Origin of the sequence: Citromicrobium bathyomarinum, assembly GCA_001306305.2 — a bacterium.
Taxonomy (GTDB): domain Bacteria; phylum Pseudomonadota; class Alphaproteobacteria; order Sphingomonadales; family Sphingomonadaceae; genus Alteriqipengyuania; species Alteriqipengyuania bathyomarina.
On the sequence record CP155577.1, the window covers coordinates 1,120,537 to 1,178,207 of the forward strand.

General features: G+C 65.7%; 41 protein-coding genes and 1 tRNA gene (2 of these 42 only partly in view). 24 read left to right on the forward strand and 18 right to left on the reverse strand.

Features of this window, described 5'->3' with window-relative positions:
• Nucleotides 1–959 carry the 3' portion of a methyltransferase domain-containing protein gene (locus tag VO57_005735; GenBank protein XBL70840.1) on the forward strand. It extends 298 nt beyond the left edge of the window, so only the last 959 of its 1,257 coding nucleotides appear in the window; its start codon lies off the left edge, out of view; the stop codon is at nt 957–959.
• A 190-nt stretch (nt 960–1,149) separates the two neighbouring features.
• Here the strand turns inward: VO57_005735 and VO57_005740 are convergent, their stop codons facing one another.
• The 3 genes from VO57_005740 to msrA form a co-directional block, all read right to left on the reverse strand.
• Nucleotides 1,150–1,416 carry a hypothetical protein gene (locus tag VO57_005740; GenBank protein XBL70841.1) on the reverse strand — a complete coding sequence of 89 codons (267 nt, stop codon included), beginning with the start codon at nt 1,414–1,416 and terminating at the stop codon, nt 1,150–1,152.
• 186 nt (nt 1,417–1,602) lie between these two features.
• Entirely contained in the window at nt 1,603–2,040 is a 438-nt protein-coding gene (locus VO57_005745) for an FKBP-type peptidyl-prolyl cis-trans isomerase (GenBank protein XBL70842.1), read from the reverse strand.
• A 287-nt stretch (nt 2,041–2,327) separates the two neighbouring features.
• Nucleotides 2,328–2,882 carry a peptide-methionine (S)-S-oxide reductase MsrA gene (msrA, locus tag VO57_005750; GenBank protein XBL70843.1) on the reverse strand — a complete coding sequence of 185 codons (555 nt, stop codon included), beginning with the start codon at nt 2,880–2,882 and terminating at the stop codon, nt 2,328–2,330.
• A 131-nt stretch (nt 2,883–3,013) separates the two neighbouring features.
• Between msrA and VO57_005755 the strand changes: the two genes are divergently transcribed.
• The 5 genes from VO57_005755 (at nt 3,014) to VO57_005775 (ending at nt 6,102) form a co-directional block, all read left to right on the forward strand.
• Complete coding sequence (locus VO57_005755) at nt 3,014–3,853, forward strand: class I SAM-dependent methyltransferase (protein XBL70844.1); 840 nt, start codon at nt 3,014–3,016, stop codon at nt 3,851–3,853.
• Between the two features lie 67 nt (nt 3,854–3,920).
• The gene (locus tag VO57_005760; protein XBL70845.1) at nt 3,921–4,664 is read left to right on the forward strand and encodes an SIMPL domain-containing protein; all 744 of its coding nucleotides are present in this window, start codon (nt 3,921–3,923) and stop codon (nt 4,662–4,664) included.
• A gap of 9 nt (nt 4,665–4,673) precedes the next feature.
• Complete coding sequence (gene aguB, locus VO57_005765; GenBank protein XBL70846.1) at nt 4,674–5,525, forward strand: N-carbamoylputrescine amidase; 852 nt, start codon at nt 4,674–4,676, stop codon at nt 5,523–5,525.
• A gap of 25 nt (nt 5,526–5,550) precedes the next feature.
• Nucleotides 5,551–6,036, forward strand: a complete 486-nt coding sequence (gene folK, locus VO57_005770) for a 2-amino-4-hydroxy-6-hydroxymethyldihydropteridine diphosphokinase (GenBank protein ID XBL71297.1) — start codon at nt 5,551–5,553, stop codon at nt 6,034–6,036.
• Nucleotides 6,027–6,102, forward strand: a tRNA-Lys gene (locus VO57_005775). Before folK ends, VO57_005775 begins: the two co-directional genes overlap by 10 nt.
• Nucleotides 6,103–6,106: 4 nt before the next feature.
• Here the strand turns inward: VO57_005775 and VO57_005780 are convergent.
• The 6 genes from VO57_005780 to VO57_005805 all read right to left on the reverse strand — a co-directional run bounded on the left by VO57_005780 (nt 6,107) and on the right by VO57_005805 (nt 17,662).
• Nucleotides 6,107–7,693, reverse strand: a complete 1,587-nt coding sequence (locus tag VO57_005780; protein ID XBL70847.1) for a sodium/solute symporter — start codon at nt 7,691–7,693, stop codon at nt 6,107–6,109.
• A gap of 62 nt (nt 7,694–7,755) precedes the next feature.
• Nucleotides 7,756–9,807 carry a glycoside hydrolase family 97 protein gene (locus VO57_005785; protein XBL70848.1) on the reverse strand — a complete coding sequence of 684 codons (2,052 nt, stop codon included), beginning with the start codon at nt 9,805–9,807 and terminating at the stop codon, nt 7,756–7,758.
• On the reverse strand, nt 9,807–11,432 hold the full coding sequence (locus tag VO57_005790; protein XBL70849.1) for an alpha-amylase family glycosyl hydrolase: 1,626 nt from the start codon (nt 11,430–11,432) through the stop codon (nt 9,807–9,809). The genes VO57_005785 and VO57_005790 overlap by 1 nt, the downstream gene beginning before the upstream one ends.
• Complete coding sequence (locus VO57_005795; protein ID XBL70850.1) at nt 11,432–13,243, reverse strand: alpha-amylase family glycosyl hydrolase; 1,812 nt, start codon at nt 13,241–13,243, stop codon at nt 11,432–11,434. Before VO57_005795 ends, VO57_005790 begins: the two co-directional genes overlap by 1 nt.
• Nucleotides 13,240–14,721 carry a tryptophan halogenase family protein gene (locus VO57_005800; protein ID XBL71298.1) on the reverse strand — a complete coding sequence of 494 codons (1,482 nt, stop codon included), beginning with the start codon at nt 14,719–14,721 and terminating at the stop codon, nt 13,240–13,242. The genes VO57_005795 and VO57_005800 overlap by 4 nt, the downstream gene beginning before the upstream one ends.
• A gap of 178 nt (nt 14,722–14,899) precedes the next feature.
• Nucleotides 14,900–17,662 carry a TonB-dependent receptor gene (locus VO57_005805; protein ID XBL70851.1) on the reverse strand — a complete coding sequence of 921 codons (2,763 nt, stop codon included), beginning with the start codon at nt 17,660–17,662 and terminating at the stop codon, nt 14,900–14,902.
• A gap of 362 nt (nt 17,663–18,024) precedes the next feature.
• On the opposite strand from VO57_005805, the gene VO57_005810 reads away from it, so the two are divergent.
• The 9 genes from VO57_005810 (at nt 18,025) to ppc (ending at nt 30,371) form a co-directional block, all read left to right on the forward strand.
• Complete coding sequence (locus VO57_005810) at nt 18,025–19,053, forward strand: LacI family DNA-binding transcriptional regulator (protein ID XBL70852.1); 1,029 nt, start codon at nt 18,025–18,027, stop codon at nt 19,051–19,053.
• Nucleotides 19,054–19,167: 114 nt separating this feature from the next.
• A complete protein-coding gene (locus tag VO57_005815; GenBank protein ID XBL70853.1) occupies nt 19,168–20,697 on the forward strand; it encodes an MFS transporter in 1,530 nt (509 codons plus the stop codon).
• Nucleotides 20,690–22,075 carry an alpha-amylase family glycosyl hydrolase gene (locus VO57_005820; protein XBL70854.1) on the forward strand — a complete coding sequence of 462 codons (1,386 nt, stop codon included), beginning with the start codon at nt 20,690–20,692 and terminating at the stop codon, nt 22,073–22,075. The genes VO57_005815 and VO57_005820 overlap by 8 nt, the downstream gene beginning before the upstream one ends.
• A 208-nt stretch (nt 22,076–22,283) precedes the next feature.
• Complete coding sequence (gene zwf, locus VO57_005825) at nt 22,284–23,669, forward strand: glucose-6-phosphate dehydrogenase (protein XBL71299.1); 1,386 nt, start codon at nt 22,284–22,286, stop codon at nt 23,667–23,669.
• Nucleotides 23,662–24,279: a 6-phosphogluconolactonase gene (locus VO57_005830; GenBank protein XBL70855.1), complete on the forward strand. Its 618-nt coding sequence runs from the start codon at nt 23,662–23,664 to the stop codon at nt 24,277–24,279. Before zwf ends, VO57_005830 begins: the two co-directional genes overlap by 8 nt.
• Complete coding sequence (gene edd, locus VO57_005835; protein ID XBL70856.1) at nt 24,276–26,096, forward strand: phosphogluconate dehydratase; 1,821 nt, start codon at nt 24,276–24,278, stop codon at nt 26,094–26,096. Before VO57_005830 ends, edd begins: the two co-directional genes overlap by 4 nt.
• Nucleotides 26,093–27,070 (forward strand): glucokinase, encoded by a 978-nt coding sequence (glk, locus tag VO57_005840; protein XBL70857.1) that lies wholly within the window; start codon nt 26,093–26,095, stop codon nt 27,068–27,070. Before edd ends, glk begins: the two co-directional genes overlap by 4 nt.
• Nucleotides 27,067–27,675: a bifunctional 4-hydroxy-2-oxoglutarate aldolase/2-dehydro-3-deoxy-phosphogluconate aldolase gene (eda, locus tag VO57_005845; protein XBL70858.1), complete on the forward strand. Its 609-nt coding sequence runs from the start codon at nt 27,067–27,069 to the stop codon at nt 27,673–27,675. The genes glk and eda overlap by 4 nt, the downstream gene beginning before the upstream one ends.
• 29 nt (nt 27,676–27,704) lie before the next feature.
• On the forward strand, nt 27,705–30,371 hold the full coding sequence (gene ppc, locus VO57_005850; protein ID XBL71300.1) for a phosphoenolpyruvate carboxylase: 2,667 nt from the start codon (nt 27,705–27,707) through the stop codon (nt 30,369–30,371).
• A 42-nt stretch (nt 30,372–30,413) separates the two neighbouring features.
• On the opposite strand, the gene VO57_005855 is transcribed toward ppc, so the two are convergent.
• Nucleotides 30,414–32,267 (reverse strand): gamma-glutamyltransferase family protein, encoded by a 1,854-nt coding sequence (locus tag VO57_005855; protein ID XBL70859.1) that lies wholly within the window; start codon nt 32,265–32,267, stop codon nt 30,414–30,416.
• Between the two features lie 206 nt (nt 32,268–32,473).
• Here VO57_005855 and VO57_005860 point away from each other — a divergent pair, with 206 nt between their 5' ends.
• The 3 genes from VO57_005860 to VO57_005870 all read left to right on the forward strand — a co-directional run bounded on the left by VO57_005860 (nt 32,474) and on the right by VO57_005870 (nt 38,749).
• Entirely contained in the window at nt 32,474–33,931 is a 1,458-nt protein-coding gene (locus VO57_005860) for an NAD(P)-dependent oxidoreductase (GenBank protein ID XBL70860.1), read from the forward strand.
• Complete coding sequence (gltB, locus tag VO57_005865) at nt 33,928–38,448, forward strand: glutamate synthase large subunit (GenBank protein ID XBL70861.1); 4,521 nt, start codon at nt 33,928–33,930, stop codon at nt 38,446–38,448. Before VO57_005860 ends, gltB begins: the two co-directional genes overlap by 4 nt.
• Before the next feature lie 103 nt (nt 38,449–38,551).
• Nucleotides 38,552–38,749 (forward strand): hypothetical protein, encoded by a 198-nt coding sequence (locus VO57_005870; GenBank protein XBL70862.1) that lies wholly within the window; start codon nt 38,552–38,554, stop codon nt 38,747–38,749.
• A gap of 36 nt (nt 38,750–38,785) precedes the next feature.
• On the opposite strand, the gene VO57_005875 is transcribed toward VO57_005870, so the two are convergent.
• The 8 genes from VO57_005875 to VO57_005910 form a co-directional block, all read right to left on the reverse strand.
• Complete coding sequence (locus VO57_005875; protein XBL70863.1) at nt 38,786–42,079, reverse strand: efflux RND transporter permease subunit; 3,294 nt, start codon at nt 42,077–42,079, stop codon at nt 38,786–38,788.
• Entirely contained in the window at nt 42,072–43,400 is a 1,329-nt protein-coding gene (locus VO57_005880; GenBank protein XBL70864.1) for an HlyD family efflux transporter periplasmic adaptor subunit, read from the reverse strand. Before VO57_005880 ends, VO57_005875 begins: the two co-directional genes overlap by 8 nt.
• Nucleotides 43,397–44,899 carry a TolC family protein gene (locus tag VO57_005885; protein ID XBL70865.1) on the reverse strand — a complete coding sequence of 501 codons (1,503 nt, stop codon included), beginning with the start codon at nt 44,897–44,899 and terminating at the stop codon, nt 43,397–43,399. The genes VO57_005880 and VO57_005885 overlap by 4 nt, the downstream gene beginning before the upstream one ends.
• Nucleotides 44,900–44,991: 92 nt before the next feature.
• Nucleotides 44,992–45,117, reverse strand: coding sequence for a DUF2474 domain-containing protein (locus VO57_005890; GenBank protein ID XBL70866.1), 126 nt, complete (start codon nt 45,115–45,117; stop codon nt 44,992–44,994).
• A complete protein-coding gene (cydB, locus tag VO57_005895; protein XBL70867.1) occupies nt 45,117–46,115 on the reverse strand; it encodes a cytochrome d ubiquinol oxidase subunit II in 999 nt (332 codons plus the stop codon). Before cydB ends, VO57_005890 begins: the two co-directional genes overlap by 1 nt.
• Entirely contained in the window at nt 46,112–47,584 is a 1,473-nt protein-coding gene (locus VO57_005900; protein ID XBL70868.1) for a cytochrome ubiquinol oxidase subunit I, read from the reverse strand. The genes cydB and VO57_005900 overlap by 4 nt, the downstream gene beginning before the upstream one ends.
• Before the next feature lie 92 nt (nt 47,585–47,676).
• A complete protein-coding gene (locus VO57_005905; GenBank protein ID XBL70869.1) occupies nt 47,677–48,765 on the reverse strand; it encodes a GGDEF domain-containing protein in 1,089 nt (362 codons plus the stop codon).
• 219 nt (nt 48,766–48,984) lie between these two features.
• The gene (locus VO57_005910; protein XBL70870.1) at nt 48,985–51,129 is read right to left on the reverse strand and encodes a S46 family peptidase; all 2,145 of its coding nucleotides are present in this window, start codon (nt 51,127–51,129) and stop codon (nt 48,985–48,987) included.
• A 250-nt stretch (nt 51,130–51,379) separates the two neighbouring features.
• Here VO57_005910 and acs point away from each other — a divergent pair, with 250 nt between their 5' ends.
• From acs to VO57_005940, 6 genes are all read left to right on the forward strand, one after another.
• Nucleotides 51,380–53,302, forward strand: coding sequence for an acetate--CoA ligase (gene acs, locus VO57_005915; protein XBL70871.1), 1,923 nt, complete (start codon nt 51,380–51,382; stop codon nt 53,300–53,302).
• A gap of 114 nt (nt 53,303–53,416) precedes the next feature.
• Complete coding sequence (locus VO57_005920; protein XBL70872.1) at nt 53,417–54,841, forward strand: circularly permuted type 2 ATP-grasp protein; 1,425 nt, start codon at nt 53,417–53,419, stop codon at nt 54,839–54,841.
• A 32-nt stretch (nt 54,842–54,873) separates the two neighbouring features.
• On the forward strand, nt 54,874–55,821 hold the full coding sequence (locus VO57_005925) for an alpha-E domain-containing protein (GenBank protein XBL70873.1): 948 nt from the start codon (nt 54,874–54,876) through the stop codon (nt 55,819–55,821).
• Nucleotides 55,818–56,618 (forward strand): transglutaminase family protein, encoded by an 801-nt coding sequence (locus VO57_005930; protein ID XBL70874.1) that lies wholly within the window; start codon nt 55,818–55,820, stop codon nt 56,616–56,618. The genes VO57_005925 and VO57_005930 overlap by 4 nt, the downstream gene beginning before the upstream one ends.
• Nucleotides 56,619–56,653: 35 nt before the next feature.
• Nucleotides 56,654–57,409, forward strand: a complete 756-nt coding sequence (locus tag VO57_005935) for a peptidase (GenBank protein ID XBL70875.1) — start codon at nt 56,654–56,656, stop codon at nt 57,407–57,409.
• A 38-nt stretch (nt 57,410–57,447) separates the two neighbouring features.
• A protein-coding gene (locus VO57_005940) for a TIGR01244 family sulfur transferase (GenBank protein XBL70876.1) crosses the window boundary here: on the forward strand, nt 57,448–57,671 show its 5' portion. 106 nt of this gene lie beyond the right edge of the window; the window shows 224 of its 330 coding nt (coding positions 1–224); the start codon lies at nt 57,448–57,450; its stop codon lies beyond the right edge, outside the window.

The window sequence follows — 57,671 nt, forward strand, 5'->3', positions numbered from 1 at the left end:
CGCACGCGGTAGTCGCGACCGCGCTGCCGCTGCTCTCGGGAGGGCCCAAGCGGCTCGCGCATGGTGTGTTCGGCGCGCTGACCAAGCGCGGGGTCGAACTGCCCGCTGCACCGACGCTGCCCGAAGCGGTGGCCGAAAGGTGGGGCGAACGGGCCGAGGCGATTGCCGCGGGCCTCGCCGAACCGCCTCCGCTCGACCTGACGCTGCGCGATCCCGCGCAGACCGCCGAATGGACGGTGAAGCTGGGCGCGGACAGCCTGATGCCGGGCCACCTGCGCCTCTCGCGCGGGCAGGCGGTGCACGGGCTCGAAGGGTTCGAGGATGGCGCGTGGTGGGTCCAGGACCTCGCCGCCTCGCTGCCCGCGCGCCTGCTGGGCGACGGGCAGGGCAGGCGCGCGCTCGACCTGTGCGCCGCGCCCGGCGGCAAGACGCTGCAACTGGCAGCGCAGGGGTGGCAGGTGACCGCGCTCGACATCTCGGCCAAACGGCTCAAGCTGTTGGAGGAAAACCTCGAGCGCACCGGGCTGGAGGCAGAGGTGATCGCCGCCGATGCCTTCAAGTGGGAGCCCCCAGCGGAAAATGGCGCGAAGTTCGACGCGATCCTGATCGACGCGCCGTGCACCGCCACGGGGACCGCGCGCCGCCACCCCGATGTGCTCCACCGCATCGGCCCGCGCCAGATCGAGCAGATGGCCGAGGTACAGGCGCGCCTGATCGAGCGCGCGAGCGGCTGGCTCACCCCCGGCGGCGCGCTGGTTTATGCCGTGTGCTCGCTCGAGAGCGAGGAAGGCGAGGAACAGGCGGAGAAGGTCTGGCTGCCGCGTGAGCCGGTCAGCGCCGAGGAGCTGCCCGCAGGCCTGTCACCCACCGCGCACGGCACCCTGCGCACCGACCCCGGAATGCTGCCCGAACACGGGGGCCTTGACGGGTTCTTCATCGCGCGCTGGCGCAACAGTTAGCCACTTAACTCCCCTCCCTTTGGGGAGGGGTCGGGGGTGGGGGTTCTGCGCCACCGGCCTTTGGCACACCCCCACTCAATCTCCCCCTCAAGGGGGAGGAGCATGGTGCGGCTGTCCTGATGCGCTGGTCCGCGGAAGAGAAGTCACTGCTATGGGGTGGAAAGCGGAGGGTGGACCGCTCTCCATGCCTTCAATAAATCAAGTTTAAGGATTCGAGCAGAAACAGAACTGCGGTGAATACCATCAGCGCCAGCCCAAGTGTTCCGACAATACGGAACGCTACCGTGAACCAAAGGTATGGCTGCTTGCGGTTCCCCGCCCGGTTTCGAAAAGCTGGGTGCGGCGAGAAGAACAGGTGCGGAACGCCGGTCTTGATCTCTCGATAGAGTGTGCGTGCTGTTAGCCAAAAAAACAGCGTGGTTGCGACCAGAACTATCATCGACATGGGCGTAGACATGGGGATCTTTTAGCTGCGTTCATGCTATGCCCGCAATGGGTTCGGAAGCTGCCCACCCCAAAGAAAAACGGCCTGCGGGCATTCGCCCGAGGCCGCTTCTCGTATCCAGAATTCCGCCCAGATCGGGCGGAGTTCGTCAGTCCTCAGGCCGCATCGAACTGCGGCCCGTCACAAGGCTCGCGCGAGTTACGCGGCTTCCTTGATCTCGACCAGCGTCACGCCGAAGGTCAGGTCTTCGCCTGCCAGCGGGTGGTTGCCGTCGGCCTTGACCGAATTGTCGTGCACTTCGGTGATCACGAGCTGGATCGGCTGGCCGTCCTGGCCCTGCGCGGAAAGCTGCATGCCCGGCTGCGGGGCGGGCTCTGCGGGCAGGTTCTCGCGCGGCACGTCGATCACCAGCTCCTCGCGGCGCGGGCCGAAGGCGTTGTCACTCTCGATCTTGACCTGCTGGACCGAGCCGACTTCCATTCCGTCGAGCGCGGCTTCGATAGCGGGGAAGATTTCCTGCTTGCCGAGCGTGACGACCTGCGGGCCGCTTTCTTCGGTGTTGCCGACGACCTGGCCGGCTTCGGTCTTCACAACGAAATCGATCGCGACGGTGTCGCCGTTCTTTGCGGTAGGCATAAGCTATTTCCTCTCTGACTGAGGGTTGGGGCTGCGAGCGATTGCGCGGCCACGGGAATATTCGATGCGCACCAACGTGGGGCCAAAGCCGCGAGGTGCAACCCCGAAGGGCAAATCTGTCGTTTCGGCGCTGTCCTACAGCCGCCCGCGCATGCCATCCTCTCGTCATGCGCCAAGATACGAAAACGCCGGCCCGGGCCGCCTTTCATGGCGCCCGGACCGGCGGTGGTTTTCTAGGCCCTGGACTGTGTGTCAGGTGTGTCAGGGATGGGCCGTGGCGCCCGCAATCAGGCGTCGTCCTTGACGTATTTCTGGAAGCTCTTGCGCAGCTTCATCAGCTTGGGCGGAATGGTCGCCTGGCAATAGGGATTGCGCTGGCCTTCGCCGTCCCAGTAGTCCTGATGATAGCCCTCGGCCGAATACCAGGTCGCGGTCTGCTCGCCGTCGGACATGCCTTCGATCGTGGTCACCGCCATCTCGCCGTTGGCGGCATTCCAGCGGCCGATCGCGGCTTCGGCTTCTTCCTGCTGCTTCGCGTCGAGCGGGAAGATCGCGCTGCGGTACTGCGTGCCCACATCATTGCCCTGCCGGTTGAGCTGGGTCGGGTCGTGCGTGCCCATGAACATGTCGAGCAGTTCGGCATAGCTGATCGTGTCGGCGTCGTAGGTCACCTTCACGGCCTCGGCATGGCCGGTATTGCCCGTGCACACTTCCTTGTAGGTCGGGTTCTGCGTGGTGCCGCCGATATAGCCGCTCTCGACGCTCTCGACGCCGATCACGTCCTTCATCACCGCCTCGGTGCACCAGAAGCATCCGCCTCCGAAAATTGCCGTCTCTGCCATTGTGGTATTCTCCTTTGCAGGGGAGGTAGGAAGCCTGCGCGCGATTGCCATGCTCGCGCGGCGGCTCTGCTTGCCTTGGCTCCTCGTGGCCCTAGAATACGGGCCACACATAACCCCGGGGAGAATATCTGATGCGCCGTTTCACCAGCCTGCTCGCGCTTGCCGCGTTCGCCGTCGCCACGCCTGCGCTCGCCGATCACCACGGCGAGGCGATGATGGGCGAAAGCCATGCACACCATCCCGCGCTCAAAGCGGCAGTCGCCTCCGATGTGCGGGGCGAGGATTCGCAGCGCGACGAGTGGCGCCACCCGTTCGAAACGCTCGACTTCTTCGGGGTGAAGCCGGGGATGACCGTGGTCGACTACATGCCCGCAGGCGGCTGGTACACGCGCATTCTGGTGCCCTATCTGGGCAGCGAGGGGCGCTATGTCGGCCTCACCCCCGACCCCGCTGCGGCGGATGCGGAGCGTTTCGGCGAGTATTTCGGCGGCCTGCCGGGCAAGTTCGCAGAGGTTTCCCCAAGCTGGAACCTCAGCGGCGCGCCGGTCAGCATCTACGCCTCGCAGGACGTGCCCGAAGCGATGGCGGGCCAGGTCGATCGCGCGCTGATCTTCCGCGAAATGCACAACCTGCTGCGCTCGGGCGTGCTCTATACCGAGCTCACCCGCATCCGTTCGATGCTGAAGGACGACGGGATGCTCGGCATCGTGCAGCACCGCGCGAAGGCGGATGCGCCGGGTGACTACACCAATGGGAGCAAGGGCTACCTGCGGCAGGAAGACGTCATCGCGCTGGTCGAGGCGCACGGGTTCGAACTGGTGGGGATGAGCGACATCAACGCCAACCCCGCCGACCCGGCCAACTGGGAAGGCGGCGTGTGGACCCTGCCGCCGAGCAATAGCGGCGATGTCGCCGGGGCAGCAGAGACAGGCGAAAGCGACCGGATGACGCTGCTGTTCAGGAAGCGCTGAGCCCTGTCAGACGCGGTTCAGGCAGGCGGCGGCAGGCGCTGAGACATGGTCTCATTGAGGATTTGCCATGGATTTGAAGCATCTGCCCCTGCTCGCCGTGCCGCTGGCGCTCGCCGCGTGCCAGCAACCGGCCTATGACCCGCGCGGGGTCGATCATGACGAAACGCTGCTGTCGGTCAGCGCAACGGGCGAATCCGAAGTGCGACCCGACGAGGCGTTCTTCCAGGTCGGGGTCGAGAATTTCGGGCCGACCGGCAAGGCGGCAAGCGATGCCAATGCGAAGGATATCGCCAAGGTGGTCGCCGCGCTGAAGGAGGCGGGGGTGCCTGCGGACGATATCCAGACGCGCACCGTCGGCATCCAGCGGATCCAGTACGGCGACCGCAAGGGGCAGTACCAGGCGAACAACATCGTCGCGGTGACCGTGCGCGATATCGAGAAGGCGGGCGATGCCGTGACCGCGGCGACAGAGGCGGGCGCCAACGTGTTCTCCGGCCCGGACCTGCGCATCTCCGACAGCGAGAAGGCGGCCAACACCGCCTATGGCGAGGCGTTCAAGGCCGCCAAGGCCCGCGCGCAGGCCTATGCCGATGCCGCCGATATGAAGATCGCCCGCGTGCTCACCATCCGCGATGGCGGCGGGTCGCAGGGCGATCGCTACATCCCCGGCGCACCGCCCCCGCCGCCGCCCGTCGCGCCGATGGTCCGCACGCAGGCGGTGACCGAAGAGGCCGGCGGCGGGGTGATCCAGCCCGGCCAGACGACCAGCCGCGTCTCCGTGCAGGTGGACTTCGCGCTGGTGCCAAAGTAACCGGCGGCGATGCGAGAAATCACCGTAGCCGCGCTCCAGCTGGAGCTTGGAGCCCAGGACGAGGCAGAGAATATCGAGGCCGTGTCCTCGCTGGTCGAGGAAGCGGCCTCTCGCGGCGCGCAGGTGATCCTGCCGCCCGAGCTGTTCGACGGCCCGTACTTCTGCAAGCACGAGGACGAGGCGCTGTTCGCCCGCGCCGCACCGACCGCAGAGCACCCCAACGTGCGCGCGATGGCGAAGCTGGCAAAGAAGCTGGGCGTGGCGATCCCGACCAGCTTCTTCGAAAAGGACGGCCCGCACCACTACAACACGCTTGCGATGATCGGCGCCGATGGGGAGATCATGGGCGTCTATCGCAAGAGCCATATCCCCGATGGGCCAGGCTACGAAGAGAAGTACTACTTCCGCCCCGGCAACACCGGGTTCAAGGTGTGGGACGTTTTCGGCACCAAGATCGGCGTCGGCGTGTGCTGGGACCAGTGGTACCCGGAAACCGCGCGCGCGATGGCGCTGATGGGGGCCGAACTGATGTTCTACCCCACCGCGATCGGCTCCGAACCCTATGACGCCAGCTTCGATACCAGCCGCATGTGGCAGCGCGCGATGCAGGGGCACTCGGTCTCCAACTGCATGCCCGTGATCGCCGCCAACCGGATCGGCACCGAGGACGGCCAGACCTTCTACGGCCACTCCTTCATCACCAACGAATGGGGCGACAAGCTGGTCGAGTTCGGGCGCGAGGAGGACGGCGTGCTGGTCGCGACGCTCGATCTCGATACGGCGGCGAAGCACCGCGCGGGGATGGGCTTCTTCCGCGATCGTCGGCCTGAACTCTACGGCCGCTTGGCTGAGGACGTTTAAGCTGAGCGAGACCTATCTGATCGCGCTGGGCAGCAACCGGCGCCATGGCGAGCATGGCCGCCCGCATGAGGTCGTGCGTGCGGCAATGGAGGAGCTGAGCGCGCTCGGCACGGTGACCCGGCGCAGCCCGGTGATCGCCAGCGCAGCCATAGGCCCCGCGCGGCGGCGCTTCGCCAATGCGGTGGCCGAGTTGGAGAGCGACCATGCCCCGCCGGAACTGCTGGGCGAGCTCAAGCGGCTTGAACGCGGGTTCGGCAGGCGGCGTGGGCAGGCCTGGGGCGACCGTGTGCTCGATTGCGATATCGTCCTGTGGTCGGCCGGGGCGTGGCTTGGCGATGACCTGACGATCCCGCACCCGGCCTTTGCGCGGCGCAGCTTCGTGCTCGGCCCGGCCTGCGCGATTGCGCCCGGCTGGCACGATCCTGTCACCGGGCTTTCTTTGCGACAGCTTCACGCCCGCTTGACCCGCCCGCGGGCCCTGCCTAGTGAGCGCACCCGGTCGGACCCTTAGCTCAGTTGGTAGAGCAAGATACTTTTAATATCGAGGTCGCTGGTTCGAGCCCAGCAGGGTCCACCAACCCTCACCACAGCAAGACGTAAAGCGTCGCAAGGATCGCGATCACCGCTACGCTGAGCGTGTTGAACAGCGGGCTGGTGGCGAAGGCGATGTCGCCCATCCGCACCGTCCGCTCCTCCTCGGGACGACCCGTGACGCGCGATACCAGCGCGGCGGCGACCAGCGCGATCACGAACACGATCCAGATACGGATGATGAAGGGCACGTCTGGTGCGGCGAACTTCAGCACCACATTGACGCCGAGCGACCCGATCAGCGCGGTGTAGGCCCCCGCCGCATTGCTCCGCCCGTCGAAGAAGCCGAGCAGGAAGACCACCACCACGCCGGGCGCGATGAAGCCGGTATATTCCTGCACCGTCTGAAACCCGCTGGCAAAGCCGCCGATGAACGGGCGGGCGAGCACCAGCGCAATACCCATCGCGGCAAAGGCGGCGATGCGGCCCACGGTGACGTAATGCGTCTCGGCCCGGTCGGGCCGCCATGCGCGGTAGAGGTCCATCGTGAAGATGGTCGAGATGGAGTTCATCATCGATGCAAGGCTGGAGACCACCGCCGCGATCAGCGCGGCGAACACCAGGCCGCGCAGGCCTGCGGGCGCGAAGGCCATCAGCTCTCCATAGGTGCGGTCGCTCTGGGCCGCGATCGCCGCCCCGTCGATCGTGCCCTGCTGCGCCAGCATCACTGCCGCGATCCCGGGAATGACCACGATGAATGGCGTCAGCAGCTTGAGGAGGGCGGCAAAGGCGAGGCCCTTCTGCGCCTCGCCCAGGCTCTCCGCGCCCAGCGCGCGCTGGATAATGTACTGGTTGAAGCCCCAATAGCTGAAGTGGAGCACCCACAGCCCGCCCAGCAGCGTCCAGATCCCCGGCAGATCGCCATAGGCGGGGTTGTCGGGGGCGAGGATCATCTCGAAATGCCCCGGCATCTCGCGCATCAGCAGCGCCAGGCCTGCCATCGCGCCATCCGCGCCATCGAGCGCGTCGAGCGCGATCCAGGTGATGGCGAGCCCGCCGATAATCAGGATCACCACCTGAATGATGTCGGTCAGCGCGACTGCCTTCAGCCCGCCGTAGAGCGAATAGAGCGCGGCGAAGCCCGCCAGCGCGGCCATCGCGCCGAACACGCTCCACCCGGTGAGCGAAGAGATCGCGAGCCCGCCCAGCCACAGGACGGTGGTCAGGTTGACCGCCGTGTACAGCGCGACCCAGAAAAGGCTCATCAGCGTCTTGACCCCCTCGCCATAGCGCTGCGCGAGGAATTGCGGCATCGTGTAGATGCGGCGCTTGAGGAAGATCGGCAGGAAGAACTTGGCGACGATGATCAGGACCAGCGCGGCCTGCCACTCATAGGCCGCGATCGCGATCCCCACCGCATAGCCCTGGCCCGACTGGCCGATGATCTGTTCGGCGGAGATGTTCGACGCGATCAGCGATGCGCCGATCGCCCACCACGGCAGCGCGCGCCCGGCGAGGAAGTAATCCTCGGTATTCTTGTCGCGCCCCTTGGGTTCGCGCGACACCGCCAGCGCGATGCCCAGCAGGGCGAGCGCGTAACCCGCGATGATAATCAGGTCGATCGTCTCGAGCGCCATCGGCTCATTCCCCCCAGCGGATTGCAGCTACAGATATTCGGCGCACGGCCACGCCCCCGGTCTTATCCGACAGGTTTCAGCTGCATCGCAAGCCCGCCACCGGGCGCGAGGCGTACGGTGTAGGTGTCGCCGCGCCGGATCGTCAGCGTGTCGTAGGCGATGTCGTGCCGCGCGTCGGTCTCGTAGGTCGCGGTGGGGCCGTCCTTCCACACGCGTGCGGTGTAGGCCTGACCATCGTCGAGGAAGTCGAACCTCAACTCAACCGTCCGCTCGGTCGCGTCGTTGACGCCGCCGACATACCAGTCCTCGCTATGGCGATCCTTGCGCGCGAAGATCGCGTAGTCGGCCACTTCGCCCGCGATCAGGTGGCTCTGCGCCCAGTCGGCGGGGACCATGCGGATGAACTCAAGCTCTTTCGGATGCGCCTCGAGGCTCTCGACGAAATCGGCGGCCATCTGGATCGGCGAATAGATCGCGAGATACAGGCCGAGCTGCTTGGCCAGCGTCGAGGCGATCGGATCGCCATTATTGCCGACCAGCCCGAGCACGCCGGGTGTGTAATCCATCGGGCCGGACAGCATCCGGGTATAGACCAGCGTCGGATCGTGCTCGGTCCCGTTGGCGAATGCGCCCCAGGCGTTGTATTCCTGCCCCCGCGCGCCCTCGCGGCTGACCCAGTTGGGATAGGTCCGGCGCAGGCCGGTATCCTTGACCGGTTCGTGCGGATTGATCGCGATGCCGCGCTTGGCCGCTTCGGTGACGACCTTGAGGTGGTGCTGCACCTGCCGCTGGCCGTCGTGCCACTCGAACACCTCGTCCCCGCAAGGCTCCGCGATATCGGCGTTGCAGCTTATGATCCCGCCCGCATCGGCGACGTAGCCGGTCTTGACCACATCCACCCCATGCGCGGCATACATATCGAGCGAGTCTGCCAGCTGGCGTTCGTAGACCTCGATATTGCCGCCGGTTTCGTGGTGGCCGATCAGGTGGACGCCCTTCGATGCGGCGTAGGCGGTGACTTCGTCGAAGTCGAAATCGGGGTAGGCCTGGGTGAAGCTGTAATCGCGGCCATTGCCGAACCACTGGCCGTCCCAGCCCACGTTCCACCCTTCGACCAGCACGCCGCGAAAGCCGTTGGCGGCGGCGAAATCGATATATTGCTTGGCCCGCTCGGTCGTTGCGCCGTGCTTGGGCCCCTGCGCCCAGCTCCAGTCGCCGCGGATCATGCCCCACCAGATGCCGACATACTTCGCAGGCTCGAAATAGCCTACATTGCCGAGTTTATTGGGCTCGTTGAGATTGAGTTCGAGGTTGCTCTCGACCAGCCCGGCAGGCCCGTCGGCAATGCGGATCGTGCGCCATGGCGTGGTGAAGGCGCCTTCGCGGACCACCTTGGCCCCCCGGCTCGACGGGGCGAGCACGGCGCGAAAGCGGGTGCCGTCGACGCGCCGCAGCCACATGCCCGCGTAATCGACCAGCGCGGCCTCGTGGAACGCGAGGTGCGTGCCGTCGGCCAGCCGCAGCGTCATCGGCGTGTGCGCGGTCGACACCTCGGCCAGCGGGGTCTCGTTGTAGAGATATTCGTAGCGGTTCCAGTCGCCGCCCGGAATCCACCACGCGGTGCCGTCTGCTGCGGCTTCGGGCGCGATGACGAACTCGGTCAGCTCGTTGGCAATCCGGGTGACCGGCGCCGCATCGCTGCCGGGGAATTCGTATCGGAAGCCGATCCCGTCGTCGAACACGCGCATCCGCACGGTCAGCGCGCGCCTGGAGGTATCGCGGGTTTCGCGGAAGGTGACCGCCAGTTCGTTGTAATGGTCGCGTACGAAGCGCCGCTCGCCCCACGGCTGCTCCCAGGTGTCGTCATGGCTGGTGCGCGTCTCGCTCTCGATCGCGAAGTTGCGGCGCATGGTTTCGGCATCGGTGAAGGTGAAGCCGAGCAGGCTGTCGGCAATCAGCGGCTCGCCGTCGCGGTCCACGCGGTAGAACGCCTTGCCTTCGTTATCGACGTCCAGCTGCACCACGATCCGCCCGTCGGGGGAGGATACCTCGGCGGCGGAGAGCGGCGCGGCGAGCGCGAGGAGCGAGAACAGGGCAGCCAGCAGGGCACGCATCACGCGGTCTCCAGAATAAGCGCGGCGAAGGGGGGCAGGGCGCTGGTGGTGGCGCCATTGGCGGCGAGCAGTTCGCGCCCTTTTACGTCGATCGCGTGCTCGCTCGCGCCCAGATTGAAGATGCACAGCACGCTTTGCCCTTCGGCCTCGCGGGTCAGCCACAGCAGGTCGCCATCGGCGCGGCACTGCGCGACGCGTCCCTGCCGCAGCGCGGGGGTTTCGTTACGCAGCGCGAGCATCCGGCGGGTGAAGCCGAGCAGCGCCTCGGGATCGTTCGCCTGGGCATCGACCGCGCGGGTCCGGTTCGCCTCGCCGACCGGCAGCCACGGCGATCCGGTGGAAAACCCGCCCGTGGGATCATGCGCGACCCACGGAATCGGGGTCCGCACGCCGTCGCGCGAGAGGGTCAGCGGCCAGTTGGCGATCGCTTCGGGATCGTGGAGCTGTTCGAACGGGATATCGTCCTGTTCGAGGCCCAGCTCTTCGCCCTGGTAGATGATGATGTTGCCGCGCAGCGAGGCGAGCAGCGCCATCTTCATCCGTGCAAAGGCGGCGATGTCTTCGGGTGAGCAACCGGCCGGGCACCAGCGCGACACCGCGCGCGGGGCGTCGTGGTTCTCGAACGCCCAGCTGGGCCAGCCGGTGCCGGGATCGTCGGGCCATTCGGCCAGCGCGGCGCAGACCAGCCCGGGGGTCAGCCGGTCGGCATAGAGGAAGTTGAAGCCATAGGCGGAATTGAGATGCGCCTCGCCCTGCGTGAAGGCCTTCATCTCCGCCTCCGCCTCGTCCCCGCCGACCTCGGCGACGGTGAAGATACCGTCATACTCGTCGGTCAGCGTCCGGATCCGCTCGATGAAATGGGGGATGTCGGGGTGCGACATGTTGTATTTCTTGAGCTGGAAATCGAACGGGCGCGTGCGCGGCCTGTCGGTTGCGGGTGCGGGCGGATTGTCGCGCAATTGCGGGTCGTGCATCGCGAAATTGAGCGCGTCGATCCGGAAGCCGTCGGCCCCGCGATCCAGCCAGAAGCGCATCACGCCCAGCAATGCGTCCTGCACTTGCGGGTTGTGCATGTTGAGCTGCGGCTGGCTGCTGAGGAAGTTGTGCAGGTAATACTGCCCGCGCCGCGCATCCCAGGTCCATGCCGGGCCGCCGAACACGGATTGCCAGTTGGACGGGGGCGACCCGTCGGGCTTGGCATCGGCCCACACGTACCAGTCGGCCTTCGCATTGGTCCGGTCCGAACGGCTCTGCGCGAACCATTCATGCTCGTCCGAGGTATGCGAATAGACCTGATCGATCAGCAGCCTGAGGCCAAGCTCGTGCGCGCGGGCGACCAGCGCGTCGAAATCGGCGAGCGTGCCGAAGATCGGGTCGACGTCGCAGTAATCGGACACGTCGTAGCCGAAATCCTTCATCGGGCTGGTGAAGAAGGGGCTGACCCAGATCGCATCGACGCCCAGATCGGCAACATGCTCCAGCCGCGACGTGATGCCCGGCAGATCGCCGATCCCGTCGCCGTTGGAATCCATGAAGCTGCGCGGATAGATCTGGTAGATCGCCGCGCCGCGCCACCATTGCGCGTCTTTTGCAGCAGCGGGGGAGGGTTGCATCGCGCTCGCCATCAGTTGCGCTCCAGCTCGCACACGGCCCAGCCGAAGGGGGGAAGGGTGAACCGCGCGCTGCCCGGCGCGGTCGGTTGGGCGGGGCAGGTGCCGTCGAGGGTTTTCAGCGTGGTTTCCTTCATGTCGATTTCCACGTTCCGCGTGATCGCTTGCCCACTGGTGTTGAACACCAGCAGGACCGTCTGCCCGCTTTCGGGGTCGCGGCGGATGAGTGAGAGCAGGCCCGGCTCGCGGTCGAACGTGCCGATCTGGGTGAGCCCGCGGCGCAGCGCAGGCGTCGCCTTGCGCAGCGCGGAAAGCCGCGCGATCATGCGGTAAAGCGGGTGGTCGGCGGCATAGTTCGCGTCCGCCGTGGTCGCCTGCGTGCCGAGCAGGTCGTTGTCGTTGTAGTCGGCCACTCGGCTCGCGAACATGTCCTCGCGCGCCTGCTGGTCGTTGCCGTCGGAGATGAAGCCCTGCTCGTCCCCGTAATAGACCGTCGGTATACCGCGCAGGGTCAGCAGCATCGCATGGCCCAGCATGGTGCGCGCAAGCAGTTCCGACTGGCTGGCATCCGGATTGCCCGCTTTCACGAACATCGAAAAGCGGCCCATGTCGTGATTGCCGAGGAAGGTCGGCAGGCGCAGCGCGGCTTCCTCGCCCCCCGCGTAGAGCACATCGCCTTCGAGCATCTGCACCAGCACTTCGGGCGAGGCATTGTCTGCCACCACATCGCGCACCGCGGACTGGAAGGTGAAGTCGAGCACGGCGGGCAGGGCGTCGCGGTGGGTATAGGCCGCCAGCGGGCCGGGGCGCGCACCGTCGACATAGACTTCGCCGAAGATCAGGAAATCCGCGATCCCCTTGGCCTCGGCGCGCGCCTGCATCGCGGGCACGAAGGCCTGCCAGAACTCGGGGTTCACATGCTTGACCGTATCGATCCGGAAGCCGTCGATCCCGAACCGGTCGATCCAGCTGCCGAAGATATCGATCATCCCGGCAAGCACGCGCGGATGCTCGGTCGCCAGATCGTCGAGCCCGGCGAAATCGCCATAGACCGCGCTTTCGCCCCACCACTCGCTGTTGCCGCGGTTGTGGTAGTAGATCGGATCGTTGAGCCATGCGGGGACTTTGATGTCCCGCTCCGCCTCGGGCACTACGGGGGTGTAGGCGAAGCGTGGATCGGTCAGCTTGGCCCAGTTTTCTGCGCCGGGATCATCGTCGCCCGCGAAGCCCGGGTTGATCCGCTCACCCTCCGGCCCGCCAAGGGTGGAATAGGGATAATCCGCCTTGCTGCGATAGGCATAGTCGCCGCCCGCATACTGGATGACGTCGGCGGTGTGGTTGGTGATGATGTCCATATAGACCTTCATCCCGCGCGCGTGCGCGGCATCCACGAAGGCCTTGAACTCGGCATTGGTGCCCAGATGCGGGTCGACCGAGGTGAAGTCGGTCACCCAATAGCCGTGGTAGCCCGCGCTCTCCTCACCCGCCGGGCCCTGCACCGGCTTGTTCTTGAAGATCGGCGCGAACCAGATCGCGGTGACGCCGAGGCCCTGGATATAGTCGAGCTTCTCGGTCAGGCCCTTCAGATCGCCGCCGTGGTAGAAGCCGCGATGGGTCGGGTCGTAGCCGCTTTTGAGCCGGTCCGCCGGATAGCCGCCGGTATCGTTGGCCGTATCGCCATTGGCGAAGCGGTCGGGCAGGACGAAATAGATCACCTCGTCCTGAGACAGGCGCTCGCCTGTTGCGGCGGCTGACTCCTGCGCCAGCGCGGGGGTCGCAAAGCCGAGCAGGCTGGCTGCGGCGAGCAGGGTGACGGCGCGCTTCATCGGGCGGTCTCCGAAACCGGGGTGGGGGATGGATTGGTAGCGCGGGGCATGCAGTAGGCGCGCAGAAACTCGACATGCGACGGCATGGCATCGACCAATCGGCCGATCCCCGCCTCGATCTCGGCCAGCATCCGCTCCAGCGCGGCGGGATCGGTCGACGCGGCGAGGGGGTGCAGCGTTTGCGGCATCACCTCCTGCCCGATCAGCACCTGCGCCCAGCCGGGGATGGTGAACAGCTCTTCGTGCTCGCGATGGATGAAGCCGCTGGCTTTGAACTGCTCGATCTTCGCGGTCAGCGTGTCGGGCAGGGCCATTTCGCGGCAGCGATCCCAGAAGGGTTCGCCGACGCGCCCGTTCGCCCAGTAATGCAGGATCAGGAAGTCGCGGATGCGGGTCCATTCGAACTCGGCCTGCCGGTTGAACTCTGCGCGCATCGCGGGCGCAGGCTGCTTGTCCGGCAGCATGTTCAGGAGCCGCGCGATCGACGACTGGATCAGGTGGATGCTGGTCGATTCCAGCGGCTCCATGAACCCGGCGGCCAGCCCCAGCGCGAGGCAGTTGTGCGACCATTGCTGCGCGCGAACGCCGGTGGTGAAGCGCAGGCGGTTGGGCGTGGCCTGAGGCGCGCCGTCGAGATTGGCGAGCAGCTGCGCCTCGGCCTCCTCGTCGGAAAGATAGTCGCTGCAATAGACCAGCCCGTTGCCGATCCGGTGCTGCAACGGGATGCGCCATTGCCAGCCGGCGGAGTGGGCGGTGGAGCGGGTGTAGGGGGTGAACTCGCCCTTGGTGGCGCACGGCACCGCGACCGCGCGGTCGCACGGGAGCCAGTGGCTCCAGTCCTCGAACGGCGTCGCCAGCTCCTGCCCCAGCAGCAGGCTGCGAAAGCCGCTGCAATCGATGAAGAAATCGCCCGCGATCCGACGTCCGTCTTCCAGCGCCACTGCCGCGACGTCGCCGCTCGCGCCATCGCGCTCGACCGAGGCGACCTTGCCTTCGATCCGCGCCGCGCCGCGCGCTTCGGCCAGGCGGCGCAGGTAGGCGGCGTAGAGGCTGGCGTCGAAGTGGTACGCCCATGGCATGTCCGGCACGCTCTGCCCTGCATCGCCGCGCCACATCTGCATCTTGAGCGCGCGCGCCGCGCGCTCGTTGAGCGAGTAGGTGGCGAGGTCTTTTGCCACGCCCAGTTCGCGGCCGCGCAGCCACAGCTGGTGGAAGGGGAGCAGGCCCGCGCCCGCGCCGATCTCGCCGAAGGCATGCATGTAGCTGGCACCCGCGCGCGACCAGCCGGCGAATTCGATGCCGAGTTTGAAGGTGGCTTTGGTCTCGCGCAGAAACTCTGCCTCGTCGATCCCCAGCGCCTGATTGAACAGGCGGATCTGCGGTATCGTTGCCTCGCCCACGCCGACCGTGCCGATCGCCTCGGACTCGACCAGCGTGACCGCGCAGGGCGTCAGTCGCGCGAGCGCTGCCGCCGCCATCCACCCGGCGGTGCCGCCACCGACGATGACGATGGCGGGCGGTTCGGTCTCGCTGGAACTGGTCCGGTTCACGCTCACCTCCCATCCTCACCCGCGCGCAGGGCGCATGGCAAGAATTAGGGCCCGGGCAGACGGCGCGGCTTGGGAGGAATGCGCCGCCTGCTCCGGACCTTCGCTATCAGAACTTGAAGGTCGCGCCGACGAGGAAGCGGCGGCCATATTCCTGATAGTCGATCACCGCGCGCGGTTCGGGCACGTTGAACTGCGACACGAACGGCGCGTTGGTGAGGTTCTGCCCCTGGAGGTAGACCGACAGGCCCTCTAGCGCGCTGCCCGGCTGGAATTCATAGCCGATCTGCGCATCGACGATCGTCTCCGCCCGCGCCAGACGTCGCGTCGGCGAACCGCCGAAGCCGCTGAATTCACCAATGAATTCGGAGCGATAGCGGACGCTGCCCCGGGCGCTGAAACCGTTGAGGTCGTAATAGAGCGTGCCGTTGGCGACCCATTCCGAATAGCCGGAAATCGGTGCGACATCTCCGTTGAAGTCTTCCACTTCCGACTTGGTGTAGCCCACGCCGCCGGTCGCGCCGAAGCCTTCGAGGCCGGAGAAGAACGCGTCGAACGGTACCGTCGCCGACAGTTCCACCCCGTAGAAGTTACCGCCGCCGGTGTTCACCTGCGTATCGAGGAAACCGATCGTGGTCGCCGGGGTCTGACCCGCCGGCGTCGGAAGTCCGGAATAATCGAAGGTGTAGCGCCCGTTGGCGATCCAGTTGACGATATCCTTGTAGAAGGCCTGCACCGCGACGACGCCCGCGCCGTTCGCGAAGTACTTCTCGATATTGAAGTCGACTGCATTGGCCCGGTACGGGCGCAGCAGCGGGTTGCCGCCGCCGCCGCTGATGAACGGCGCCACACCGGTCGGGCTTTCGCCCGCGTTTGTGTTGATCCCGTAGCTGATCGCCACGCGCAGATCGTCAAGACGCGGACGCTGGATCTGGCGGCTGGCGGCAAGGCGGAAGACCCACCCGCTATCGAGCCGCAGCGACAGGTTGGCACTGGGCAGCACGTCCCAGTAATCCGCGCCCAGCGACACGTCGACCGGCTGGCCACCGGCGAACGCAAGCCCGGTCGAGTTCTGGTCGGTATTGATCGCCTGCACGCCGAAATTGCCGGTCAGTACGCCGATGCCCAGTTCCTGCTCGATATCCGCCTGCAGGTAGATGGTCATCAGGTCTTCGGTGATGCCGTAGGCCTTGGCCGGAACATCGTTGGATGTATTGCGGTCGAGGATCAGCGTGCCATCCGCGATCAGGTCGCGGACGTCGTAGCTGACGATCGGGCCGAGGCCGAGATAGTCGAGGTCGGTCGGCCGCAGCAGAGCGCCCGTGGGAATGGCCACCTCGGTTGCGCCGCCCGGCGGCGAGACGAAGAACTCGTCCGGCGTCAGGCTCTTGGAACGGTCGGTATAGGCCATTCCGAAATGCATGGCCGACAGGAAGCCGCCCAGTTCTTTCGACACGCCCACGCGATACTGGAACAGCTCGTCGGCAATGATGCGGTTGTTCCAGTAGCCGGCCTGCACCCGCGCGCCGCCCCAGCCAAGCGGGTCGGTCAGCCGGATCAGGCTCGGGTCGCTGTAGTCGAGCGTGTGGGTGAACGCGGTGCCGTTGGTGTCGGAGGTAAAGCCGATCGTATCGGCAGCGCCGTTGCCCCCGCCATAGCCGGTGCCCGAATAGCTTTCGATGCTCAGCTCGTTGCGGTCGGTGCGCGAATAGCCGAAATCGAAGAACGCGCTCCACCCGTCGTCGCCGTCGTAATCGAGGTTGAGGCCGCCCGAATAGAGGTCCGCCTGGCGCTGGAACACGTCGTTGCGCACCACCCCGCGCACATCGGTGAAGGTGCCGGATTCGGCGAAACCGCCGAACGGCCCGTCGACCACGCTGCTGGTGGTGTAGGGGTTGCTGAAGCCCAGCGGCAGTTCGATCCCGCGCTTGGACTGGTCGTCGTCGAAACTGGAATAGAAGCCGTCGACGGTGACCATGAAATTGGGCGCCGCCTGATATTGCAGCGTGCCGTTGACGCCGAAGCGCTTGAGCCGGGTCGAGGTGACGAAGCTCTTGTTGCCGCCGATGATGTACGGATTGCCGGGCGTGCCATCGCCCGCATAGCCCCAGGCGTTGAATTCCTGCAGCTGGTACGGCTCGTCGGTATAGGCCGCCGCCAGCGCGACGCCGATCGTGTCGTCGGCGAACTGGTCGACGAAGGTCGCGTTTAGGCGATAGCCGTAATCGCGCGAGCCCGCGTTGAGCGCGCCGATATCCGCGTAGGAACCCTTCGCCCCGATTGCGAAGATCGGCTCGTCCACTTCCAGCGGGCGGATCGTGCGCACGTCGATCGTGCCGACCAGGCCCTGGCCGACGAGGCTGGCCGAGGGGGTCTTGTAGACATTGACCTGGCTGACGACTTCGGAGGGGTACTGGTCGAATTCGACCGCGCGGCTATCGCCGGTGGAGGTCTGTTCGCGCCCGTTCAGCAGCGTCTGGGAGAAGTCCGGGCCGAGGCCGCGAATGGCGATCACGTTGGCGCGGCCGTTGAGCCGCTGCGAGGTGATGCCGGGCAGGCGGGCGATCGATTCCCCGATCGAATCGTCGGGCAGCTTGCCGATATCCTCGGCAGTGACCGATTCCAGGATCAGGTCGCTGTTGCGCTTCTCGTTGACCGCGCTTTCCAGAGCGGCGCGAAAGCCGCTGACCACGATGACGTTCTCGTCAGTATCGTCGTCGGCGACCGGCTGACCGTCTTCTTCCGTATCGGGGACGGGCGGCTGGGTGGTCTGCGCTGCGGCGATGCTCGGCACGGCAGCACCGGCCAGAATCAGGGCGATGGCACAGGTGCGCAGGCTGGTGCCGCTGCGAAGCGAATTGCGGTAGGACATGACTCTTCTCTCTCTCCCGTGTGCGGCGCTGCCATTCCCAGCGTCGCCAGATGCACATGGCCCGGTCTCGATCGGCCGGTCCTTGGCGCGTCTGCGGCGGTCATAATGCAGCACCGCGGGCGTGCCGGAAGATCGCATACGTATACGCGTGCCATGCGCTGCGATCGGCCTGGCGGGACTGTGGCACAAATGTCGATGCCCCGCTTGCGCGCAGGCCGGGCGGCCATCATAGGCGCAATCACGCCATTTTCGCGGCTGCGAGGTGCGCCGCCCGGGGTGCGGCAATTGCCTTGCACGGCGACCTGACGTAATCCGATGAATACGTAAGCATGAGAGGCGCACGACGCCTTTCGGGAGAGAGCATGGGCCGCACCCCGTCAGGCAGGCCGACCAGCTTCGATATCGCCTACCGGGCCGGAGTCTCGCAGCCCACGGTCAGCCGTGCGCTGCGTGGCGACAAGTCGGTCAGCCAGGCGACCCGCGAGAAGATCGAGCGGATCGCGCGCGAGCTGAACTATGCGGTCGATCGCAATGCATCCTCGCTCAGAACCCAGCGGACCAACACCATCGCGCTGCTGTTCTTCGAGGACCCGACGCCCGACGAGAGCATGATCAACCCGTTCTTCCTCTCGATGCTCGGTTCGATCACCCGCGCCTGCGGCAATCGCGGGCTCGATCTGCTGATCTCGTTCCAGCGAATGGAAGACGACTGGCACGTCAAATATCAGGACAGCAAGCGGGCCGACGGGCTGATCCTGCTCGGCTATGGCGACTACACGCTTTACGCGGAAAGGCTGGCCCAGCTGGTCAAGGCGGGGACGCATTTCGCCCGCTGGGGTTCGGTCAGCAGCGATAGCAGCGGGGCGACTGTGGGTTCGGACAATATCGACGCGGGGCGGCTGGTCGGCGAACACTTTATCGAGCGCGGACGCAGGAAGGTCGCGTTTCTGGGCCATGCGGACGAGCATTATCCCGAATTCGCGCACCGCTATCAGGGCCTGTGCGACGCGCTGCGCAGCAACGGCGTGCAGCCCGATCCGGCGCTGCAATTCGATGCGGTGACATCGGACGAGGCGGGCTATGCCGCCGCGCGCCGCCTGATCGAGAGCGGCGCTGCGTTCGACGCGGTCTTCGCGGCGAGCGACGTGATCGCGATCGGCGCGATGCGCGCGCTGGATGAGGCGGGGCTCTCTGTCCCCGGCGATGTCGCAGTGGTCGGGTTCGACAATATCCCCGCCGCCAGCATGACCCACCCGCCGCTCTCCACCATCATGCAGGACACGCAAGGTGCGGGCGAGCTGCTGGTGGAGACTCTGCTGGCGCATATCGAAGGCTCCGACCCGCCGCCCACGCGGCTGCCGACGAGGCTGATCGTGCGCGCGAGCTCCTGACCGCATTCGTATGTTGCTTGTCCGGCCTCCCGGATTGGTGAAAGCCTTGTCCCATAATCGATCGGCAGGGTGACGCGAGTTCGCCCGCCGACAGGGGAAAGGATAACAAGGCCGATGGAGAAACCACGCCAGAGCTGGGCGGGGCTGTGGAACATCAGCTTCGGCTTCTTCGGAATCCAGATCGGCTTCGTGCTGCAGAATTCCAACATGAGCCGCATCTTCCAGACGGTGGGGGCATCGCTCGACGATCTGCCCGCGCTGTGGGTTGCCGCGCCGCTGACCGGGCTGATCGTCCAGCCGATCATCGGCTACCTGTCGGACCGCACGTGGAACCGGCTGGGCCGTCGGCGGCCCTATTTCCTGACCGGGGCGATCTTCGCCGCGTTCTCGCTGTTCCTGATGCCCTTCGCGCCCGCCTTCGCTGCACCGCTGGTGTTTGCCGCAGGCCTGCTGTGGCTGCTCGACGCATCGCTCAACATCTCGATGGAGCCGTTCCGCGCCTTCGTGGGGGACATGCTGGACAAGTCGCAGCACGCGACCGGCTATGCCGTGCAGACCGCCTTCATCGGCAGCGGCGCGGTGGTCGCGGCGATCTTCCCGTGGTTTCTGGAGCATCTGGGCGTCGCCAATGTCGCACCGCCGGGGCAGATCCCCGGCACCGTGCGGTGGAGCTTCTGGGCGGGCGGGGTCGCCCTGTTCGTGGCGATCGCGTGGACCGTGCTGACCACGCGCGAATATTCGCCCGAGGAAATGGCGGCGTTCGAGGCCGAGAACGAGATCGAGCAAAGCCACACGATCCGCGCGCTGGCGGCCAAGAACTACGGCTTTGCGCTGGTCTGGCTGGTGGCGGGCGCGGCGGTGATCCTCGCAGTTGCGCCGCTGGGGCTGGAAAAAGAGATCTACTTGCTCGGCGGGCTGCTCGCGACCTACGGCCTGCTCAGCGCGATCGGTATCTCGATGGCACGCAAAGGTCAGTCGGCCAACATGCTGTCGAGCATCGTGGGCGACTTTTCCGGCATGCCCGATGTGATGAAGCGGCTCGCGCTGGTGCAGTTCTTCAGCTGGTCCGCGCTGTTCATCATGTGGATTTATTCCGGCCCGATCGTGTCGCAATATTTCTACGGCAGCGCCGATCCGGCGAGCGCGGCCTATAACGACGGCGCCAACTGGTGGAACCTGATCTACACCGTGCAGAACGGCGTCGCCGCGATCGCCGCGCTGTTCGTGCTGCCGGTGATGGCGCGCAAGTTTGGCCAGGCATACACCCACATGGCATGCCTGCTGGCGGGCGCGCTGGGGTTCCTCGGCTTCTTCGTGCTGCGCGATCCGATGCTGCTGATCGGGTGCGAGGTGCTGAAGGGCATTGCCTGGGCCAGCATCCTTGCGATGCCCTACGCGATCCTCGCCAGCAATCTGCCGCAGGCCAAGCTCGGCATCTACATGGGGCTGTTCAACATCTTCATCGTGGTGCCGCAGCTGCTGGTGGCGACGATCATGGGATCGATCATGAAGGCCTTTTTCCCGGGCGAACCGATCTGGACCATGCTGTTCGCCGCCGCCGCCTGGGCACTCGCCGCACTGGCCATGCTGCGGGTCGGATCGGTCCTGCCCGCCCAATCCAGTACGGAGACCGCCGATGCGTAAGCTCGCCATCGCCGCGCTGCTGGCGTGCGCCGCAGCGCCCGCGGCCGCGCAGCCCGCCGACCCGTGGCAACCGCAACCCTTCGTCGAGATCGAGCATCCCGAATGGAGCCGGGATGCGGTCCTCTACCAGATCAACACCCGCCAGTTCACGCCGGAGGGCACCTTCGCCGCCGCGCAGAAGGAACTGCCGCGACTGAAGCAACTGGGCGTCGACATCTTGTGGCTGATGCCGATCCACCCGATCGGAGAGGTCAACCGCAAGGGCACGCTGGGCAGCCCCTATTCGGTGCGCGACTACTACGCGGTCAATCCCGAGTTCGGCACCGAGCGGGACCTGCGCAACTTCATCGATGCCGCGCACGCGCAGGGCTTCCACGTCATCCTCGATCTGGTGGCCAACCACACCGCGTGGGACAATGCCCTCGCGAGCGAGCATCCCGACTGGTACGAAAAGACCTGGGACGGCCATTTCCGCCCGACCCCGTGGTGGGACTGGTCCGACATCATCGACCTCGACTGGTCCAAGCCCGGCGTGCGCGAACATGTCGGCAAGGCGATGGAATACTGGGTCCGCGAATTCGACGTGGACGGCTATCGCGCGGATGTCGCCGGCTATGTCCCGATCGACTTCTGGGAGACGATGCGCGCGCGGCTCGATGCGATCCGCCCGGTCTTCATGCTGGGCGAGGTGCAGCAGACCGTCCACCACCGCGCCGCCTTCGATGCGACCTACGCGTGGGACTGGCACCATACCGGCAAGCGGATCGCCAAGGGCGAGGCGGATGCGACCGGCCTGTTCGGCTATTATGCCGAGAACGAGAGCCTGTGGCCGCGCGAGGCCATGCGCCTGACCTATATCGAGAACCACGACAGCAACGCGTGGGAAGGCACGATCTACGAGAATTACGGCGACGGGCTGGAAGCGCTGACCGCGCTCGCCTTTACCGGCGAAGGCCTGCCGCTGGTCCATAACGGGATGGAGGCGTGCAATGCGCACCGCCTCGCCTTTTTCGAGAAAGACCCGATCGACTGGAGCCAGCGCGAAGGCTGCGACTATGGCGCACTTCTCAAGGACCTGATCGCATTTCGCACCGCCAATCCCGCGCTGGCCAACGGGCAATGGGGCGCGGTGATGCGGCAGGTCGTCAACGACAGGCCGCAGCAGCTGTTCGGCTGGGTCCGGCAGAAGGACGGCAACAAGGTGGTCGGCCTGTTCAACCTCTCCGACACACCGGTCGAGGCCACGCTGGCAGACGGGCTGGCGGCGGGCTCCTACCGCGAATTTCGCTCGGGCGACGCGGTTACCATCGCGCCAGGCGATACCGTTTCGCTGCCCGCCTGGGGCTTCCGTCTGCTTTCGACCGGGGGCGAGCGATAGGATCGGCAGGCCGGAACCACCCCGGGCGTTAAATCATCACATAGCTATGCGGCTGGAAATCCGGGCGATGCTTGCCTTAGGGTAGCCGCGGTCTGGCGGGGGCTGGGACCTGGCACCGCCGCACGATTATCAGGGAGCGACCTTTTTGAAGCGACACCCCTCTTCCTCGCTCCTGCTGTTTGGGGCGACCGGCGATCTGGCCAAGCGGATGCTGCTGCCATCGCTCTACGCGCTGCACGAAGACGAGCTGATCGCGGCAGACCTGCGGATCGTCGGCACCGCGCGCAGCGAGCTGTCGGACGAGGAGTTCCGCGCGCTCGCCAAGGAGGCGCTGGACCAGTACCTGCCCGATGACCGCAAGGACGAGGCCAAGATCGCCTCCTTCCTCAAGCATCTGCAATACCAGCCGCTCGACGCATCCACGATCGAGGGGTTCGACGATCTCGCCGCCAAGCTGGGCGATATCTCGGGCGGCCTCTCGATCTTCCTGTCGACCGCGCCGTTCCTGTTCGAACCCACGATCAAGGGGCTGAAATCCGCCGGGCTGGCGGGCGACAATGTGCGGATCGGGCTGGAAAAGCCGCTCGGCACCGATCTCGCCAGTTCGGCCAAGATCAACGACGCGGTTGCCAGCGCATTCAGCGAAGACCGGATTTTCCGGATCGATCACTATCTGGGCAAGGAAACGGTCCAGAACCTGATGGCGCTGCGCTTCGCCAACATGATGTTCGAACCGCTGTGGAACGCCAACCACATCGACCATGTGCAGATCACCATCAGCGAAACCGTGGGGCTGGAAGGGCGGCACGGCTTCTACGACGAGACCGGCGCGCTGCGCGATATGGTCCAGAACCACATGCTCCAGCTGCTCGCGCTGATCGCGATGGAGCCGCCGGTCGATTACGACGCGGCCAGCGTGCGCGACGAAAAGGTCAAGGTGCTGCGATCGCTACGCCCGGTTTCGCCCGAGGAAATGGTCCGCGGCCAGTATGGCAGCGGGGCCGTGCAGGGCGAGGCGGTGGAAGGCTATGCCGACGATCTGGGCGAGGCGTCCGACACCGAAACCTTCGTGGCGATCAAGGCGCATGTCGACAGCTGGCGCTGGCAGGGCGTGCCCTTCTACCTGCGCACCGGCAAGCGCATGACCGAACGGCGCAGCGAGATCGTGATCCAGTTCAAATGCGTGCCGCACAATATCTTTGCCGGGCGCGGCGGGCGGCTGGATGCGAACCGGCTGGTGATCCGTCTGCAGCCCGAGGAATACGTGCGGCTGATGGTGATGGCCAAGCAGCCGAGCATGGACCGCGAAGGCGTGACCTTGCGCGAAGTGCCGCTGGACCTGTCGCTGACCCACGCCTTCGCCAAGGCGCGCCGCCGGATTGCTTACGAGCGGCTGCTGCTCGACCTGATCGACGGCGACCCCACGCTGTTCGTGCGCCGTGACGAGGTTGAGGCGCAGTGGCGCTGGGTCGACGGCATCCGTGCGATCTGGGCGAAGGAAGACGCCCCGCCCAAGCGCTACGGCGCGGGCAGCTGGGGGCCGAGCGCGGCGATCGCGCTGACCGAACGCGACGGGGTGACCTGGCATGAGTGATCTGCGCTGGGCACCCGATGGCTCCGCCAAAGCGGTGGCCGACCATATCGAACGTGTGGTCGATGCCAGCGATGCGCCGGTGATCGCGGTGCCCGGCGGATCGACCCCGGTCGCGATCTTCGCCGAACTGGCGGAGCGCGGGCTGGACTGGAGTGGGGCGACGATCATGCTGTGCGACGATCGCCAGGTGCCGCGCGATCACGAGGCGAGCAATCAGGCCAAGCTGGAGCGGGCGCTGGGCGACAGCGGGGCGAAGATCGTCGCGCTGGAAGAGGGCATGACGGTGCCCGATCTCGACCTGTTGTGGCTCGGCATGGGAACGGATGGGCACATCGCTTCGCTGTTCCCACAGATGCAGGCCGAAGACCGCCCCGGACGCGCGGTGATCCGCACCGTGCCCGATCCGCTTCCCCCCGAAGCGCCGTTCCCGCGTCTGAGCATGAATTTCGCCGCGTTGACCAAGGCCCCGCGCGAAAGCATCATCGTGCTGCGCGGGGCGGACAAGAAGCAGGTTATCGAGCGGGCGCAGGAATCCGCAAGCGACCTGCCGGTCGCGCGCTTCCTGCGCGAGGCTAGCGGCCCTGTGACCATCTACTGGAGCGCGCAATGACACTGAACGACACCGTCGCCCGCGTCACCGACCGGATCGTGGAGCGCTCGCGAGACGGGCGGGCGCGCTATCTCGACCTGATCGAGCGCGCGCGCGACGAAGGCGTGCACCGGCCCACGCTCTCCTGCGGCAACCTCGCCCACGGCTTTGCTGCGAGCGGAGAGGACAAGGCCGCGATCAAGGCCGGGCAGGCGATGAATATCGGCATCGTCAGCGCGTATAACGACATGCTCAGCGCGCATCAGCCCTACGGCCGCTATCCCGAGCAGATCAAGATTTTCGCGCGCGAGCGCGGCGCGACCGCGCAGGTCGCAGGCGGTGTGCCCGCGATGTGCGACGGGGTCACGCAGGGGCAGGATTCGATGGAGCTGTCGCTGTTCAGCCGCGATGTGATCGCGATGGGCACGGCAGTCGGCCTCAGCCATGGGATGTTCGAAGGCGCGCTGCTGCTTGGCATCTGCGACAAGATTGTGCCCGGCCTGCTGATCGGCGCGCTGCGTTTCGGCCATCTTCCGACCATTCTGGTGCCCGCCGGGCCAATGCCATCGGGCCTCGCCAACAAGGAGAAGATCCGCGTCCGCCAGCTCTATGCCGAAGGCAAGGTGGGCGAGGAGGAACTGCTGGAGGCGGAAAGCGCCAGTTACCACGGCGCGGGCACCTGTACCTTCTACGGCACCGCCAACTCCAACCAGATGATGATGGAGATGATGGGGCTGCACATGCCCGGCTCCAGCTTCGTCAATCCGGGCAACAAGCTGCGCCAGGAATTGACCCGCGCGGCGGTGCACCGGGTCACCGAGATCGGCTGGCGGGGCGATGATTACCGCCCGCTGGGCGCGTGCATCGATGAAAAGGCGATCGTCAACGCGACCATCGGCCTGCTCGCCACTGGTGGCTCGACCAATCACATGCTCCACATCCCCGCGATCGCGCGCGCTGCGGGGATCGCGATCGACTGGGACGATATGGACGAGCTGAGCGACGTCGTCCCGCTGATCGCCAGCGTCTATCCCAACGGCGCGGGCGACATAAACTACTTCCACGCGGCGGGCGGCATGCCCTTCGTGATCCGCGAACTGCTCGGCGCAGGGCTGGCGCATCCCGACATCCGCACGGTCTACGGTGCCTCGCTGGAGGAAGGCGCGCAGGAGCCCTTCATCGAAGAGGATGCTCTGGTGTGGAAGCCGGGCGCGGAGCAGTCGCGCGACGATACGCTGCTCAAGCCGGTCTCCGATCCGTTCCAGTCCGACGGGGGCCTCGCGCTGCTCGCCGGCAATCTCGGCCGCGCGACCATGAAGGTCAGCGCGGTCGCGGCCGAGCATCGCACGATCGAGGCACCGGCACGCGTGTTTTCCACCCAGCATCAGGTCGCCGAAGCCTTCAAGGCGGGCGAGCTGGACCGCGACGTGGTGGTCGTCGTCCGCTTCCAGGGCCCGGCCGCGAACGGCATGCCCGAACTGCACAAGCTGAGCTCGCCCCTCGGAGTCCTGCAGGACCGCGGCTACAAGGTCGCGCTGGTCACCGACGGGCGAATGTCGGGGGCGAGCGGCAAGGTCCCATCCGCGATCCACGTCTCGCCCGAGGCGTACCACGGTGGCCCCCTCGGTAAGCTGCGCGACGGCGACTTGGTGCGCGTGTGTGCGCTTGAAGGCACGCTGAGTGCGCTTGTGGACGCTGGTGAATGGGACGCGCGCGAGCAGGCGGAGTCGCCGCCGGAAGCGTGGGGCACGGGCCGCGAGCTGTTCGCGATGATGCGCCGCCACTCCGATCCGGCGGAAAAGGGCGGCTCCGCGATGCTCGCCGAGGCGGGGCTGTGAGCGAACGCCAGCTGGTCGCGGTCGATATCGGCGGCACCCACGCGCGCTTCGCCATCGCGACCATCGCCGAGGATGGAGCGATCTCGCTCGACGAGCCGGAGACGCTGCACACCGCCGATCACGTGAGTTTTCAGACCGCGTGGGAGGATTATCGCGCGCGCAAAGGCGGGCACTTGCCCGACGCGGTAAGCCTCGCAATTGCGGGCCGGACGAGCGGCGATGCGATCCGCTTCACCAATAATCCATGGGTGATCCGCCCCGCGCTGATAAAGGAAAAGCTCGGCGCTACGCGGTACACTCTGGTGAATGATTTCGCAGCGGTCTCCCACGCGGTGGCGCAGGCGCCCGACGATCAGTTTCTCCGCCTTGCAGGCCCCGACCAGCCGCTCGCTGCGGAGGGCACGCTGAGCGTGCTCGGCCCCGGCACGGGGCTGGGCGTTGCGCATTTATGGCGCGATTCCAGTGGCTACCGGGTGCAGGCGACCGAGGGCGGGCACGTCGACTTTGCCCCGCTCGACCAGATCGAAGACGCGATCCTAGCCCGCCTGCGCAAGCGCCACATGCGCGTTTCGGTAGAGCGCGTGGTGTCCGGCCCCGGCATCGTCGACATCTACGCCACGCTCGCCGCGCTCGAAGGAAAGCCGGTCGCCGAGATGGACGATGTATCGATCTGGCAGGCGGGAATGGAGGGCAGCGACAGCCTCGCCGCCGCTGCCGTCGACCGGTTCTGCCTCGCGCTGGGTAGCATTGCGGGCGACTTCGCGCTGGCTCAGGGGGGCTTTGGCGGCGTCGTGATCGCCGGCGGGCTGGGCTATCGCCTGCGCGACATTCTCCCCGGATCGGGCTTTGCCGAGCGGTTTCGCGCCAAGGGGCGCTTTGCGGACCTGATGGGCACGATCCCGGTCAAGCTGATCACCCACCCGCAGCCGGGCCTGTTCGGCGCGGCCGCTGCCTTCGCGAAGGAACACGGATGACGATCGAAGAAATCATGCGCACCGCGCCGGTTATCCCGGTGCTGGTGGTGGATCGGCTGGAAGATGCGATGCCTATGGCCGAGGCGCTGGTTTCGGGTGGCCTGCGGGTGCTCGAAGTGACGCTGCGGACGCCGGTCGCTCTCGACGCGATCCGGGCGATGCGCGAGGTCGACGGCGCGATCGTGGGCGCGGGCACGGTCGTCGATCAGGAGCAATTGCAGGCCGCGATCGATGCAGGCGCGCAGTTCATCGTCTCTCCCGGCCTGACCGAGGCGCTGGGCCGCGCGGCGATTCGCGCGCAGGTGCCCTTCCTTCCCGGAGTCGCGACGGCTGGCGACATCATGCGCGGGCTCGAACTCGGCCTTGAACATTTCAAGTTCTTCCCGGCAGAGGCCAATGGCGGTATTCCTGCGCTCAAGGCACTGGCTGGCCCGTTCGGCGGGCTCAAGTTCTGCCCCACCGGCGGCATAAGACAGGAAACCGCCGCCGACTGGCTCGCGCTCGATCAGGTGTTGTGCGTGGGCGGCAGCTGGCTGGTGCCGCAGGGCGAGGTTGACCGGGAAGCGATCCGGGCGCGGGCACAGTCTGCGGCCCGGTTGGTATAGTAGGCATCCGCAACCCAGGGAGAATTTCGATCGCCACCCGACCCGCAATCCAGCAAAACCCCGATATCCGCTATCTCGGCAAGCTATTGGGCGATGTGATCCGCGAACATGGCGGCGACCAGCTGTTTCAGCGGACCGAGGAAATCCGCGCCGCCAGCGTGGAACGCCACCGTAATGAAGCTCCGGTCGACCTGCGGCTCGACCAGCTCGATCTCGACGATACGCTCGCCTTCGTGCGCGGGTTCGGTCTGTTCTCGATGCTCGCCAACCTCGCGGAAGACCGCGAGGGGATGATGGCGGAGCAGGACATGCCCTTCGCCGACGCGCTCGCTTCGCTGAAGGAGCAGGGCATTTCGAGCGAGCAGGTCTCCGAAATGCTCGACCAGGCGCTGGTGATGCCGGTGCTGACCGCGCACCCCACCGAAGTGCGCCGCAAGAGCGTGATCGACCACCGCGTACGGATCGCCGAGCTGATGCGGATGCGCGATGCGCAGGCGATCTCCACACCCGAGGGTGACGATGTCGAGGAATCGATCATCCGCCAGATCGCACTGCTATGGCACACCCGCACGCTGCGGCGAGAGCGGCTGTTCGTGACCGACGAGGTCGAGAACGCGGTTTCCTTCATGCGAGACAGCTTCCTGCCCGCGATCCCCGTGCTCTATCGCCGCTGGGAAGACGCACTGGGCAGCCGCCCGGCCAGCTTCCTCCGGGTCGGCAGCTGGATCGGCGGCGACCGCGACGGCAACCCCTATGTCACCGCGGATTCGCTGCGTTTCGCGCAGGCCTTCGCTGCGGAAACCGTGATCGAATATTATCTCGACGCGCTTCACAAGCTGGGCGGTGAGCTTTCGCTGTCGAGCGAGCTGACCGAGGTCGATCCCGAGCTTGCGCGGCTGGCCGACGCGAGCGGGGACGACTCCTCGCACCGGCAGGACGAGCCCTATCGTCGTGCGATCATCGGGATTTACAACCGCCTTGCCGCGACCTTCGAGGAACTGGTCGGCAAGGAGCCTTCGCGCGCGGCGATCGGCCCGGCAGAGCCCTATGACAGCCCCGATGGCCTGCAGGACGATCTGCGGGTGGTCGCCCGGTCTTTGACCAAGGCGGGCGGCCAGACGCTCGCCTCGCAGGGCGCGCTGGGGCGGCTGGTGCGGGCGGTGCGCACCTTCGGCTTCCACCTTGCCACGCTCGACCTGCGGCAGAACAGCGCGGTGCACGAGCGTGTGGTGGGCGAATTGCTCGCCAACGCGGGCGTGGAGGAGGATTATACCGCACTCGATGAAGAGGCGCGCATAGCCCTGCTGCGCCGCGAACTTGCCAGCGCGCGTCCACTGCGGTCGCAGTGGATGGAGTACGGCGAAGAGACGACCAAGGAACTGGCGATCCTCGAGGCGACCGCGCAGGCGCACGCGCGCTTCGGCCCGCATTGCATCACGCAATACGTGGTCTCGATGGCGGAGACCGTGTCCGACCTGCTCGAAGTGCACATCCTGCTCAAGGAAGTCGGCCTTTATCGTCCAGGCGACACGCCGCACAGTGCAATCCAGGCGGTGCCGCTGTTCGAGACGATCGGCGACCTGAAGAACGCGCCCGAGGTGATGCGCAGCTATTTCGGCCTGCCGGAGGTCGCCGCGATGGCCAGCGCGCGGGGCCATCAGGAAGTGATGATCGGCTATTCCGATTCCAACAAGGATGGCGGCTATCTGACCTCCAGCTGGATGCTCGCGCGGGCGAGCGAGGCGCTGGCCCCGGTATTTGCCGAGGCGGGCGTGACGATGCAGCTGTTCCACGGGCGCGGCGGTTCGGTTGGCCGCGGTGGCGGCTCCGCCTTCGATGCGATCCGCGGCCAGCCCTCGGGCACGGTCAACGGGCGCATCCGGATCACCGAACAGGGCGAGGTGATCGCGGCGAAATACGGCACGCCGGAGGTCGCTGCGGTAAATCTGGACGCGATGGTCACCGCCGCGATGCTCGCCACGATGGAGCCCGAACGGGTGCCGCAGGACGATTATCGCCGCTATGCCGAGGCGATGGATGCGGTGTCGGAGACCGCGTTCAGCACCTATCGCGATCTGGTCTACGGCACCGATGGGTTCGTCGGATTCTTCCGTCAGATGACTCCCATCGCGGAGATCGCCACGCTCAAGATCGGATCGCGCCCGGCGAGCCGCAAGTCGGACGACCGGATCGAGAATCTGCGCGCGATTCCTTGGGTCTTCTCGTGGAGCCAGGCGCGGGTGATGCTGCCCGGCTGGTACGGGGTCGGCACGGCGCTGTCGCAGTTCGAAGACAAGGCGCTGCTGCGCGAAATGGCGCGCGAATGGCCGTTCCTGCGCAACGCGCTCGCCAATATGGAAATGGTGCTCGCCAAATCCGACATGGGCATTGCCGAGCGTTACAGCGAACTGGTCGAGGATCGCGATCTGGCGAAGGGCGTGTTCGGGGCGATCCGCGACGAATGGCAGCGCACGCATGACGCGCTGCTGGATGCGACCGGGCAGTCCTTCCTGCTCGAAAATTCGCCCCGCCTCGATGCGTCGATCCGGCTGCGGCTGCCCTATATCGAACCGCTCAACCTCTTGCAGGTCGAATTGCTCAAGCGGCACCGTAGCGGCGAGCCGGACGAGCGGATTGCCGAAGGCATCCAGCTGTCGATCAACGCCATCGCGACCGCGCTGCGCAACAGCGGTTGAATTGGTAAAGGAGGGGCGGGCCGGTAAGGTCCGCCCTCTCACTCAATAGCCCGAGGCTTGGCCGTCCTTGCGCATCTCGGTCGCGCCGACATAGACGCCGCTTTCGGCATCGCGGGCGATCGCCTGATAGCCGCCGAACGGGATGCCGGTGTTCTCCACCTCGACATTGTGGCCCATCGCACGCAGCGCCTCCACGGTCGCAAGGGGGATGCCGGGTTCGACCATCAGCACGCCCAGATTGTCGATGTCCACGGTATCGGCGGCGCTGCCTGCCAGCGCGTCGGTCGGCTGGCGGCCGCCATCGTGCATCAGCCGCGCGGCATCGCCCGCCTCCTGCAGGTTCATCCCGTAGTCGACGAGGTTGATGAGGATCTGCACGTGCCCCTGCGGCTGCATCCCCCCGCCCATCAGCCCCAGCGTCATGAACGGCTTGCCGTCTTTCTTCACGAAGGCCGGAATGATCGTGTGGAAGGGTCGCTTGCTGGGTGCGTAGGCATTGGGGTGTTCGGGATCGAGGCTGAACAGCTCGCCGCGATCCTGGAACATGAAGCCAAGCCCTGGCGCGACAAGCCCGCCGCCCATGCCGCGATAATTGGACTGGATCAGGCTGACCATCATCCCGTCCTTGTCTGCCACGGTGAGGTAGGTGGTATCGCCTTCACCCTCCAGCTTGGGCTCCACCTCAGGATCACCCGGCCCGAAAGCGGGCGTGGCACGCTCCGGATCGATCAGCGCGAACCGCTCGCGCCCGTAGGCATCGCTCAGCAGGGCCTGAGGCGCGGCGGCGAAATCCGGATCGGCGTAGAAGCGCGCGACATCCTCGAACGCGAGCCGCTTGGCCTCGGTGATGTAGTGGATCACTTGCGGCGATCCGCGCTCCCACTGCGACAGGTCCACATTCTTGAGGATGTTGACCATCTGCAGCGCGGCGAAACCTTGGCTGTTGGGCGGCAGTTCGCACAGCTCGTACCCCTTGCGATAGGTGACGCACGAGACGTCGACCCACTCGCTGTCGTGGTTGGCGAAGTCCGCCATCGTGAACGCGCTGCCCCGTTCGCGCAGATAGTCGACGATGATACGCGCGGTTTCACCCTCGTAGTACTCGTCGCGCCCATTGCGCGCGATCCGCTCCAGCGTGTTGGCGAGATCGGGGTTCTTGAACATCTCGCCCGGCTCAGGCGCATCTCCGTCGGCGAACCAGGTCGCGCGGGCATTGTCGAAGTCGAAATCGAACCGCTTGAGCCGCGCCTCGTAGGCGGCGAGCGAACGGTCGAGATACATCGCGATCACCGGGGCCACCGGATGCCCTTCGCGTGCGTAGGTGATCGCAGGCGCAAGGTTCTCCGTCATCGGCAGATTGCCGAAGCGATCGTGCATGTCGAACCAGGCATCGACCGTGCCGGGAATGGTGATCGGCAAGGGCCCCACCGGCGGAATTGCGGTCGCGTCCGGCCCAAGCTTTTCCTTCAGCTGATCGAGAGTCTGGCCCGAGGGACTGCGGCCCGATCCGTTGATGCCGTAAAGCTTGTCGGTCTTGGGATCGTAGATGATCGCGAACAGGTCGCCGCCGATGCCGTTCCCGGTCGGCTCCATCAGGCCCAGCGCGGCGTTGGCGGCAATTGCCGCGTCTACCGCGCTGCCGCCCGCCTTGAGGATGTCGAGCGCGATCTGCGTCGCCAGCGGATGCGCGGTCGCGGCCATGCCGTGCGGTGCCGCCACCGGGGAGCGGCTCCAATCCGCACCCACGGGCCGCGCGCCCGCCCCGATTCCCTGCGTCGCGTTCTCGGCGGTGTCGGCAGGGTTGAGCGGGGGCGGATCGTCCTGCGCCAGCGCCGGGCTGGCGATCAGCGCGCCCGCTGCGATGCCCGAAGCCAGAAAACTCGAAATTTTGCGCATTGCGACTCTACTCCCCTAAATGCCGGTATTGACGCTAGGGGAAGCGGGGCAAGAGCAAAAGGGGGCGCACCCGAGGTCGCTCCGGCAAAGCTGTGCTTCTTCGCAGGCGCAACAAATTTGCATTGAAATTTCGTGGAGCATCCTCAATGCTGATCGAGTGATGCGCCAAATGCGGCGCTGACTTTCCGAAACCGAAACTTTTCGCTTTGAACTGGGCCGATCCGATCGAACGTAACGTCACCAACAAATTTGTCGACCGCAAACAGGCCTATCCGGCCAAGCGCACCCCCGATAGCCGCCGTGCGGACTTCCTCGAGATCGGTGCGCCCTTCGCGGATGATGCCGCGCGCGCCCAGGCGGGGCGCTGCGCGCAATGCGGCGTGCCTTACTGCCAGGTCCATTGCCCGCTGCACAATCACATTCCCGACTGGCTGCGCCTGACCGCCGAGGGGCGCCTGCAAGAGGCCTACGACCTGTCCTCGCGCACCTCGACCATGCCCGAGATTTGCGGCCGGATCTGCCCGCAGGACCGTTTGTGCGAAGGCAATTGCGTGATCGAGTTCTCCGGCCACGGCGCTGTCACCATCGGCAGTGTCGAGAAATATCTCGGCGACAATGCGTGGGAGAACGGCTGGGTGCGTCCGATCGAACCCGGCACGCCCACCGGCCAGTCGGTCGCCGTGATCGGTGCGGGGCCCGCCGGGCTGACCGCCGCGGAATATCTGCGTGTCGCGGGCTACGAGGTCGAGATTTACGACCGGCACGATCGTGCGGGCGGGTTGCTGATTTACGGCATCCCCAACTTCAAGCTCGACAAGAGCGTGGTCGACCGGCGCGTCGCACGGATCGAGGAAGGTGGCATCACCATCCATCGCGGCGTCGAGGTGGGCAAGGATATCACGCTCGCCGAATTGCGTGAGCGGCACGATGCGGTGTTCGTAGCAACCGGTGTGTACCAGTCGCGCGAACTTACGGTCGATGGTGCGGACAAGGACGGCGTCGTCCGCGCAATCGATTTCCTGACCGCTTCCAACCGCAGCGGTCTGGGTGACGAGGTCGCCGAGCACGCCGATGGCAGCCTGTTCGCGAAGGATCGCGACGTGGTCGTGATCGGCGGCGGCGATACCGCCATGGACTGCGTCCGCACCGCGATTCGCCAGGGCGCGAAGAGCGTGAAGTGCCTTTATCGCCGCGACCGGGAGAACATGCCCGGCAGCCGCACGGAGGTTGCCCATGCCGAGGAAGAAGGCGTCGAGTTCCTGTGGCTGTCCGGCCCCGCCTCGATTCAAGGCGAGACCCGTGCCGAGCGGGTGCAGGCCAACCGGATGGAGCTGGGCGAGCCCGATGCCGATGGCCGCCGCCGCCCGGTGGTCGATCCGTCGAGCAGCTTTGCGCTCGATGCCGATCTCGTAATCCTTGCTCTGGGCTTCGAACCCGAGCCGCTGCCGGCGATCTTCGGCGAGGAAGGTCTCGACGTGACCGACTGGGGCACGCTGGAATGTGATGAGGACATGATGACCTCGCTTCCCGGAGTATTCGCAGGGGGCGACATTTCCCGCGGCGCCAGCCTGGTCGTGTGGGCGGTACGCGACGGGCGCGATGTAGCCGAGAAAATCGACGCCTACCTTGTCCAGCAACGCAATCCGAGCGCGGCAGCAGCATGATCAACCAACACCAAGAAGCGCTCCGCCTTGCAGCGGAAGGGATGTACCATGCCGATAGCGAGCACGATGCCTGCGGCGTCGGGCTGATCGGCGAGATTTCGGGCAAGCCGACGCGCCGCGTGGTCGATTGCGCGATCGAGGCGCTGTCTTCGATCTGGCATCGCGGGGCGGTCGATGCCGACGGGAAAACCGGCGATGGCGCGGGCCTGCTGCTCGACCTGCCGGTGGAGTTCTTCACCAGCGCGATCAGCGCGAGCGGCCATTCGCTGCGCGACGGGCGGCTTGCGGTCGGCGTGGTGTTCCTGCCGCGCACCGATCTGGGCGCGCAGGATGCATGCCGTACGATCGTGGAGGCGGAGCTGATCCGCGCCGGGCTGTTCGTTTATGGCTGGCGGCAGGTGCCGGTCGATATCTCGGTCATCGGGCGCAAGGCGAAGGAAACCCGCCCGGAAATCGAACAGGTGATGATCGCCGGGCCGAGCCCGTCCGAAAGCACGCTGGATGAGTTCGAAAAGCGGCTCTACATCGTGCGTCGGCGGATCGAGCGGCGGATCGTCGAGGCGCAGCTGCGCGATTTCTACGTCGCCTCTCTCTCTGCCCAGTCGATCGTCTACAAGGGCCTTTTCCTCGCAGAGAGCCTTGCGACCTTCTATCCCGACGTGCGCGACCCGCTGGTCACCAGCCGGATGGCGATCCTTCACCAGCGCTATTCGACCAACACTTTCCCGCAGTGGTGGCTCGCCCAGCCGTTCCGCACGCTGGCCCATAATGGCGAGATCAACACGATCCGCGGCAACCGTAACTGGATGCGCACGCACGAGATCAAGATGGCGAGCCTGTCCTTCGCGGGCACGGCGGACGACATCAAGCCGGTGATCCCGGTCGGCGCGTCCGACACTGCCAGCCTCGATGCCGCGATCGAGCTGCTGGTCCGCTCCGGCAAGGCGATGCCCACCGCCAAGTCGATGCTGATCCCAGAGGCATGGCAGGTCTCCGCCGACATGCCGGCCGAGAACAAGGCGATGTACCAGTACATGGCATCCGTCATGGAGCCATGGGACGGCCCAGCCGCGCTCGCGATGACCGACGGCCATTGGGCGGTCGCCGGGCTCGACCGCAATGCTTTGCGTCCGCTGGCGTTTGCCCGCACCGATGATGGCCTGCTGGTGGTCGGTTCCGAAAGCGGGATGGTTGCGCTGGAAGAGGACCGGGTGGCCGAGAAGGGGCGTCTGGGCCCGGGCCAGATGATCGCGATCGATCTGGAGGCGGGCCGCCTGCTGCGCGATGCCGAGCTCAAGGCGCGGATCGCGCGGGAGGCCGATTACGGTGCGCTGGTCGCTGGCTTCCGCAACAGCGACGACCTGCCCAAGGTCGACATGCCCGCAGATCCGCCGTTCGACGACGATCAGCTCGACCGCCGCCTGACCGCGGCTGGCATGACCAACGAGGATATGGAGCTGATCCTCGATGCGATGGCGCTCGATGGCAAGGAAGCGATCGGCTCGATGGGCGACGACACGCCGCTCGCGGTGATCAGCGGCATGCCGCGCAATGTAAGCCAGTTCTTCCGCCAGAACTTCGCTCAGGTGACCAATCCGCCGATCGATTCCCTGCGCGAACGGCACGTGATGAGCCTGCGCACGCGGTTCGCCAATCTCGCCAACATCCTCGAAGAGGACGCGCAGAACGATTCCGTGCTGGTGCTCGAAAGCCCGGTGCTGACGTCGAACCTGTGGGATCGCCTGCGCGCCGGCTTCGGCGATACGATCGGCGATATCGACTGCACCTTCCGCGCACGCGGCGAACCGGCCGATCTGCGCCAGGCGATCGAGCGGATCCGCGCAGAGGCGGAGGCGCTGGTCCGGCGCGGGAAGTCGGAGATTTTCCTCAGCGACGAGAATACCGGGCCCGACCGGGTCGGCGTTCCGATGATCCTCGCCGCCGCAGCCGTGCACACCCACCTGACGCGGGTGGGCCTGCGCAGCTTCACCTCGGTCAATGTCCGCTCGGCCGAATGCGTCGATACGCATACGCTGGCTGTGCTGATCGGTGTCGGTGCGACCACGGTCAATCCGTACCTTGCCGAGGGCGCCTTGCTCGCTCGCCATGCGCGCGGCCTCTACGGCGATCTCTCGCGCGAAGAGGCGCTCGCCAATTTCCGCACTTCGCTGGAAGACGGCCTGCTCAAGATCATGGCCAAGATGGGCGTTTCGGTCATCTCCAGCTATCGCGGCGGCTACAACTTCGAAGCGGTCGGGCTCAGCCGCGCGATCACCGCCGACCTCTTCCCCGGCATGCCCAACAAGATCTCGGGCGAGGGCTATGCGTCGCTGCATCTGAGCGCAGAGAAGCGGCATGTCCGTGCATTCGGTGGACGCCATGCGCAGCTGCCGGTCGGTGGCTTCTACCGCCGCCGCTATGGCGAGGAAACGCACGCCTGGGGCGCGGAGGGAATGCATGCGCTGCAGACCGCCTGTGCGACCGGCAACGAGAAGCAATGGCGTCGCTTCGTCGACGCGGTCGAGAACCAGCCGCCGATCTATCTGCGCGACCTGCTGGGCATCGACGAGGCGGTCGAACCGCTGCCGCTCGACGAGGTCGAGCCGGGCGAGGCGATTCGTACACGCTTCCTGACCCCGGGGATGAGCCTTGGCGCGCTATCGCCAGAGGCGCATGAGACGCTGGCGATCGCGATGAACCGGATCGGCGCGAAGGCCGTGTCGGGCGAGGGCGGCGAGTCCGCCGAACGCTTCACCCGCCGCGAGAACGGCGATCTTGCCAATAGCGGGATCAAGCAGGTGGCGAGCGGGCGCTTCGGCGTCACCGCGCACTACCTCAACAATTGCGAAGAGATCGAAATCAAGGTCGCGCAAGGCGCCAAGCCGGGCGAGGGCGGGCAACTGCCCGGCTTCAAGGTGGACGAGGTGATCGCCAAGCTGCGCCACTCGACGCCCGGCGTGACGCTGATCTCGCCGCCGCCGCATCACGACATCTACTCGATCGAAGATCTCGCCCAGCTGATCTACGACCTGAAGCAGATCAATCCGCGCGCCCGCGTGTGTGTGAAGCTGGTCAGCGCGGCGGGGATCGGCACGATCGCGGCCGGCGTGGCCAAGGCGCATGCCGACGCGATCCTGATCTCGGGCCATACAGGCGGGACGGGCGCAAGCCCGCAGACCAGCATCAAGTTTGCCGGCACGCCCTGGGAAATGGGTCTGGCCGAGGTCAATCAGGTGCTCGCGCTCAATGGCTTGCGCCACAAGGTGAAGCTGCGCGTGGACGGTGGCCTGAAGACCGGGCGCGAGATCGTGATTGGCGCGATCCTGGGCGCGGAAGAGTTCGGCATCGGGACGATGAGCCTGGTCGCCATGGGCTGCATCATGGTCCGCCAGTGCCACTCGAACACATGCCCGGTTGGGGTTTGCACACAGGACCCGCGCCTGCGCGCGATGTTCGACGGCAGCCCGGAAAAGGTCATCCAGCTGATGGATTTCCTTGCCGAAGACGTCCGCCGCATCCTGGCCAAGCTGGGCGTATCCTCTCTCGAAGAGGTTATCGGACGGACCGAGCTCTTGCGGCAGGTTAGCCGCGGGGCCGAGCATCTCGACGATCTCGACCTCAATCCGATCCTACAGAAGGTGCAGACGGACGAGCCGCGCGTGTTCTCGATCCCTGAACATCGCAACCCGGTGCCCGACAGCCTCGACGCCGAGGTGCTCGGCGACCTGCGCGACGCGCTGGAGAACGGCACGCAGACGACGCTGCATCTGCCGGTGCGCAACGTGCACCGCGCGGTCGGCACGCGCCTGTCGTCCGAGGTGGTCACCCGCCACGGACCGGACGGTCTGCCCGACGGCACGATCGATCTCTATCTGACCGGTCAGGCGGGCCAGTCGCTTGGCGCATTCCTCGCGCGCGGTATCCGTCTTCGGATCGAAGGGGATGCCAACGACTATGTCGGCAAGGGCCTGTCAGGCGGCGAGATCGTCGTGCATCCGCCCGCAGGCGTCGCGCGCGAAAGCCAGCACAACGGCATTATCGGCAACACCGCGCTGTATGGCGCGACCTCGGGCGCGCTGTTTGCAGCGGGCAAGGCGGGCGAGCGGTTTGCGGTGCGCAATTCTGGCGCGGTCACCGTGGTCGAGGGCTGCGGCGCCAATGGCTGCGAATACATGACTGGCGGCAGCGCGGTCTTCCTCGGTCCGGTCGGTGCCAATTTCGGCGCCGGGATGACGGGCGGAATGGCCTTCGTTCTGGATGAGAACGGCATGTTCCCGAAACTCGCCAATCCCGGCTCGATCCTGTGGCAGCGGATTGCGAGCGAGCACTGGCGCACGCATCTGCGTGATCTGGTCGAGCGCCACGTGGAACTGACCGGCAGTGCCTATGCGCGCGGCCTGCTCGACCGGTGGGAAAACACGCTCGCAAGTGTCTGGCAGGTTTGCCCGAAAGACATGATCGGCAAGCTCTCCCACCCGCTGACCGACTCGATCGAGACCGTCGAAGCGGCGGAATAAGCCTTGCCCGGCAAGTCGTGCCGATTTCGGTCACCTGCGTGATCGACGCTCGACTGCCGGGACCTTTCTGGCATGCCTCATGCCGACAAACAGGAGGTATCGAATGAAACTGATCACTGCCCTCGCGGGTGCCGCGTTTCTGGCCGTGGCAGCTCCGGCTGTCGCGATGGACACGCCGCCTTCGGACCCCGGTCATGGCGGTGGCTCGAGCGGTGGGGGCACGCCCGTTCCCGCACCTCCGGTCGCGATCATTTTCGGTCTCGCTGCGGGCGCGATGCTGGTTCGCCGCAAGCTGGGCTAGAGCTTTTATCCCTAGGAGCGCGCTTGCGTTGCGCCCCTAGGGAACCATAGGTTCGCCTCCGGGATCGACGGCATCGCGGTTTCTGCCGCGCCACCTCTGAACCCTCGCGACCGCACGCATCTGGATCGTCGCGAGCGCAGGGATCAGCAGGATCAGCAGCGCTGTGCCGAACAGGACGCCAAAGCCCAAGCTGGCCGACATCGGGATCAGGAACTGCGCCTGCAGGCTGGTCTCGAACGTGATCGGCGCCACGCCCAGAAACGTCGTGATTGCGGTCAGCATTATCGGGCGGAAGCGTGATTTCGCCGCGTCGATGACAGCCTCGCCCGGCTCCATGCCGTTGGCGAGGTTTTCGTTCAGGAAGTCGATAAGCACCAGCGCGCCGTTGATGATTACGCCGGACAGCGCGATGATCCCGAACATCGAGAGAATCCCCAGCGGGATGCCCAGAAGCAGGTGCCCGATCAGCGCCCCGATCATGCCGAAGGGGATCGCCGCCATGATGATCAGCGGCTGGATGTAAGAGCGGAAGGGCACCGCGAGCAGCGCGTAGATCGCCACCAGCGCGAGCAGGAAAGCCTGCCCAAGATCGCCGAAGCTTTCTTGCTGTTCCTCCTGCTCTCCCCCAAAATCATATTGTAGGGAGGGGTAATCCGCCTGCAGTTCGGGCATGATCTCGTTGTCGAGCAGGTCGGCGACCTCTTGCCCTGTGATCGTGTCGCTATCGACATCGGCAGTAATCGTAGTGATCCGGTGCCCGTCCTCCCGCCGGATGACCGAAGGCGCCTCGCCGAAGGATACCTGCGCTAGGCTCGACAGGGCGACCTCGCCGCCGGGCACGCGGACCCGGTAATTCTCGATATCGGCGATCGAATCGCGCTCTTCCTCGGGCAGGCGAATATAGACCCGCACGTCCTCGCGCCCGCGCTGGACGCGCACCGCTTCGGCTCCGAAGAATGCCGCCCGCACCTGCCCTGCGACATCCTGCAAGGTTACCCCCAGCGTGCGCGCCGAAGGCTTCAGGCGTAGCTCGATTTCCTGCTGGCCCGCGTCCTGATCGCTTTCGATGTCGAACACGCCGGCAACGCCTGCCAGTTGGTTCATCAGCCGGTCGCCGGCGAGATCGAGCACCGCATCGTCCGGGTGGCTCAGCTGTACGTTGACCGGTTCGCCGATCCCCAGCAGCGAGGAGGAAATGGAGAGGGATTTCGCCTCGGGCACTTCACCCAGCTCCTCGCGCCATGCCTCTTCGATCCTCACTGCGGATATGTCGCGCTGGGCCGCGGGGACGAGGCTGAGCTGCACGTTGGCAAGGTTGGGGCGTACGGTTCGCTGTGGTCCGCCCGGGCCCTGGCCCGTCTGCGCCAGCCCGATCGTCGTGTAGGTCGCTTCGAGAAAGCTCGGATTAGGCCCGCCGCTCGCAGCCCCGGTTTGCGCCTGCGTTTCGCCAGATGGGGAAGACTCGAGCCGGGCGAGCGCTCGGTCGGCCGCCGCTTCGATCCGGCTGGTTATCTCGGCCGTCCGCTCGACCGTGGTGCCCGCAGGCATTTCGAGCGAGGCGGTGACGATGTCCCCTTCGATCTCGGGGAAGAAGGAGAACTTGATGATCCCGGCGGGCAGCATCGCCACGAAGAGGATCAACAGAGCAATTCCGCCTGCGACGACCAGATAGGGCGCCGCCACCACGAAGCGCAGTGTCCTGTCGAGCGGGCCCTCGACAAAGGCCTTGAACCGCTCATCGACCCACGCCTGCACCCGCGCGAAGAAGCGTGTGACCGGGTTGCCAGGCTTGTGCGAGGGATCGGGCAGCGTGCTCAGGTGATGGGGCAGGACATAAAGCGCCTCGATCAGCGAGAGCGTGAGCACCGCGATCACCACCAGCGGGATATCGGCCAGAATCTTGCCGATCACGCCGCCCACCGCCAGCAGCGGCAGGAATGCGGTAATGGTCGTCGCGACCGCGAAGAACACCGGTACCTTCACGCGCTGCGCCCCGGCGATCGCGGCACCCATTCCGGTGCGACCGCGCTCCCGCTCCGCATAAACATTCTCGCCCACGACAACCGCGTCGTCGACCACCAGGCCAAGTGCGAGGATGAAGCCGAACAGGGAGAACATGTTGATGCTCGACCCGGCCCAGTCGAGAATGAAGATGGCGCCCACGAAGGTCGCGCCAATGCCCACGGCGGTCCACATCGCCAGCCGCAGGTCGAGGAACAGGGTCAGCGCGGCCAGCACCAAGACGAGACCGAACGCGGCGTTGCGCAGCAACAAGTCCAGCCGGTCTTCGAGCAGTTCCGAGCTGTCTTCCCAGATCGCGTAGGAGATGCCGGGCGGCATGTCGAACTCGTTGGCCACCAGGTTCTTGGCCGCCTCGGCAATATCGAGCACGCGTTCGTCGCTGGTTCGGTACACGTCAACGAAGGCGAGCGGCTGGTCGTTGAACCGGGTGATGAGGTCCGAATCCTCGAAGCTGTCGTCGACATCAGCAATGTCGCCCAGCCTCAGGGTTGCGCCGTCCTGCGTGGTCAGGACAATGATATTCTCGAAGTCCTGCTGGTCGTAGTTCTGGCCGATGGTGCGCACGCGCACCTCTTCCCGGCCCGTCTCGATAGACCCTGCCGGGGTGTCGAGGCTCGACTGGCCGACGATCTGGGCGACCTGTGGGAGCGACAGGCCGAGCGCACGCAGGCGCGATTGGGGAACATCGGCATAGATCTCGTAATTGCGGACCGCCGAGGTATCGACATAGCTGATCTCCGGCAGGGCGGCGGCCGCATCTTCTAGTCGATAGGCGGTTTCCTTCAGCGTCCGCTCGTTCACATCTCCGAACAGCGCGATCCGCAGCACCACCAGCCGGGTGGTGAGTTCGCGAATATCGGGTTCCTCCGCCTCGTCGGGGAAGGTCTGGATCTGGTCGACTTCGGACTTCACCTCGTCCAGCGCGCGGGCGATGTCCGCGCCCAGTTCCAGCTCTACGTTGACCGTGCCGCGCCCTTCGGCTGCGGTCGCGGTAATCTGCTTCACGCCCTCGATCGCCTCGACCGCTTCCTCTACCTTCTGGACGATCGATTCCTCGATCTCCTCGGGCGTGGCACCGGGATAGGTGACCGAGACGGAAATCGTATCGAGGCTGCTTTCGGGAAACACCTCCTGCACGATGCTGGTGTAGGAGAAATAGCCCGCCACCAGCATCGCCAGTAGCAGCAGGTTGGCTGCAACGCCGTTGCGCGCCATAAACGCGATCGGCCCCGAGCGGTCGCGCGCCCGGTCACTCGCTTCGTTGCCGTATCGGTCGACCGCGCCGGTATGGTCTTCCGTGTCACTCACCGCCAGACTGGCCCGCTCGGCGCTGCTTTTCTGCCCCTGCGACCCGTACGCGCATGCCGTCGGTCGGCGCGCGCAGGGTACTGGTCACGATCCTGCCACCGGCGGCAAGACTCTGCGTGGTGACGTAGGCAATCTCGTCGGAGCGCTGGATGACGCGTACGGGCAGGATACGCAGCCGCCCCTCGCGCACCACCCAGATCTCGTTGCCGGGCCTGAGCGCGGCGATCGGGATGCGGGCGAATGGCACCGGCACCTCCCCCACGATCCGCGCCTCGACGAAACTGCCGAGCAGCAGCGGCGGGCCCGGCGGAGCATCCTCGCCTCCATCGACCGCCTGCCCGCTACGTAGCGGAGAGGGCACTTTCAAAAAGGCGTCGATGGTGCGCGTCTGCGGGTCGAGGATCGGGTCCGCGCGGTCAACGAAGGCATCCCACCGGTAGGTGACGCCGCCATAGACGAAGGTCACGCTGGCGGGGATGCGGCCTGCATCGGCGCGCAGCAGGGAAGGGATCAGAGCTGCCTCATCCTCGGTAAGCGCCACGCGCACCTCGAAAGCGTCGGTCGCGACCAGCGTGCCGAGCGTCTGGCCCGGCTGCACCAGCGTGCCGACCGCGGCGTTCTCTTCCTCCACCAGGCTGCTGAAGGGCGCGCTGATCCGGGTGCGGGAGAGCGAGAGCTGGGCGGCTTCGAGATTGGCGGAGGCACGTTCCCGCGCTGCCTGAGCGGAGCGCAGTTGCGGTTCGCGCGTGGCGAGGCGGCTGGGCGAGTCGCGATCCCGACCTGCCTGTAGCCCGGAGAATGCCTGCTGCGCGAGTGAGCCGGGGGGCAGGATGCGCGCGGCATAATCGTCAGGGTCTATCCCCGCCTGCAATACGTCGCGGGTCGATTGGCGCTGCGCGAACCGGTCGAGTTCCTCGCGGGCGATTTCCAGTTCTTCGCGCGCCTGCAGCACCGCGACATCCTGCGCCGCGACATCGGCGCGCGCGGTGCGGACCTGGTTCTGGTAGTCGACCGGGTTCACGCGGAACAGCGTTGCCCCGCGCGGGACGGTGCGGCCCTCGCGAAAAGCCGGGTTCACATAGACCAGCCGCCCGCCGACCTCGGCCCCGACGGTGACGGTTTCGCTCGCCTGCACAGTGCCGCTACCGCGCACTTCCAACGGGCCTGTGTCCTGCTGGAAGGCGACCGTCTCTACCAGCGGGGCCTGCTCGACCCGCTCCTGCTCTTGCGCTTCTGGCCGCAGGGTCACCATCAGCACTGCGATCAGGATCGCCCCGACCAGCACGGCCGCCACCAGCAGCAATTGTTTGCGACGGCTCATGGCTCTTGTCCTTCCTGAGGGGCGGGCACCATCTCGACCGGGTTGGGCGCGAGCCAATCGGGCGCTGATGGGGTGGCCCAGTCTCCGCCCAGCGCCCGGTGGATGCCAAGGCGCGAGATCGCGACCGTGCGGCCTGCCGAAGACAGCGCGGATTCGACCTGATAGAGCGCGCGCAGGGCATCGAGATAGCTGACATAGTCGCCCACTCCGGCGTCGAACCGGCGGGCTTGCAGATCGGCGGAGAAGCGCGCCTCTTCGCGCTGGGCGAGGATCAGCCGATAGCGCTGGCGGTTCTCTTCGTAATCCTCGATCGCGCTGTTCGCTTCGCGAAAGGCGGTCAGCACGGTGCGCGCGTAATTGGCCGCTGCCGCATCGTAGGTTGCTTTCGCGGCCTCGATATTGGCGGAAATCCGACCGGCCTGGAAGATCGGCGCAGTCAGCCCGGCGGCAAGATTGACCGCCCAGTTGTTTGCTACATCCAGCGCGCCGCCGATGTCGCCCCCCTGCGTGCCCGGCTGTGCGGACAGGGTAATGGAGGGGAAGCGCTCTGCCTTGCGGGCGCCGACCCGGGCGCGGGCGGCCTCCAGTCTCGCCCAGGCCGCAGCGACGTCGGGTCGCTGGCCGAGCAGGTCGGCAGGCAGACCTGCGGGCACCTCGTCGAACACCAGTTGCGGCGTCAGCGGGCGTGCGAGACGCGCCTCCACAGCCTGCGGATAAACGCGCACAAGAACACCCAGACGGCCCTCAGCGTCGTCGAGCGCGGCTTCACGCTGGGGCAGGGATGCCTGAACATTCCGCTGGTCCTGCTGCACCTGATAAAGCTCGAAGCTCTGTGTCAGTCCGCGCCGGAATCGCTCTTCGGTCCGCGCGGCGCGATCGGCCAGGAGATCGATCGTTTCCAGCGTCAGTTCGATCTGGCGGCGCGAATCTACGATTTCGAAATAGGTCGCGATGGTCTCGGCCGCGGCGGCGAGCTGGACCGTGCGATAATCATATTCGGCGGCGAGGGCATCGGCGCGTGCGGCTGCGTAATCGTTGCGGACGCGGCCGAAAAGGTCGATCTCGTAGGAGGCACCGAGGCCGAGCGAGTAGGAATCGTTTTCGATCCGGCTGCTCTGAGCGCCGCCGCCCCCTCCGGGAAAACCGCCGAAGGCGCTCCCGCTCAGCGGGGTGTTGGAATAGCTGGCATCGCCGCTGGCACTGACTCGTGGCAGCAGGGCGGAGCGGGCCACGCGCGCCTGCGCGGCGGCTTGCGCGACCCGGGCAGAGGCTTCGGCGATGTCGAGATTGTCGGCCAGCGCATCGGCCACCAGCGCGTCGAGCACCGGGTCTTGGAACGCGGTCCACCATGCGGTGGGCCGATAAGGTGCTGCATTCTCGTTATTGGGGAACCCCTCGGGCAGCTGCGCGGTCACCTGCGGCTGGGCGCGGTCGGGCGCGAGATTGACGCATCCGGTCAGGGCCAGGGCGGCGAGGGCAATTGTGATCGCGCAGCGCATGGGCGGCGACGATAGGCAAGCCTCTCCCGATTGGCGAGTGTGCCCGGGAATTTAAGTTTCGATCGGCGACCGATTGTGGCCGGTGCGTGCCCTCAGGGTATCAGCCACCAGCGGATCAGAAAGGCCACCGCACCCAGCACGGCGACGCTCATCCCCCAGATCGCGGCCATCCAGCCGAGCCGTTTCCAGAGGGGGGAGTCGACGTCACCTTCCGCCATCAGTGGTAGCCTTCGTCGCCCACTTTGCCGCGAAACACCCAGTAGGCCCAGGCGGTATAGGCGATGATCAGCGGCATGGTGATTGCCACGCCGACAAGCATGAAGATCTGGCTGCGTTCGGGCGCGGCGGCATCCCAGATCGTCAGTCCCGGCGGGACGACATTGGGCCAGATGGTCACGCCTACGCCCGCGAGCCCGAACAGGAACAGCGCAAGCGAGAGCCAGAAGGGCTTGGAGTGCCGGTCGCACGACAGCGCGTGCCACAGGAACCCGGCCACGATCAGCGTGGCGATCGGGATCGGCGCGACCCAGTAGATCGCAGGCGCACTCAACCAGCGGTCGGCATATTCGGGCCGCAAGACGAGGTTGTAGAGGCTGACCGCGCCCATCAGCGCGAGGGTTGCGAGAGCCGCGATCTTGCCCAGCTTGCGCGCATGGGCCTGCCCGTCGCCGTCCAGCTTCCATACCAGCCATGTCGCACCCAACAGCGCGTAGCCTGCGACCGTGCCGACACCCGTCAGCAGCGTGTAGGGCGTCAGCCAGTCGAACCAGCTGCCCGAATAGGCGCGGTCGGTAACTTCGATGCCCTGCAGCAGCGCGCCAAGGATCATCCCCTGCGACAGCGCGGCGACGATCGATCCGCCGCTGAAGGCTGCATCCCAGAATCGCCGGTGCGAGGGATCGCGCCAGCGATATTCGAACGCGACCCCGCGGAAGACGAGGCCCAGCAGCATTGCGATGATCAGCGGATAGGTCGCGGGCAGGATCACCGCATAGGCCAGCGGGAAGGCCGCGAACAGGCCGCCGCCGCCCAGCACCAGCCAGGTCTCGTTACCATCCCACACCGGTGCGATGGAATTCATCGCACGGTCGCGTTCGCGGCCCACCGCGAAGCTGGGGAAGAGCACTCCGATGCCGAGGTCGAACCCGTCCATCACGACATAGGCGAAGATCGCGAAGGCGATGATGAAGGCCCAGACTGTGGTGAGGTCGATCATTGGTCGTCCTCCTTACTCTCAGGCTCGATGTACTGGATGGAACTGAGCGAATCCGGGCTGAGATTACCCGGATCCTGCGTCGGCCCCGGGGTAATCCCGGCGGTACGGATTGGGCCCGTATCGCCGCGCTTGACCCCGGTTTCACGGGCGTGGGGCGGCTGGCTCATTAGGCGCATGATGTACCACGTGCCGGTGCCGAAAACCGCGAAATAGACGAGCACGAAGGCGATCAGCGAAGCGCCCACGGCAGGCGCGGCCAGCGGGCTGGCCGCATCGGCAGTGCGCAGCAGGTTGTAGATGACGTATGGCTGGCGGCCGACCTCGGTGGTGATCCACCCTGCAATCACCGCGACAAAGCCCGCCGGGCCCAGCACCAGCGCGGCGCGGTGCAGCCAGCGCCATTCGTAAAGCTTGCCGCGCCAGCGCGCGAGCAGGCTCCACAGGCCGACGCCGAGCATCGCGAAGCCGAGGCCGACCATGATGCGGAAGCTCCAGAAGACGATGCCCACGGGCGGCTGCTCGTCGAGCGGGATCGTATCGAGCCCATCGAGCGGCGCATTCAGATCGTGCTTGAGGATCAGGCTGGAGGCCTTGGGAATCTCGACCGCGTATTTCACCTCGCGCGCGTCGCTGTCCGGAATTCCGAACAGGATCAGCGGCGCGCCGTCGGGGTGGCTTTCGTAATGGCCTTCCATCGCCATCACCTTCTGCGGCTGGTGCTCCAGCGTGTTGAGCCCGTGCATGTCGCCCGCGAAGATCTGGATCGGCACGACCAGCGCGGCCATCCACATCGCCATGGAGAACATCTTGCGGGCGTGCCCGTTGGTCCGGTCCTTGAGCAGGTGCCACGCGCCCACACCGCCGACGACGAAGGCGGTGGTGATATACGCGCCCAGCACGGTGTGAACGAGGCGATAGGGGAAGCTGGGGTTGAAGATGATCTCGACCCAGCTGTCGCCCGGCAGGAACTGGCCATTGGCGCCGATTTCGTAGCCGACGGGCGTCTGCATCCAGCTGTTGACCGAAAGAATCCAGAACGCGCTGATGAAGGTGCCGCCCGCGACCATCAGCGTGGCCACGTAATGCAGCTTCTTGCCCACGCGGTTCATCCCGAACAGCATCACGCCGAGGAAGCCCGCTTCGAGGAAGAACGCGGTCAGCACCTCGTAGGCCATCAGCGGCCCGATCACCGGCCCTGCCTTGTCGGAGAAGACCGCCCAGTTGGTGCCGAACTGGTAGGACATCACGATGCCGCTGACGACGCCCATCGCAAACGCGATCGCGAAGATCTTCAGCCAGTATTTGAAGAGGTCCATGTAGACCGTCTTGCCGGTCTTCAGCCAAAGGCCTTCGAGGACAGCAAGATAGCTCGCCAGCCCGATCGAAAAGGCCGGGAAGATGAAATGGAAGCTGACCGTGAACGCGAACTGGATCCGGGCCAGAATGATGGGATCGACTGCATCGAACATGGGCGCGACTTACAGAAAAGCCTGCCGTGCTACCAGCGCCGGTTCGTCATCGCGCGTTGCGATCTGCGCAACAGAGACGATCTGCTGAGCCGTCACGCGGCCAGCGTGGGCGCGTAGCGCGTGCCGATACCCTTGCCCGCCCTCTTCGCGGCATAAAGCGCCCGGTCGGCCAGAACATGCAGCTCCGCAATGTTGGTGGCATCGTCCGGGTAACAGGCGAAGCCCGCAGTAACGCCGATCTCGACCAGGCTTTTTGCATCGGCCGCGTAGGGCGCGCCGGAGACCTTGGCGAGTACCGCCTGGATGACCGTTTCGGCAGCCTGGGCACCCTGTCCAGGGAGTAAGACAAGGAATTCGTCTCCGCCGATCCGCGCGAGAACCTGCCCCTCGGCAAGCGCGGACTGCATCCGATTGGCGACCTCGCATAGCAGATCGTCGCCTGCGGCATGGCCGAAGCGGTCGTTGATCGGCTTGAAGCCGTCCAGATCGAAACACACCAGCGAGAACACCTCGCCGCGGGAGAGGCTTTTCATAACCCCTTCCAGCCCATGCCGATTGAGCAGACCGGTCAGGGGATCGCGACGTGCACGTTCGGCATTGATCATCTCCGCGCTGAGGGCGGAAAGCATCGCGCTGCGATAGTGCGCGAGTAGCTGGATCGAGCCGATCAGGAAGCCGGGAAGCAGCGCCAGCAGCGCCAGCATCAGCGGTTCGCCCGTGCTCGCCGCGCCGGCCAGAAACGGGCCCACGCATAGCGCGACCAGCAGCAGGCCGAGCCGGGGGGCCGCGTAGTTGCGCGCGCACAGCGGCCCGACCAGACCCATGCAATGGGCCGCGACAAGGACCATCATGGCCGTATTGCCGCTTCTCATCGAGAAGAAGAAAAGTGCACCCTGCAGTGCGCACCACAGGATCGAAAGCGTGATCGGTGTATCAATGCCCGGTATTTCGCCCCTGGAGCGGATCTTGCTCACCCGCTTCAGGCTGACCAAGCGGGCGAACAGCAGGATCGTTTCGATCGCGATGATGATTGCGAAGGCGGGGCCACCGATTGTAAAATGGGCGAGGGTGGCCAGGAACAGGCCATTCACTGCGCCCAGAATTACCGCGCCGGGCGAGGAAAGCAGAGCACCGCACATGAACGGGCGCAGCGCATGGGGTGTCCCATGGCTCCACCGCATCAGCCAGGGTAAGGGTCCTCGCGTCGCGCGCAATCGTCCTTCAGGCCGATCGGGCGAGGTACCCTGTGTCCTCTCGTCCATCCTCATACGAGGACGATAGCCATATATCGCTAACAAAGATTGAAACGGCGATCGGCTATGCGCCGCTAAACCGACGTTTGCTGCAAAAAAGGGCGACCCGCAGGCCGCCCTTTCTTTTCTTCGGAAGTGGATCGCCGTCTAGTCGACGATGTCCATTTCCGCGATCAGGTTCTGCGCCCCGTCGACCTTTTCCATCACCCACAACATGTAGCGGGTGTCGACATGGATCGACCGCGTGGTGCGCGGGTCGAAATCCCAGTCTGAATTCACGCTTTCGAACGTGCCGTCGAACAGCAGGCCGACCAGCTCGCCCTTGGCGTTGAGAGTGGCCGATCCGCTATTGCCGCCGGTCACGTCGAGGTCGGACAGGAAGTTGACCGGGACCGAGCCGATCGAGTCGAGCTCGTACTGGCCGTAATCCTTCGCCTCGATCAGGGCGAGTTCGCGCGCCGGAGCGTTGAACGGATCGATCCCGGTGTCCTTCTGGGTGATCCCTTCGAGCGTGGTGAACGGCAGGTATTCCATCCCGTCGAACGGCGATCCGCCCATGACGTTGCCGTAGGTGATGCGGAGCGTCGAATTGGCATCGGGATAGGGCAGCATGCCCTGTTCGGACTGCCACTGCGTGATCGCCTCCATATAGGCGGGGCGCAGGGCGAGGGCGCGACCGGCGCGCTCCTGTGCTTCGTCTTCCAGCCCGCGCTCGTAATCGTAGAGCGCGATGGCGAGCTTCATGAAGGGATCGTCGCTCGCTTCCAGATCGGCGACGCTGGCATCCATCAGCGCGAGGCGGGTCTCGCTCTCGTCGAGCGAGGTGTTGGCGTAGTAACCGTCGAGGATCGCATCGAGCTGCTTGGCATCGTCGACGCCGGTCAGGCCCAGGGCGTTGTCGAACACGGCGACGCGTTCCGCTTCGGGTTGGGCGAGATAGCCGTTGAGGAACAGCTCCCATTCCGCCTTGTCGACGCTCGGATCATAGCGGCGGTCCAGCGCCTGCAGGCCCTGACGGAAGAACGCCATGTCGCGTTCCTGATAGCCCGACTCGCGCTGGGCGTTGGGCTTCTCACGCTCCTTGGCGAGGCGATAGAGCCGCTGGGCGACCGAGAGCAGCTGCGCACGAGTGGCGTTGCCGTACCAGAAGCTGGTGCGCGCCGCAGTGGCGCTTTCCTGCGAGAGTTCGGCCAGGTTTTCGATCGCCGGACCATAGGCTGCCCGCGAGGGATCGGCGGCGATCCAGTCGGCCAGCGCGGCTTCGCGTTCGCGGCGACGTTCGATCAGGCCGACGCGGCGTGCGCCTTCTATCTGGCCGCGCAGGTTCTTCTCGTAATTGTTGAGCCCGGCAAGGCGTGCTTCGTATTTGACGCGCGCATCCGATCCTTCGGGCGCGGCGGCTTCGATGGTGCCGATCCAGTCGGTCAGCAGCTTCTGGAAGGTCGGATATTCCCAGCCGAAGGTGTTTTCGACTTCGGCGAGCATCGCGTAGCGCGAGGTCGAGCCGGGATAGCCTGCGACCATCACGAAATCGCCTTCGTCGAGCCCGCTCTTGGAGACCTTCAGGAAGTGCTCGGCCTTGTAGGGCACGTTGTCTTCGGAATATTCGGCCGAGGAGCCGTCGGGCGCGACATAGGCGCGGTAGAACGAGAAATCGCCGGTGTGACGCGGCCACATCCAGTTATCGACGTCGCCGCCATACTTGCCGATCGAATCCGCCGGGGCGTAGACGAGGCGCACGTCCTTCACTTCGAGCTGCTTGATCAGCTTGTATTCGTCGCCGCCGTAATAGCTCGCGACCCGGCAGCGATAGCCGGCCTCCTGCTCGCACTCCGCAGTGATGTCCTTCGCCCGCTGGTCGATCGCGTCGTACCGTTCATTGGGCGTCATCGCGTCCGTGCCTGCGCGCATGCGCTGGGTCACGTCGCTGAAGTCGGTGGTGACGTAGATGCGCGAGCCCGGTGCGGCAGGCAGTTCGGCGCCCATCGTCTTCGCGAGGAAGCCGTTTTCGAGATAGTTGTTCTCGGCGGTCGAATTGTACTGCACCGATCCGCGCGCGCAGTGGTGGTTGGTGACGACCAGACCCTGCGGCGAGACGAAGCTGGCCGAGCAGCCGCCCAGGCTGACGACCGCGCCCATCGGGAAGCCGGTGAGGTCGGTGAGCGCTTCGGGATCGAGTTCGAGGCCGGTCTCTTTCAGATCGTCGGCAATCTCGGGCAGTTGCTCCGGAGTGAACATGCCTTCCTTGGCGGCAAGCGGCTGGACCGCGACGCCCGCCATGAGGGCGGCCATCAAAAACACCTTGTTACGCATCTGATTCCCCTGAAATTTCCGGCACGCGACTCGGCGCCGATGTTACAGGGTCACTCGCTATTGGCCTTGCCCGGATGGCGCAAGGGCGGGGCCATGTCGTTCGTCGTTCAGGCTGGTTCGTTCGTCCGCGGGCCACCGCTGCGCAAGTTGCCCCATCAAAGCTGCGCGGTCGCCAAAACCGTATCGATCGGTTAGCCAATTGGAAAACACGATTGGGAGAGCCAGCGCCGTGAGCGAATTCATCGACCCGCCGCAGACCGCGAAGACGAACTGCACCGCAGAACAATACGAGGCGGATTACGCCCGCTCGCTGTCCGACCCGGACGGGTTCTGGCTTGAGCAGGCGCAGCGGCTCGACTGGATCGATGCTCCCACCAAAGGCGGCGAATGGTCGTTTGACCCGGTCGATATCAAGTGGTTCGCCGACGGCACGCTCAACCTGTGTCACAATGCAGTCGACCGGCATCTGGCCGACAAGGCGGACAAGACTGCGCTCATCTTCGAGCCCGACGATCCCGACGGCGAAATCCGCACGCTGACCTACGCCGATCTTCATCGCGAGGTCGTGCGCATGGCCAATGCGCTCAAGGCGATGGGCGTGACCAAGGGCGCGCGGGTCACGCTTTACATGCCGATGGTGGTCGAAGGCGTGGTCGCGATGCTCGCCTGTGCGCGGCTTGGCGCGATCCATTCGGTCGTGTTCGGCGGCTTCTCGCCCGAGGCGCTGGCCGGCCGCATCATCGATTGCGAGAGCCAGTTCGTGATCACCGCCGACGAAGGCCTGCGCGGGAGCAAGCCGATCCCGCTCAAGGCTAATGTCGATGCCGCTGTCGACGAACACGATACTCCGGTGAAGGGCGTGCTGGTGATCGCACATACCGGGGCGGACATCGCGATGAAGCAGGGCCGCGACCACTGGTATGCCGACCTTGCCAGTGAAGACGACTGCCCGTGCAAGCCGATGAATGCGGAAGACCCGTTGTTCATCCTCTACACGAGTGGCTCGACCGGCAAGCCAAAGGGTGTGCTGCACACCGCGGGCGGCTACGGCGTGTGGACTGCGACGACCTTCCACTATGCGTTCGATCACAGGGCGGACGACATCTTCTGGTGCTCGGCGGACATCGGCTGGATCACCGGGCACAGCTACGTCACCTACGGACCGCTGCTGAACGGGGCGACGCAGGTGATCTTCGAAGGCGTGCCCAACTATCCCGACCACGGGCGCTTCTGGCAGGTCATCGAAAAGCACAAGGTTTCGATCTTCTACACCGCACCGACCGCGATCCGCGCGCTGATGCGCGAGGGCGATCGCTTCGTCACCGCGCACGACCGCTCGAGCCTGCGCCTGCTCGGCTCGGTGGGGGAGCCGATCAACCCGGAAGCATGGCGCTGGTATCGCGACGTTCCTGGCGAGGGCCGCGTGCCGGTGGTCGATACCTGGTGGCAGACCGAAACCGGCGGGATCATGCTGACCACGCTGCCCGCTGCCCACGCGATGAAGCCGGGCAGTGCCGGCCTGCCGTTCTTCGGCGTGCAGCCGCAACTGGTCGACAACGAAGGCGCCGTGCTGGATGGCGTGGCGGAGGGCAATCTGTGCCTGACCGCGAGCTGGCCGGGGCAGGCGCGCACCGTCTACGGCGATCACGACCGCTTCGTGCAGACCTATTTCAGCACCTATAAGGGCAAGTACTTCACAGGCGACGGGTGTCAGCGCGATCCGCACGGCTACTACCGCATCACGGGCCGGGTCGACGATGTGATCAACGTCTCGGGGCACCGGATGGGCACGGCCGAGGTGGAAAGCGCGCTGGTGCTCCACCCGCATGTGGCGGAGGCCGCAGTGGTCGGCTTCCCGCACGACATCAAGGGGCAGGGCATCTATTGCTATGTCACGCTCAACGCGGGCGACGACGGTTCGGACGCGCTTGCCGAAGAATTGCGCCAGCAGGTCCGCAAAGAAATCGGCCCGGTGGCAACGCCCGACCGGATCCATTTCACCGACGCTTTGCCAAAGACCCGTTCGGGCAAGATCATGCGCCGTATCCTGCGCAAGATCGCCGAGAACGATTATGGTTCTCTGGGCGATACATCGACGCTCGCGGACCCGTCGCTGGTTGATCGACTGATCGAAGGGCGCGTCTCCGGATGAGGTGAAGATTTCGCGCGGCGGAACAATTGACGCAGGCTCTTGGTTGGGTGACTATCGACGGCATACGGCCAGTAGAGAAGCCGGAACAGCCGAACAGGAAGGCCAGGAACTCAATTGAGCTTCGACGAAATGCTTGGACATGATGGGGGCAAGTCGGGCGAGACCCGCGACGCCTACCGGGCATTTCGCAAATGGCTCGATTCCCAACCTGACAACCGGGTTCTGCGAAAGTCCGAACAGGCAGAGAATTTCTTCCGCAAGATCGGCATCACGTTCAACGTCTATGGCGAAGAGGCGGCGGATGAGCGGCTGATCCCGTTCGATGTCGTGCCGCGCGTGCTGTCGGGCAACGAATGGCGCAAGCTCTCCAAGGGGATCGAGCAGCGCGTTCGTGCGATCAATGCGTTCCTGTACGATATCTATCACCGGCAGGAGATTCTGCGCGCAGGGCGCGTGCCGGAAAGCCTGATCGCCAATAATGCCGCGTTCCTGCCCAAGATGATGGGCTTCGATCCGCCCGGCGGTATCTACACCCACATCATCGGCACCGACATCGTGCGCACCGGGCCCGACGAATTTTACGTGCTGGAAGACAATGCGCGGACCCCCTCGGGCGTGTCCTACATGCTCGAAAACCGCGAGATCATGCTGCAGATGTTTCCGGAGCTGTTCGCAGATATCCCGATTCGCGAGGTCAGCGATTACCCCAGCTGGCTGCGCCGCTCGCTGGCGTCCTGCGCGCCCGCCGCGTGCCTCGACAAGCCGACCGTGGCGGTGCTGACGCCGGGGACGTTCAATTCCGCCTATTTCGAACACAGCTTTCTTGCCGACCAGATGGGCGCGGAACTGATCGAGGGATCGGACCTGCGCGTGATCGACGGGCGCGTCGCGATGCGCACCACCCAAGGCTACAAGCCGGTCGACGTGATCTATCGCCGGATCGACGACGAATATCTCGACCCGCTCAACTTCAATCCGGATTCGATGCTCGGCGTGCCGGGGATCTTCGATGTGTACCGCGCGGGCGGTGTGACCATCGCCAATGCGCCGGGTACGGGGATTGCCGACGACAAGGCGCTGTACAGCTACATGCCCGAGATCGTGAAATTCTACACCGGCGAAGAACCGCTGTTGAAGAACGTGCCCACCTGGCGCTGTTCGGAGCCCGACCAGCTGGCCGAAGTGCTCGACAAGCTGGACGAACTGGTGGTGAAAGAGGTCCACGGCTCGGGCGGCTACGGCATGCTGATCGGCCCGACCGCCAGCAAGCAGGAAATCGCCGACTTCCGCGCAAAGCTGAAGGAACAGCCCGAAGGCTACATCGCACAGCCCACGCTGGCGCTGTCGACCGTGCCGATCTTTACCGAGCAGGGCCTTGCCCCGCGCCACGTCGATTTCCGCCCCTTCGTGCTGATGGCGCCCAATTCGATCGACATCGTGCCCGGCGGGCTGACCCGCGTGGCGATGAACGAGGGATCGCTGGTGGTGAATTCCAGCCAGGGTGGCGGGACCAAGGATACGTGGGTGCTCGATGACTGATCGCGTGACGGTTCTCTCGATGGAGGCGCGCGATGCTGGGTAAGACCGCGTCCGGCCTCTTCTGGATGTTCCGCTATCTCGAGCGGGCGGAGGCGACCGCGCGTCTGCTCGACGCGGGCTTCCGCATCGCGCTGACGCGTGCGGGGTCGTCGCGTTCGGAATGGCAGTCCGTGCTGACCACGGTCGGCCAGCTGGATGCTTTCAAGGCCCGCCACGGCGAGCCGAATTCGTCCAAGGTGATCGAATTCCTGCTCAGCGATCGGGACAATCCCTCCAGCATCATCTCGATGGTCAAATCCGCGCGCGACAATGCGCGCGGTGTCCGGATCGGGCTGACCAGCGAGGTGTGGGAAGCGACCAACGAAAGCTGGATGACGCTCGACAAGCTGCTGCGCGGGACAATCCCCGAAGCGGACCTGCCCGACACGCTGACCACGATCCGCCAGCAGAACGCGCTGGTGCGCGGCGCGACCACCGGCACTATGCTGCGCAACGACGGCTTCAATTTCGTGCGGCTGGGCACCTTCATCGAACGCGCCGACAACACCGCGCGGATCCTCGATGTGAAGTACTATCTGCTGCTGCCATCGATTAGTCAGGTCGGCTCAACGCTCGACATCAAGCAGTGGGAGACGATCCTGCGCTCTGTCTCGGCGCTGCGCAGTTACCAGTGGCTCCACGGCGCGACGGTCAATCCGCGCGACATCGCCCAGTTCCTGATCCTGCACGAACAGATGCCGCGCAGCCTTGCGTTCTGCTATAACAAGATATGCGACAATCTGGGCTACCTCGCGAAGAACTACGACAACCGCACGGAGTCCTGCGAATTGGCCGACCGCATTCACCTCGATTATCTGGGCCGGTCGATGGACTCGATCTTCGACGACGGGCTGCACGAGTTCATCGAAAGCTTCCTCGACGCGAACAACCGGCTCGCGAGCCAGATTTCCACCGACTATTCGTTCGGACCGGGCGCATGAGGCTGCGGGTCGATCACGAGACGCGCTACACCTATGACGCGCCGGTCTCCTACGGGCTTCAGCAGGTCCGCATGCGGCCGAAAGACAGCCGTGGCCAGAAGGTGCTGGACTGGACCATCACGGTCGAGGGCGGGGCGACCGAGCTTTGCTATGACGATCACAACGGCAACCGGGTTGACCTGATCGGGATCGAGCCGGGCCGCACCGAAACCTCCATCCGGTGCGTCGGCCTGGTCGAAAATACCGAGGGTGACGGCGTTCTGGGCAAGCACCAGGGCTTCCTGCCGCTTTGGCACTTCCGGCGATCTTCCCCGCTGACACGTGCGGGCGAGGGCGTGCGCAAGCTGGTATCCGAGCTTGGCGATTGCGACATCGCGCAGGTTTCCACCGGGCACGCATTGTCCGCCGCGATCCTCGACACGGTCGGCTACGAAGGCGGCAACACCCATTCGGGCACCACGGCGGAAGAAGCGATCACGGGCGGCACCGGCGTGTGTCAGGACCACGCGCATATCTTCTGTTCCGCAGCGCGGCTGATGGGCCTGCCTGCACGCTACGTCTCGGGCTACCTGATGATGAACGACCGGGTCGAACAGGACGCCAGCCACGCTTGGGCGGAAGCCTTTTTCGAAGGGCTGGGCTGGGTCGGTTTCGACATCTCCAACGGCTATTCGCCCGACGAGCGCTATATCCGCGTCGCGACCGGAATCGACTTCCGCGAAGCCGCGCCGATCAACGGCATGCGGATGGGGGGAAGTGACGAAGGCGTGCTTGTCACCCTGAAGGTCGAGCAATAATCCTTTCCCCGCAACTACGACGAGTGCCGAACTAGATGACCTATTGCGTGGGCATGCGGCTGGACCGCGGCCTGATCTTCATGTCCGATACGCGAACCAATGCGGGCGTCGACGACGTCTCGCAGGTGCGCAAGATGCGCCATTGGGAAAACCCGGGAGAGCGGATCATCACCCTGCTTTCCGCAGGAAACCTGGCGACCACGCAGGCGGTCGTAAGCCTGCTGGACGAGCGGACCAAGGCGCCATCCGAACGCGACCCGTCGATCATGTCGGCCCCCTCGATGTTCCAGATCGCGACCATCGTGGGCGATACCCTGCGCGAGGTGATTTCTTCCCTGCGCCATGAAGGGCCCGAGGCAAGCGCACCGTTCCGGGCAAGCCTGATCCTGGGCGGGCAGATCGCGGGCAGCGAGCCACGCCTGTTCCTGATCTACCCGGAAGGCAATTTCATCGAGGCGGGCGATGATTCGCCCTTTTTCCAGATCGGCGAGACCAAGTATGGCCGCCCGATCATCGTGCGCACCTTCGACCCGGCGATGACTTTCGAGGATGCGACCAGGCTGCTGATGGTCAGCTTCGATTCGACCATCCGCTCCAACCTGGCAGTCGACCTCCCACTGGACCTGGCAACTTACGAACGCGATGCGTGCAAGCTTGCCCACCAGCAGCGGATCGAAGTGAACGATCCCTATTTCCGTCGCATCTCCGAGCAATGGAGCCTGTCGCTGCGCGAGGCGGTCAACCGTCTGCCGCCGTTCGAATTCGAAACCGGCGCGACGAGCGAGGACTGAGGCGGCGCAACCATCGATCCGACAAGAGGACCAACGTAATGGACATGACGCAGCTCGACGAAAACGTGTGGGTCGCGGGGCAGATCGACCCGGCAGACTTGCCTGCGCTGGCCGATCGTGGCTTCCGCTCGATCATCGGCAACCGCCCCGATGGCGAGGAACCCGGCCAGCCCAGCTGGTCAGTGATTGCTGCGGCCGCACAGGATGCGGGGATCGAGGCACGGCATATCCCCATCGCCGGGCCGCAGGACATCGCCGCGCG

Excerpts from the sequence above, each read along its gene's own strand:
- VO57_005900 (XBL70868.1), bottom strand. The coding sequence starts at position 47,584 with ATGTTCGATGCAGTCGATCCCATCATTCTGGCCCGGATCCAGTTCGCG.
- VO57_005795 (XBL70850.1), bottom strand. The coding sequence starts at position 13,243 with ATGAAGCGCGCCGTCACCCTGCTCGCCGCAGCCAGCCTGCTCGGCTTT.
- VO57_005745 (XBL70842.1), bottom strand. The coding sequence starts at position 2,040 with ATGCCTACCGCAAAGAACGGCGACACCGTCGCGATCGATTTCGTTGTG.
- VO57_005810 (XBL70852.1), top strand. The coding sequence starts at position 18,025 with ATGGGCCGCACCCCGTCAGGCAGGCCGACCAGCTTCGATATCGCCTAC.
- zwf (XBL71299.1), top strand. The coding sequence starts at position 22,284 with ATGCTGCTGCCATCGCTCTACGCGCTGCACGAAGACGAGCTGATCGCG.
- VO57_005800 (XBL71298.1), bottom strand. The coding sequence starts at position 14,721 with ATGGCGGCGGCAGCGCTCGCGCGACTGACGCCCTGCGCGGTCACGCTG.
- edd (XBL70856.1), top strand. The coding sequence starts at position 24,276 with ATGACACTGAACGACACCGTCGCCCGCGTCACCGACCGGATCGTGGAG.
- VO57_005870 (XBL70862.1), top strand. The coding sequence starts at position 38,552 with ATGAAACTGATCACTGCCCTCGCGGGTGCCGCGTTTCTGGCCGTGGCA.
- gltB (XBL70861.1), top strand. The coding sequence starts at position 33,928 with ATGATCAACCAACACCAAGAAGCGCTCCGCCTTGCAGCGGAAGGGATG.
- VO57_005790 (XBL70849.1), bottom strand. The coding sequence starts at position 11,432 with ATGGCGAGCGCGATGCAACCCTCCCCCGCTGCTGCAAAAGACGCGCAA.
- VO57_005805 (XBL70851.1), bottom strand. The coding sequence starts at position 17,662 with ATGTCCTACCGCAATTCGCTTCGCAGCGGCACCAGCCTGCGCACCTGT.
- msrA (XBL70843.1), bottom strand. The coding sequence starts at position 2,882 with ATGGCAGAGACGGCAATTTTCGGAGGCGGATGCTTCTGGTGCACCGAG.
- VO57_005885 (XBL70865.1), bottom strand. The coding sequence starts at position 44,899 with ATGCGCTGCGCGATCACAATTGCCCTCGCCGCCCTGGCCCTGACCGGA.
- VO57_005760 (XBL70845.1), top strand. The coding sequence starts at position 3,921 with ATGGATTTGAAGCATCTGCCCCTGCTCGCCGTGCCGCTGGCGCTCGCC.
- eda (XBL70858.1), top strand. The coding sequence starts at position 27,067 with ATGACGATCGAAGAAATCATGCGCACCGCGCCGGTTATCCCGGTGCTG.
- VO57_005935 (XBL70875.1), top strand. The coding sequence starts at position 56,654 with ATGACCTATTGCGTGGGCATGCGGCTGGACCGCGGCCTGATCTTCATG.
- aguB (XBL70846.1), top strand. The coding sequence starts at position 4,674 with ATGCGAGAAATCACCGTAGCCGCGCTCCAGCTGGAGCTTGGAGCCCAG.
- VO57_005855 (XBL70859.1), bottom strand. The coding sequence starts at position 32,267 with ATGCGCAAAATTTCGAGTTTTCTGGCTTCGGGCATCGCAGCGGGCGCG.
- cydB (XBL70867.1), bottom strand. The coding sequence starts at position 46,115 with ATGATCGACCTCACCACAGTCTGGGCCTTCATCATCGCCTTCGCGATC.
- VO57_005910 (XBL70870.1), bottom strand. The coding sequence starts at position 51,129 with ATGGCCGCCCTCATGGCGGGCGTCGCGGTCCAGCCGCTTGCCGCCAAG.
- VO57_005905 (XBL70869.1), bottom strand. The coding sequence starts at position 48,765 with ATGCGGTGGAGCCATGGGACACCCCATGCGCTGCGCCCGTTCATGTGC.
- VO57_005890 (XBL70866.1), bottom strand. The coding sequence starts at position 45,117 with ATGGCGGAAGGTGACGTCGACTCCCCCCTCTGGAAACGGCTCGGCTGG.
- VO57_005880 (XBL70864.1), bottom strand. The coding sequence starts at position 43,400 with ATGAGCCGTCGCAAACAATTGCTGCTGGTGGCGGCCGTGCTGGTCGGG.
- VO57_005740 (XBL70841.1), bottom strand. The coding sequence starts at position 1,416 with ATGTCTACGCCCATGTCGATGATAGTTCTGGTCGCAACCACGCTGTTT.
- VO57_005820 (XBL70854.1), top strand. The coding sequence starts at position 20,690 with ATGCGTAAGCTCGCCATCGCCGCGCTGCTGGCGTGCGCCGCAGCGCCC.
- VO57_005785 (XBL70848.1), bottom strand. The coding sequence starts at position 9,807 with ATGCGTGCCCTGCTGGCTGCCCTGTTCTCGCTCCTCGCGCTCGCCGCG.
- VO57_005925 (XBL70873.1), top strand. The coding sequence starts at position 54,874 with ATGCTGGGTAAGACCGCGTCCGGCCTCTTCTGGATGTTCCGCTATCTC.
- VO57_005830 (XBL70855.1), top strand. The coding sequence starts at position 23,662 with ATGAGTGATCTGCGCTGGGCACCCGATGGCTCCGCCAAAGCGGTGGCC.
- VO57_005815 (XBL70853.1), top strand. The coding sequence starts at position 19,168 with ATGGAGAAACCACGCCAGAGCTGGGCGGGGCTGTGGAACATCAGCTTC.
- VO57_005755 (XBL70844.1), top strand. The coding sequence starts at position 3,014 with ATGCGCCGTTTCACCAGCCTGCTCGCGCTTGCCGCGTTCGCCGTCGCC.
- VO57_005930 (XBL70874.1), top strand. The coding sequence starts at position 55,818 with ATGAGGCTGCGGGTCGATCACGAGACGCGCTACACCTATGACGCGCCG.
- VO57_005780 (XBL70847.1), bottom strand. The coding sequence starts at position 7,693 with ATGGCGCTCGAGACGATCGACCTGATTATCATCGCGGGTTACGCGCTC.